General features: G+C 44.2%; 50 protein-coding genes and 1 tRNA gene (2 of these 51 cut by a window edge). 25 read left to right on the forward strand and 26 right to left on the reverse strand.

Annotation, left to right across the window (positions count from 1 at the left end; all coding sequences use genetic code 11):
• From UF05_RS07030 to UF05_RS07040, 3 genes are all read left to right on the forward strand, one after another.
• On the forward strand, positions 1 to 150 hold the end of the coding sequence (locus UF05_RS07030; protein ID WP_005498412.1) for a hypothetical protein. It extends 1068 nt beyond the left edge of the window; 150 of the gene's 1218 nt are visible here — the last part of the coding sequence; its start codon lies beyond the left edge, outside the window; its stop codon occupies positions 148 to 150.
• Between the two features lie 144 nt (positions 151 to 294).
• Positions 295 to 2295 carry a HAMP domain-containing methyl-accepting chemotaxis protein gene (locus UF05_RS07035; protein WP_045545820.1) on the forward strand — a complete coding sequence of 667 codons (2001 nt, stop codon included), beginning with the start codon at positions 295 to 297 and terminating at the stop codon, positions 2293 to 2295.
• A 216-nt stretch (positions 2296 to 2511) separates the two neighbouring features.
• Positions 2512 to 2991 carry a Dps family protein gene (locus UF05_RS07040; RefSeq protein WP_005461991.1) on the forward strand — a complete coding sequence of 160 codons (480 nt, stop codon included), beginning with the start codon at positions 2512 to 2514 and terminating at the stop codon, positions 2989 to 2991.
• 111 nt (positions 2992 to 3102) lie between these two features.
• Here the strand turns inward: UF05_RS07040 and UF05_RS07045 are convergent, their stop codons facing one another.
• From UF05_RS07045 to UF05_RS24210, 5 genes are all read right to left on the reverse strand, one after another.
• Positions 3103 to 3711, reverse strand: coding sequence for an HAD family hydrolase (locus tag UF05_RS07045; protein WP_045545819.1), 609 nt, complete (start codon positions 3709 to 3711; stop codon positions 3103 to 3105).
• Between the two features lie 133 nt (positions 3712 to 3844).
• Entirely contained in the window at positions 3845 to 4921 is a 1077-nt protein-coding gene (locus UF05_RS07050; protein WP_045545818.1) for a PQQ-dependent sugar dehydrogenase, read from the reverse strand.
• A gap of 163 nt (positions 4922 to 5084) precedes the next feature.
• On the reverse strand, positions 5085 to 6233 hold the full coding sequence (yiaY, locus tag UF05_RS07055; RefSeq protein ID WP_005461954.1) for an L-threonine dehydrogenase: 1149 nt from the start codon (positions 6231 to 6233) through the stop codon (positions 5085 to 5087).
• 334 nt (positions 6234 to 6567) lie between these two features.
• On the reverse strand, positions 6568 to 7218 hold the full coding sequence (elbB, locus tag UF05_RS07060; RefSeq protein WP_045545817.1) for an isoprenoid biosynthesis glyoxalase ElbB: 651 nt from the start codon (positions 7216 to 7218) through the stop codon (positions 6568 to 6570).
• 12 nt (positions 7219 to 7230) lie between these two features.
• Complete coding sequence (locus UF05_RS24210; protein WP_020842294.1) at positions 7231 to 7386, reverse strand: hypothetical protein; 156 nt, start codon at positions 7384 to 7386, stop codon at positions 7231 to 7233.
• 120 nt (positions 7387 to 7506) lie between these two features.
• On the opposite strand from UF05_RS24210, the gene yddG reads away from it, so the two are divergent.
• Positions 7507 to 8409: an aromatic amino acid DMT transporter YddG gene (gene yddG, locus UF05_RS07065; protein ID WP_045545816.1), complete on the forward strand. Its 903-nt coding sequence runs from the start codon at positions 7507 to 7509 to the stop codon at positions 8407 to 8409.
• 188 nt (positions 8410 to 8597) lie between these two features.
• Here the strand turns inward: yddG and UF05_RS07070 are convergent, their stop codons facing one another.
• The 3 genes from UF05_RS07070 to UF05_RS07080 all read right to left on the reverse strand — a co-directional run bounded on the left by UF05_RS07070 (position 8598) and on the right by UF05_RS07080 (position 12082).
• Positions 8598 to 9164: a hypothetical protein gene (locus UF05_RS07070; protein WP_045545815.1), complete on the reverse strand. Its 567-nt coding sequence runs from the start codon at positions 9162 to 9164 to the stop codon at positions 8598 to 8600.
• Positions 9165 to 10131: 967 nt separating this feature from the next.
• Positions 10132 to 11028, reverse strand: a complete 897-nt coding sequence (locus UF05_RS07075; protein WP_005462012.1) for a cation diffusion facilitator family transporter — start codon at positions 11026 to 11028, stop codon at positions 10132 to 10134.
• A 175-nt stretch (positions 11029 to 11203) separates the two neighbouring features.
• A complete protein-coding gene (locus UF05_RS07080) occupies positions 11204 to 12082 on the reverse strand; it encodes a LysR family transcriptional regulator (RefSeq protein ID WP_005461877.1) in 879 nt (292 codons plus the stop codon).
• A 225-nt stretch (positions 12083 to 12307) separates the two neighbouring features.
• On the opposite strand from UF05_RS07080, the gene UF05_RS07085 reads away from it, so the two are divergent.
• Positions 12308 to 12883, forward strand: a complete 576-nt coding sequence (locus UF05_RS07085) for a class I SAM-dependent DNA methyltransferase (RefSeq protein WP_045546086.1) — start codon at positions 12308 to 12310, stop codon at positions 12881 to 12883.
• A 56-nt stretch (positions 12884 to 12939) separates the two neighbouring features.
• Here the strand turns inward: UF05_RS07085 and UF05_RS07090 are convergent, their stop codons facing one another.
• The gene (locus UF05_RS07090; protein ID WP_045546085.1) at positions 12940 to 14910 is read right to left on the reverse strand and encodes an acetoacetate--CoA ligase; all 1971 of its coding nucleotides are present in this window, start codon (positions 14908 to 14910) and stop codon (positions 12940 to 12942) included.
• Positions 14911 to 15131: 221 nt separating this feature from the next.
• Here UF05_RS07090 and phhA point away from each other — a divergent pair, with 221 nt between their 5' ends.
• Positions 15132 to 15926 carry a phenylalanine 4-monooxygenase gene (phhA, locus tag UF05_RS07095; protein WP_005461911.1) on the forward strand — a complete coding sequence of 265 codons (795 nt, stop codon included), beginning with the start codon at positions 15132 to 15134 and terminating at the stop codon, positions 15924 to 15926.
• Positions 15916 to 16254, forward strand: coding sequence for a 4a-hydroxytetrahydrobiopterin dehydratase (locus tag UF05_RS07100; protein WP_005482617.1), 339 nt, complete (start codon positions 15916 to 15918; stop codon positions 16252 to 16254). The genes phhA and UF05_RS07100 overlap by 11 nt, the downstream gene beginning before the upstream one ends.
• A gap of 176 nt (positions 16255 to 16430) precedes the next feature.
• Here the strand turns inward: UF05_RS07100 and UF05_RS07105 are convergent, their stop codons facing one another.
• Positions 16431 to 18200, reverse strand: coding sequence for a choice-of-anchor I family protein (locus tag UF05_RS07105; protein WP_045546084.1), 1770 nt, complete (start codon positions 18198 to 18200; stop codon positions 16431 to 16433).
• A gap of 211 nt (positions 18201 to 18411) precedes the next feature.
• Between UF05_RS07105 and UF05_RS07110 the strand changes: the two genes are divergently transcribed.
• Positions 18412 to 18756: a HopJ type III effector protein gene (locus UF05_RS07110; protein ID WP_021450748.1), complete on the forward strand. Its 345-nt coding sequence runs from the start codon at positions 18412 to 18414 to the stop codon at positions 18754 to 18756.
• A gap of 41 nt (positions 18757 to 18797) precedes the next feature.
• Here UF05_RS07110 and UF05_RS07115 read toward each other — a convergent pair whose 3' ends face one another.
• On the reverse strand, positions 18798 to 19106 hold the full coding sequence (locus tag UF05_RS07115; protein ID WP_020842285.1) for a cysteine-rich CWC family protein: 309 nt from the start codon (positions 19104 to 19106) through the stop codon (positions 18798 to 18800).
• Between the two features lie 173 nt (positions 19107 to 19279).
• On the opposite strand from UF05_RS07115, the gene UF05_RS07120 reads away from it, so the two are divergent.
• Both UF05_RS07120 and UF05_RS07125 read left to right on the forward strand, forming a co-directional pair.
• Positions 19280 to 19495 (forward strand): DUF3820 family protein, encoded by a 216-nt coding sequence (locus UF05_RS07120; RefSeq protein WP_005375557.1) that lies wholly within the window; start codon positions 19280 to 19282, stop codon positions 19493 to 19495.
• Between the two features lie 270 nt (positions 19496 to 19765).
• Positions 19766 to 21016 carry a DEAD/DEAH box helicase gene (locus UF05_RS07125; protein WP_020842283.1) on the forward strand — a complete coding sequence of 417 codons (1251 nt, stop codon included), beginning with the start codon at positions 19766 to 19768 and terminating at the stop codon, positions 21014 to 21016.
• A gap of 152 nt (positions 21017 to 21168) precedes the next feature.
• Here UF05_RS07125 and UF05_RS07130 read toward each other — a convergent pair whose 3' ends face one another.
• The 3 genes from UF05_RS07130 to UF05_RS07140 form a co-directional block, all read right to left on the reverse strand.
• Positions 21169 to 21582: a VF530 family DNA-binding protein gene (locus UF05_RS07130; RefSeq protein ID WP_005462112.1), complete on the reverse strand. Its 414-nt coding sequence runs from the start codon at positions 21580 to 21582 to the stop codon at positions 21169 to 21171.
• A gap of 230 nt (positions 21583 to 21812) precedes the next feature.
• On the reverse strand, positions 21813 to 23036 hold the full coding sequence (gene trpB, locus UF05_RS07135) for a tryptophan synthase subunit beta (RefSeq protein WP_017448076.1): 1224 nt from the start codon (positions 23034 to 23036) through the stop codon (positions 21813 to 21815).
• Positions 23037 to 23516: 480 nt separating this feature from the next.
• A complete protein-coding gene (locus UF05_RS07140) occupies positions 23517 to 23765 on the reverse strand; it encodes a hypothetical protein (protein ID WP_005462100.1) in 249 nt (82 codons plus the stop codon).
• Between the two features lie 241 nt (positions 23766 to 24006).
• On the opposite strand from UF05_RS07140, the gene pcp reads away from it, so the two are divergent.
• The 4 genes from pcp (at position 24007) to UF05_RS07160 (ending at position 27616) form a co-directional block, all read left to right on the forward strand.
• Positions 24007 to 24645, forward strand: coding sequence for a pyroglutamyl-peptidase I (gene pcp, locus UF05_RS07145; protein WP_045546083.1), 639 nt, complete (start codon positions 24007 to 24009; stop codon positions 24643 to 24645).
• A 180-nt stretch (positions 24646 to 24825) separates the two neighbouring features.
• The gene (locus tag UF05_RS07150; protein WP_025639023.1) at positions 24826 to 25089 is read left to right on the forward strand and encodes a hypothetical protein; all 264 of its coding nucleotides are present in this window, start codon (positions 24826 to 24828) and stop codon (positions 25087 to 25089) included.
• A gap of 63 nt (positions 25090 to 25152) precedes the next feature.
• A complete protein-coding gene (locus UF05_RS07155) occupies positions 25153 to 26139 on the forward strand; it encodes a CobW family GTP-binding protein (protein ID WP_005487852.1) in 987 nt (328 codons plus the stop codon).
• Between the two features lie 184 nt (positions 26140 to 26323).
• Positions 26324 to 27616: a DEAD/DEAH box helicase gene (locus tag UF05_RS07160; protein ID WP_045546082.1), complete on the forward strand. Its 1293-nt coding sequence runs from the start codon at positions 26324 to 26326 to the stop codon at positions 27614 to 27616.
• An 89-nt stretch (positions 27617 to 27705) separates the two neighbouring features.
• Here the strand turns inward: UF05_RS07160 and UF05_RS07165 are convergent, their stop codons facing one another.
• The 3 genes from UF05_RS07165 to UF05_RS07175 all read right to left on the reverse strand — a co-directional run bounded on the left by UF05_RS07165 (position 27706) and on the right by UF05_RS07175 (position 32607).
• The gene (locus tag UF05_RS07165; protein ID WP_045546081.1) at positions 27706 to 30726 is read right to left on the reverse strand and encodes a DUF6701 domain-containing protein; all 3021 of its coding nucleotides are present in this window, start codon (positions 30724 to 30726) and stop codon (positions 27706 to 27708) included.
• A 300-nt stretch (positions 30727 to 31026) separates the two neighbouring features.
• Positions 31027 to 31866 carry an arginase family protein gene (locus UF05_RS07170; RefSeq protein WP_005482584.1) on the reverse strand — a complete coding sequence of 280 codons (840 nt, stop codon included), beginning with the start codon at positions 31864 to 31866 and terminating at the stop codon, positions 31027 to 31029.
• Positions 31867 to 31872: 6 nt separating this feature from the next.
• On the reverse strand, positions 31873 to 32607 hold the full coding sequence (locus UF05_RS07175; protein WP_005482748.1) for an IclR family transcriptional regulator: 735 nt from the start codon (positions 32605 to 32607) through the stop codon (positions 31873 to 31875).
• Between the two features lie 334 nt (positions 32608 to 32941).
• Here UF05_RS07175 and UF05_RS07180 point away from each other — a divergent pair, with 334 nt between their 5' ends.
• Complete coding sequence (locus UF05_RS07180) at positions 32942 to 34408, forward strand: EAL domain-containing protein (protein WP_045546080.1); 1467 nt, start codon at positions 32942 to 32944, stop codon at positions 34406 to 34408.
• Positions 34409 to 34421: 13 nt separating this feature from the next.
• On the opposite strand, the gene modF is transcribed toward UF05_RS07180, so the two are convergent.
• Entirely contained in the window at positions 34422 to 35876 is a 1455-nt protein-coding gene (gene modF / locus UF05_RS07185) for a molybdate ABC transporter ATP-binding protein ModF (RefSeq protein WP_045546079.1), read from the reverse strand.
• A 252-nt stretch (positions 35877 to 36128) separates the two neighbouring features.
• On the opposite strand from modF, the gene UF05_RS07190 reads away from it, so the two are divergent.
• Positions 36129 to 37679: a methyl-accepting chemotaxis protein gene (locus UF05_RS07190; protein ID WP_005487868.1), complete on the forward strand. Its 1551-nt coding sequence runs from the start codon at positions 36129 to 36131 to the stop codon at positions 37677 to 37679.
• 57 nt (positions 37680 to 37736) lie between these two features.
• On the forward strand, positions 37737 to 37910 hold the full coding sequence (locus UF05_RS24215; RefSeq protein WP_005482667.1) for a hypothetical protein: 174 nt from the start codon (positions 37737 to 37739) through the stop codon (positions 37908 to 37910).
• A 112-nt stretch (positions 37911 to 38022) separates the two neighbouring features.
• Here UF05_RS24215 and UF05_RS07195 read toward each other — a convergent pair whose 3' ends face one another.
• Genes UF05_RS07195 through UF05_RS07205 form a run of 3 tightly spaced genes read right to left on the reverse strand, consistent with a single transcriptional unit; the run spans position 38023 to position 42595 of the window.
• A complete protein-coding gene (locus UF05_RS07195) occupies positions 38023 to 38958 on the reverse strand; it encodes a LysR family transcriptional regulator (protein ID WP_020842273.1) in 936 nt (311 codons plus the stop codon).
• Positions 38959 to 38979: 21 nt separating this feature from the next.
• Complete coding sequence (locus tag UF05_RS07200) at positions 38980 to 41349, reverse strand: arylsulfatase (protein WP_045546078.1); 2370 nt, start codon at positions 41347 to 41349, stop codon at positions 38980 to 38982.
• A gap of 7 nt (positions 41350 to 41356) precedes the next feature.
• A complete protein-coding gene (locus UF05_RS07205) occupies positions 41357 to 42595 on the reverse strand; it encodes an anaerobic sulfatase maturase (protein ID WP_005498466.1) in 1239 nt (412 codons plus the stop codon).
• Positions 42596 to 42730: 135 nt separating this feature from the next.
• On the opposite strand from UF05_RS07205, the gene UF05_RS07210 reads away from it, so the two are divergent.
• Positions 42731 to 43684, forward strand: a complete 954-nt coding sequence (locus UF05_RS07210) for a LysR family transcriptional regulator (RefSeq protein WP_020842270.1) — start codon at positions 42731 to 42733, stop codon at positions 43682 to 43684.
• A 24-nt stretch (positions 43685 to 43708) separates the two neighbouring features.
• Here the strand turns inward: UF05_RS07210 and UF05_RS07215 are convergent.
• Positions 43709 to 43799, reverse strand: a tRNA-Ser gene (locus tag UF05_RS07215).
• Positions 43800 to 44112: 313 nt separating this feature from the next.
• On the opposite strand from UF05_RS07215, the gene UF05_RS07220 reads away from it, so the two are divergent.
• Positions 44113 to 44793 (forward strand): MaoC family dehydratase, encoded by a 681-nt coding sequence (locus UF05_RS07220; RefSeq protein WP_005487889.1) that lies wholly within the window; start codon positions 44113 to 44115, stop codon positions 44791 to 44793.
• Between the two features lie 53 nt (positions 44794 to 44846).
• Here the strand turns inward: UF05_RS07220 and UF05_RS07225 are convergent, their stop codons facing one another.
• Complete coding sequence (locus UF05_RS07225; protein WP_005462121.1) at positions 44847 to 45674, reverse strand: phosphate ABC transporter substrate-binding protein; 828 nt, start codon at positions 45672 to 45674, stop codon at positions 44847 to 44849.
• 256 nt (positions 45675 to 45930) lie between these two features.
• On the opposite strand from UF05_RS07225, the gene UF05_RS07230 reads away from it, so the two are divergent.
• A complete protein-coding gene (locus tag UF05_RS07230; protein WP_025633454.1) occupies positions 45931 to 46284 on the forward strand; it encodes a DUF3024 domain-containing protein in 354 nt (117 codons plus the stop codon).
• 4 nt (positions 46285 to 46288) lie between these two features.
• Here UF05_RS07230 and UF05_RS07235 read toward each other — a convergent pair whose 3' ends face one another.
• Together UF05_RS07235 and rnb are read right to left on the reverse strand one after the other, a co-directional pair.
• Complete coding sequence (locus UF05_RS07235) at positions 46289 to 47092, reverse strand: helix-turn-helix transcriptional regulator (RefSeq protein ID WP_045546077.1); 804 nt, start codon at positions 47090 to 47092, stop codon at positions 46289 to 46291.
• Positions 47093 to 47163: 71 nt separating this feature from the next.
• Positions 47164 to 49170: an exoribonuclease II gene (rnb, locus tag UF05_RS07240; RefSeq protein WP_020842268.1), complete on the reverse strand. Its 2007-nt coding sequence runs from the start codon at positions 49168 to 49170 to the stop codon at positions 47164 to 47166.
• A gap of 379 nt (positions 49171 to 49549) precedes the next feature.
• Between rnb and UF05_RS07245 the strand changes: the two genes are divergently transcribed.
• Positions 49550 to 51466 (forward strand): DEAD/DEAH box helicase, encoded by a 1917-nt coding sequence (locus UF05_RS07245; RefSeq protein ID WP_045546076.1) that lies wholly within the window; start codon positions 49550 to 49552, stop codon positions 51464 to 51466.
• Positions 51467 to 51540: 74 nt separating this feature from the next.
• On the opposite strand, the gene UF05_RS07250 is transcribed toward UF05_RS07245, so the two are convergent.
• Positions 51541 to 53079 (reverse strand): putative bifunctional diguanylate cyclase/phosphodiesterase, encoded by a 1539-nt coding sequence (locus UF05_RS07250; protein WP_025630942.1) that lies wholly within the window; start codon positions 53077 to 53079, stop codon positions 51541 to 51543.
• 360 nt (positions 53080 to 53439) lie between these two features.
• Between UF05_RS07250 and UF05_RS07255 the strand changes: the two genes are divergently transcribed.
• The 4 genes from UF05_RS07255 to UF05_RS07270 form a co-directional block, all read left to right on the forward strand.
• Positions 53440 to 54633 carry an acetate/propionate family kinase gene (locus UF05_RS07255; protein WP_025630943.1) on the forward strand — a complete coding sequence of 398 codons (1194 nt, stop codon included), beginning with the start codon at positions 53440 to 53442 and terminating at the stop codon, positions 54631 to 54633.
• A gap of 278 nt (positions 54634 to 54911) precedes the next feature.
• Positions 54912 to 56225, forward strand: a complete 1314-nt coding sequence (locus UF05_RS07260) for a methyl-accepting chemotaxis protein (RefSeq protein ID WP_005498481.1) — start codon at positions 54912 to 54914, stop codon at positions 56223 to 56225.
• Positions 56226 to 56510: 285 nt separating this feature from the next.
• Complete coding sequence (locus UF05_RS07265) at positions 56511 to 57389, forward strand: DMT family transporter (protein WP_005485953.1); 879 nt, start codon at positions 56511 to 56513, stop codon at positions 57387 to 57389.
• A gap of 25 nt (positions 57390 to 57414) precedes the next feature.
• Positions 57415 to 57671 carry the 5' portion of a DUF2301 domain-containing membrane protein gene (locus tag UF05_RS07270; protein WP_029832773.1) on the forward strand. It continues 295 nt past the right edge of the window, so 257 of the gene's 552 nt are visible here — the first part of the coding sequence; its start codon is at positions 57415 to 57417; its stop codon lies beyond the right edge, outside the window.

The raw sequence follows: 57671 nt of genomic DNA on the forward strand, positions 1-57671 counted from the left end.
TCTTACTTTGCTGGCTTATCAAGTAATTATTCTTTAGCTACCGACTGGCAACTGCTCACTGTATTACAACGTTTTTCAGGCAGTGGAGACAGTTTGTTTGGCGAAACACCAGCCACTTTGTTGTTTGCGAATATTCGATACAGCTTCTAGCTTTGCCATGTGACCAGTCGTTGTCTCTGAATACGTTTATCAATGGCGAAGAATGCCTCGTTTTTAAATGCATTTTGATACATTGATTTAACATTTACGCAAATGTCGTTATATTTAAGGCTCATCGTTGTCAGGAGTTTATGGATGAACCTTACAATATCAGGGAAGTTGCAGCTCAGTTTCATGCTGCTAGCCGTCGTATTTATCGCATCTGCGATTTTCACTTATCGTAATATAAACATTGTTGAACAGCATGCATCATCATTATTGAGTTCCGATTTGCCGACTGTTGATACCAGTCGTGGAATTCAGCAATCGGTTCAAGCTTCGTTGTCTTCAATCCGAGCGTACATGTTATTGGGAAGTGATGAAGCCGAAAGTTTGCGTTTGAGTCAGAAAGTGCAAAGTATCATGGCATCAACGGACGATGCATTGCCAACCTTACAAGCTCTGATTTCGGAGTCAGATTTCCAGTCGATTCATCAGCAATGGGAAGCGATGAAAGTGTCACTTTTTCAGCTTATTGAGTTGAGCCACAGCGCGGAAAATCTGCCAGCGCATAATCTGTTTATTAACGAAGCTGCACCCATTGCTGAAGTCGCGCTCGACCAAATTCAAAGCCTAATTAATGAAGAGTCAGGCAATGAAATGGGCGGTGAGCGTAAGCGTTTATTTAAAGTCTACGCAGACAGTTACACTTCTCTAGCTAATGCGTTCTCGGCACTGCGTGATTTCCTGTTGTACGGACAGCAAACACATCTGGAGAAGTATCAAGACCTGATCAAATTCCACAACCAATCGGTCGCAGAAATCGACGCTAAACTGGATATGTTGTCAGACAACGACCAATCACTATGGTCATTGTTTAAAGAAATGCAACAGATGTATTTCCCCTTGGCTGATCAAGTGATTACGCTGCGTCAATCAGATGAATGGAACAAAGCAAATTTGCTAATGGCAAATGAGTTGTTACCTGCGGCAAACGCGTTAAATCAAAGCCTAGAAACGATTGTGTTGGCTCAGCAAGCTAAAGCGGATCAAAGCGGCATTGGCATCAGTCAATCAATCAAAAATGTGCTTACGTCGATGCTGGTGGCAGCGTTACTGGTCGTGATTGCGGCGATTGCGATTTCAAAATACATGGGAAATACCATTGGGCGCAGAGTCCAGCGATTATCAGAACGAGCGAAGATTATAGCCTCTGGCGATGTTTCTCAACCACCATTGAACGTTGTTGGCAAGGACGAGCTGGCTGACCTTACGAGCTCTATCAATCGCATGAACGAGTCACTGGCAGGCATTGTTGCAGGTGTAAATGGCAAAGCGAACCAAGTGGACACCAGCATGGGTGCGCTTCTCGAATCGGCACAAGTTACATCCAATAACGTTGAACAACAACAGTCCAATATCTCAGAAATGGGGCGTCAACTCGAAGAGATTGCCTTTGCCGCGAGCAATACGTTGGATCAAGCTAATCAATCGGTGCAAAAGTTGTCAGATTCAAAAGATGAGATAGAACAAGGTCGTGACGCACTTGAGCAAAATAAAGCGACCATGGAAAGTTTACACAGCAGCATAGAAAGTGCCAGCACCCAAGTTACGCAGTTAAGCAAAGAGAGCGAAGCAATTGGCCGCGTGACGGAAGTGATTGAAGGGTTAGCAGAACAGACTAATTTGCTGGCACTCAATGCGGCAATTGAAGCGGCGAGAGCTGGTGAACAAGGGCGAGGTTTTGCTGTGGTTGCCGATGAAGTGCGCATGTTGGCGACAAGAACCACGCAATCGACGACAGAAATCAACGGTATAATTAACGCAATTCAGCGTTCAACTCACACGGTGGTTCAGGAAATTGAACACAGCCAGTCGTTGGCAGAGCAAGGTGCTGAACACATCGATAATGCCGTAACGAGATTGGTTTCAACGACAGAGCAGATCGGTTCTCTAAACGAGCAAATGGCAGAATTGGCCGCTGCTGCCGAGCAGCAATCTCACGCAACGCAATCCATAAATGGGTTAATGGCAGGCATTACACAGTCGGTCGAAATGGTGGCGAGTAACAGTCAGCATGCTTCTGAGACGTCGTTGCAAGTGAAGCAACAAGTCACCGAGTTGAATCAACAAATGGCCATGTTTAAAACGGCTTAGAACCCCCCAATGAATGCTCCTCGACCATGAAGAAATACAATGGTCGAGGGTTTCGACTATTCTACTACTCACATAACCTAATTGCTCATTGAGTTTAGTTATTAAATCTATAGCTAAAACCAAATTTCCTTCCTCACCGCTCAGATCTAATATGACTCCATCGGCAGCAAACACTGCAAAAGAATTTTTAAACTTTACTCTCCAAGGAGCAAGATTATGAGCAAACAAGTAAGCTTAATTGGTCTAGATCGTCAACAATCAGAACAACTAGCACAACAACTGAATCAGCTACTTGCCCACTATCAAGTGCTGTACATGAACACACGTGGTTATCACTGGAACATCAAAGGCCACCAGTTCTTTGAATTGCACGTAAAATTTGAAGAGATCTACACAGATCTTCAAACCAAAATTGATGAACTTGCAGAACGTATTTTAACGTTGGGTTACACACCAGCACACGCGTTTAGCCATTACTTAGAATCAAGCGAAATCAAAGAGCATCAAAACGCGACAGCGGGTGAAGAGTGCGTGAAAGGCTTGGTTGATGGTTTTGGTGTTCTGCTTGTTAAACAGCGTGAGATTTTACAAAACGCTGGTGAAGCAGACGATGAAGGTACTGCGGCACTGATGGGTGATTACATCCGTGAGCAAGAAAAACTGATGTGGATGCTTAACGCTTACCTACAAGGCTAAGTTCAAACATTTACATACGATTCGGGAATAAGCCATAGGAGCACATGAGTGCTCCTTTTTTTGTCTCTGAGAATTGGCAACCTAATTCGCTGAGCTTTTCGGACAAAGGGATCAGTGCGCTGATTCAAAGTACGCCAGCAAATCGGACAGTTCTCTCACCGCAAGTGACGCCGAATTTTTAAATTGTTCGGTGATGCCGTGATGCACTAAACAAGACGGTATTTGTGCATTGTACGCAGCTTGTAAATCGTAAAGGAAGTCACCGACATACAGCACTTCATTTGGCATCAAACGCCACTCCTTGGCGAGCACTTGTAGCGATAAAGGATCGGGTTTTGGTGGATAACATTCACGCGTGATCACTTGCTCAACGGTGATTTGGTTATGTTCCAATTTTCTTTGTGTCGCAATTAGGCAGTTTCGCGTCACGATGGCGGTTTTAATCGCTTTTTTCTCCAAGTAGTTCAGCAATTCATGACAGCCAATCATCGGGCTAGACTGTTCAGCATCGGAAATCTCGTGGTCAAAAATGACATTATGTGCATGCTCTTTGTGATGCGGGTGATCGATGCGCTCTACGAAATCCAATAAATCTTCTGTTTGAGGGCAACCGAGTTGCTGACGAAGATCTTGAAAGTTCATATCTGAACTGACGAGCGTGTTGTCTAAATCGAAAATGACGGCTTTTATTCTTTCAAGTTCTAGTGGGAAGGGAATCATAGTGGCCTCGTACAACTTAACCAAACTATCGTTATAAAAACAAAAGGTTATTGTTAAGTTTAGATTCTTCTGGCTAAGTTGTACGAAAATAAATCACTGATGCATCACAAATCGAAAAAGCGCTGCACAGTTCTTATTGCTCTGTTAAGCGGAAGATTTTGCCGCTGTCGGTCGAAAAGTAGATATAGCCATCGGGGCTTATTGTGATATCTCTGATTCGTTCTCCAAGCTTTTCCAGTAAGCGTTGCGATTCTGTGAGCTTGCCATCGTTAATGCTGACGACATTGATATGAGTGAGCTTTAACGCTCCAACTAATATTTTGCCGTCAAGTTCTGAGTATTTATCCCCGCGATAGAGCACCATATTGCTTGGAGCGATAGAGGGAATGTAAACCAATTTGGGGTCTTCCATTCCTGGCAGTGACTTCGCTTCACCCACATCAAGTGGGCCCCAATATTCTTTCCCTTGTGAGACTCTTGCCCAACCGTAGTTCGCCCCTTTTTTAATTAGGTTAATTTCGTCACCTCCACGCGGCCCATGTTCAATCGACCAAAGTTGATCTGTCTCTTTGTCGTAGAACAAACCTTGTGGATTGCGATGCCCGAAACTCCAGATTTCAGGCTTTGCCTTAGAGGAAGTAAAAGGGTTATCTATTGGCACCGTGCCGTCTAGATTCAAGCGTAGTATTGAGCCCGCATGTGTTTGAGTATTTTGCCCGTTGTCTCGTTCACCGCGATCGCCAATCGTGAAGTAGATCTTGCCATCAATAAACGCGATTCGACTGCCAAAATGTCGGCCAGTATCGGTGATGGCATCGGCGATGAAGAGATCTTTCCAGCCAGTTAGTTGCTCGCCACTTAGCGTTGCGGTGGCAAGTGCGACGGTGTTTCCTTTCTGGGTTCGTTTGCTGTAGGTGAAATACAGCTGTGGATTTTTCTTATCGGTATTTGGGGCGAGTGCGACATCCAGTAAACCGGCTTGTCCACTGGTGTTAACGTTCTGAACAGTATGGATTTTCTGGCGTTGACCAGTCATCACATTGAGCAATGAAATGGTGCCATTTTTCTCGTTCACTACTACGCGTTGCGAATCGATAAATTCAATGCCCCAAGGGACTTGAAACCCATTGGCAACCTCATCAGTTTGGTATTGCGCAGCATGAAGTGAAAAAGATAAACAAGCGAGCAGGGCGATGGTTACATTTCTCATGGGTCCTTCCATGTTGAAGTGCGTGGATGCTTAAAAGCTAACACTAAATGGCGAGATCCCCAAATGACGACAAGCTGCAGCGAGCGGTGTATGAATATAAAAATCCCCGATACCAGATCGGGGATTGAGTTAAGGTGTTAGAGATGAATCTGTCTTTCTGCGATTACATTGCCGCTTCGAAGATTGCAGAAATCTCTTCGTGAGTTGCTTGTTTCGGGTTAGTGAAACCACACGCGTCTTTTAATGCGTTGTCTGCTAGTGTTGGGATGTCTTCTAGCTTCGCACCAAGCTCTTTAATACCAGCTGGAATACCAACGTCTTTTGCTAGCGCAACGATAGCGTCGATCGCTGCCGCAGCACCTTGCTCTGCCGACATACCTTCTACATCCACACCCATCGCTTTTGCGACATCACGTAGACGCTCTGGACATACTTGCGCGTTGTAGCGTTGTACGTGAGGAAGCAAGATTGCGTTACATACACCGTGTGGTAGGTCGTAGAAACCACCTAGCTGGTGCGCCATAGCGTGCACGTAGCCTAGAGATGCGTTGTTAAACGCCATGCCAGCCATGAACTGTGCATATGCCATTTGCTCACGAGCTTCTAGGTTTTCGCCGTTTTTCACTGCGGTGCGTAGGTGCGCTTGAATTAACTCGATCGCTTTGATTGCAACAGCGTCAGTAATTGGTGTTGCCGCGATAGATACGTACGCTTCAATCGCGTGAGTTAGCGCGTCCATACCTGTTGCTGCCGTCAAAGACGCTGGCTTAGCAAGCATTAGCTCTGGGTCGTTTACAGAGATAAGAGGCGTTGTGTGTTTATCAACGATTGCCATCTTAATGTGACGCTCTTCATCAGTGATGATGCAGAAACGGGTCATTTCAGATGCAGTACCTGCTGTGGTGTTGATTGCGATTAGTGGCAGCATTGGTTTTGCTGATTGATCCACGCCTTCGTAATCGCCGATTTTTCCGCCGTTAGATGCAACCAGTGCGATGCCTTTTGCACAATCGTGTGGTGAGCCACCACCAAGTGAAATTACGAAGTCACATTCGTTCTCTTTTAGAAGAGCTAAGCCATCATTAACGTTGGTGATTGTAGGGTTTGGTTGAGTGCCATCGAACACAACGGTTGCTACGCCGCGTTCAGTAAGAAGATCTTGAACCTGTTTTACTACGCCGATTTGGTTAAGGATCTTATCCGTAACGATCAAACCTTTCTTAAAGCCTTGAGATTGGATGCTGTTTGCTGCGTCTTTTAGGCAGCCAGCGCCCATTAGGTTTACCGTAGGGATAAAAAATGCACTTGTCATATTGGATTGCTCCGTTGTTATTATTAATAATCTTTCATAATTTGCCATTTAACTGTCGCACACCCCTTTCTAGAACGAAATTGATCCAGAGCAAGTTTACCCATTTAGGGGTACTTTAAAGGAGGAAACTGTGACAGCGATCTTGTTGCACAGTGTGGAGGTGCAACACAAATACAACGTAGCCCAAATATGCAACTATTGACGCAAACGATTGGTAAAAATTGAAATCTGATGATGATTTATATCTCAATTAGACTAAAGTATAAAAAATCCCCATTGATATTCGATCTATCAATGGGGATTTAAAATTGAGTTTTAAGTTATCTATCAGTAATTAGGCGATTTCGACCAATTTTGATACCAATTTATCGATTCCTGAAGCTGCTTGTGAGATATTCTGCGCTAACATGTAAGCTGGCGTAGAAAGCACATTGTGTTTCTCGTCAAACACATACTCCTCTACGTTACATTCAACGTGCTCTCCACCCATTTGGTGAAACGCAGCTGCGGTTGCGTCATCATTACCTATTGTGCCTTTTACGCCATGTTCGTAAATCATAGGAATAATGACAGGGGCAATGCAGAGGTAACCGGCAGGCTTGTTGGCATTTGCGAACGCACGGCAAGCTTGTGCAACGTGTGTATTAATCGAGCATTCCGCGCCAGAAACGGCAAAGTCAGTCAGATTTTTTGCTGCACCAAAGCCACCTGGTAACAATAGCGCATCAAAGTCTTCAACGTTCAGTCTAGCCACATCCTCAATGTTTCCACGCGCTATGCGTGCCGCTTCAACGAGCACGTTGCGTGGCTCATCCATTTCTTCGCCAGTGAGATGATTGATGACGTGTAATTGATCAATGTTTGGAGCGAAGCAATGCCAAGAAGCACCAGCTTTTTCGATGGCGTGCAGGGCTAGCACGGCTTCATGTAACTCTGATCCATCATAAACTCCTGAGCCACTCAAAATAACTGCGACTTTTTTCATTTTAAGATTCCTTTAGTCTGATATTTCCGTTTGTTGCTCTTTTATATTTGGGGATTGAGATTGAGCATTTGCCTTAGTTTCGACGATTTCTTGATCGTCGTCTTCTTCATCATAGTAGCGGACCACAAAAGGTGTCAGCATGACGCTCGATGGTAGAAAGTGTTTCATATCGACTCCAAACGCATAACAGAATCATTTTTATACTGAAATTTATAAAACAGTACGTTGAAGCGGATCATTTTTGAGTTAAGCTGAAGTTTCCTTTGGCATTCGTGAGTAGTAGGTCACATGAAATCCGTGCAATTTCGCTTCACACTTTATGGCTGCATTGCCATCCTCTTTTGGAGTTGCTTACTGGGTATTGCAAGGCTCGTAACCGAAAGTTTAGGGCCAGTAGGTGGGGCGGCGATGTTGTATTCGCTAAGTTCAATCTTTTTATTGATTGTGGTGGGCATCCCAAAGTTGTCTTACTTTTCTCCGAAGTATCTGATAGTTGGCGGCGCAATGTTTGTTTGCTATGAGATCTTTCTTGCGCTTGCTCTTGGGTATTCGAATTCGCGAGCTCAAGCGATTGAGGTATCTATCGTCAACTATTTATGGCCCGCACTGACGGTGTTGTTTGCAGTGTTGGGTAGCAACAAAAAGCCAAGTTGGCTGTTGTATCCAGCAGTAACCCTCGCGTTTATTGGTGTGGCTTGGACAGTGAGCGGCGATAACGGTTTATCCCCGACACAAATCATCTCGAACGTAAGCAGCAATCCGCTGGTGTACTTCATGGCGTTCACTGGCGCGGTGATTTGGGCGGTTTATTGTAATCTCACACAGCGACAACAATCGAAGCACAATGCGATCACGTTGTTTTTTATCGCAACTGCGGTTTCGCTTTGGGTGAAGTACGCATTTGCGGATGAGCCTACAATGACGTTCTCATGGTCAGCTCTTGGGTATCTGTTTGCATCGGCAGCGTTGATGGCGGGTGGTTATGGCTTATGGAACATCGCCATTGTTGGTGGGAACATGGTCTTTTTGGCTACCTTGTCTTACTTCACGCCAATTTTCTCTGCGCTGTTTTCGTCGCTTATCCTTGGTGTGACGTTGAGCAACGGTTTCTGGCAAGGCGTTGTTATGGTGACGGTTGGGTCACTCTTGTGTTGGTTGGTAACAAAAGAGAAACGAGAAGCTGCTGGTTAAACCCTCATTATCTGAGTGATTAATGACTGGTTTGTGGCTTCTCCGGTTCTTGTCGGTGTTGATGAGGCCTGCTTGAGCCGTCATCGTGTTATCGACAGGTCACCAATCATTTTCTTAGGGTAAGCATCAGTCACCAAGCTGAGATAGGTGTGGGAAGGTAAGTCGCATCATGAGATGCGATGTCTAACTTAGGCTTCGTTCCAGTTTGGTTCTTCTAACGCTGGCCAGAGCATCAAATCATCAATACCAACGTCCTTAAAGCCTATCTTTGAGTAATAGCTTTTAAGTGCTTCTACGCTTTCCTCTGAGCGATCTTCTAAAGGAAGCGCCTTTAGACCGATGATGTCGTAAATCGATGTAAAGCGTTCAATAAAGTCCTCAATTAAGGCTTTGGAATACTTATTTCCTCGATGCTCTTTCTTTACCTTTAGTTCGTGAATCACTATGAGGCGATCTGGTTTTGGGCAGATTCCCCAACGCATTGTTTCGTTACGTTTTGCGATGCTTTCTTTTAGCAAGTAATTATCATCAAGAATTTGGATAAAGTGGGCAATGCTGGCGTTTACGTTCAATAATTTATGACAGCTGATAGTACTCGGGACTCTGGATAAATCTACGATGTAAAAGTCACAGGTAGCGACTTCGGTCTCTTCTCCTTGGTCGACAAGAGCAAACATACTCGCTGTCATTACGTTGATACATGATTCAATATCATTTGAATAAGGAGCAGTTGTCAGGGCGTAGTTTATGATCATTGTTCTGTTCCTTTTCACTCGCTAGTAGCACAACGTCGTTTAATAAACGTGACGCGAACACTTAATTTGATGAGGTGTACCAAAGTGACCTCCCTCAGATACTTTAATTAATTCATCGGGCTGTGTTGGCGGAGTGCTGACTCCCGCAATCTTCATACTCACCCCTTTTAAACTTTTTTTTAAAAATGTTTTACAGAGCCGGTATTACTTACAGATATTGGGAGTCAATTTCTTATTATGGTTAGCGTTAATCGTATGGGTGAGCATTCCGACAACGGCCAACTGACAGCGCAGGATTTTTCACGTTTTCCCTATCTAAAACAGTGATCTATTGCACATTTTGATTGCGATTATTCCAGAAGTTTAGAATTTTAATGTCGAGTAAAAATGCAAATAAACCGCGTTCTCCACACAACCAAATTTTTCTATTATGTGCAAATTAAAAAAGTGACATATGTCAAAGTTTGTATATTAAATCGCATTAATAATCGCCATCCCTTAAAGTTTTGACTTAACAACAAAAGGAGTAGATATGTTTGGCTTCTTTAAACGAAAAGCTTTAAAAAAAGAGCCTTTAATCTATACAAAGAACTGGTATTTGGCAGGCTATATGAAGGCAACCGTTTCGGGCTAAATGCAGAAGACTTATGCAAAACAACAGGGCTTAATCTATTCTCGACCCTCAATCTGATTCATAGACTTATAGCGACAGGATTGGTGGAGGAGTATGAGCTTGTTGATGTCGTTTGCTACCGAGCGGTGAACGTGCCAATTTATCTAGATGACACCTCTCCGCCAAGTATTATTACCGATTATGTAAACCGCTCAATTGGCCGAGTAGACTTCAAAGATCTAGCTTGAACCACAAAGAAAAACCGCCGTTACTGGCGGTTTTTTCATTTTCGTAAAGACTGAACACTCAATTTAGGTGCTTTATGATAGAAATACCTGACTTTTGTTTCGTGTTCTAACAATTCGCTACGTTTAAGTTCAGTTGCAGTTTGAATCTGTGCTTCGACAGACGCGTGGTTAGCTGTTTTCGAGTTTGTTCAAGAGTGTCGAGTTCAATCATGTCATCATCAACGTGTAGATCAATGTTCACGCGAAGCTCTTGACCAACCTTCGTTATACCAGCCAGTTTTAGCTGATGGTCAGATACTTTTTCAATTTCTAAAACGTCGTTACCAACAACCTGACAAAGCTCTTTGCTTGGTGTCATCATTAGTAACTCACGTAATGCGCCACACAACATATCAAATGGTACTTTTAGGAAGTAGAAGCCCATAAGTAGCATCATCATTGGGTCCGCGTAGACTGCGTAGTGCGCGAATGGGGTAAGAGATACTAGCCATGCAGCGATAAAACCAACAGTAACTGCCACGCTTAATAGCGTATCCATTTGCCATTGTTTTTTCTCCGCATCGATCAGACCTGATGAGAAACGACGACTTTTTTTCGCCATAAACCACCAAGCGTAACCACAACCGATAACGTTCACGAGACCAAAGATAGTCGCGATTGAGGTATCAACCTCACGACCCCCAGTCATCAATGCAGAGATCGCTGAGTAAAGCGAAAAACACACAACAACAAGAATCACGGCCGCTTTAATCGCAATAACGATAGGTTCGAGTACCGCTTTACCAAATGGAAATACAGATTTTGATGGCTTGCTGATGTAGGAAGATGCCGCCAGTGACAATAAAGTTAACAGTAAACTGACTAGCGAGTAAACACCGTCAAAAACGATGACAATCGACCCAACAAGCAAGCCAAGTACCATACCACCAGCTGCAAACCCAGAAGCTAAAAGGGCTGAAATGGTTAGAATACGGTTTTCGTTTTTGCTTGTCCTGTCACACATAAAAGATGCCTTTTGGTTTTAATACCTTACTATTCTTCTCTTCTGAGGCATTTTAGGCAACTACAAACTGAGTGGAAATTAAACGAGAAAGCGACTGTTTTATTATTTTTCTTTAAATACAATGACTTAATGCAACTTTGTGGTGTCAAATATATTGACAGTCACTGCCTTTTATTTAGAAGTCAAATAAATATTCGCTTAACTTATCTGCTAACCAAGTCATTGCTGGGTGTTCAATCTGACCGTTTGGGGCAAACATACAGTAGTCTTCTTGAGTCAAACCGTAAGTGTGTTTGATGACGGCAAGTTTTTGTTGGCGCAAGTAGTGGCGAATGAGCGGCTCTGGCAATACACCCCATGCGTCTTCTTCCAAAATGGTGTTGAGCATGTAATCGAAACTTGAGAAGCCAATGTATCGAGTTGAGAACGGCTGTAAGCCTGGGTTGTCTTTCTCGTTGAGGTAAACCATCAAAGCTTGCATTTGGCTGCGTAGATCTTCATCGGATACGCGACGCATCTTACTTAAGCGATGATCAACGCTACACACCGACATCATTCGGATTTTACCCAGCGGTTTGTAAACAATGTGCGGGTCATCGATGCGTTCATAGTCGACACCGAACGCAAAATCGACTTGATGAGTACTGACTAAGTTAGCCAAGTCACCACTAGAGGCCAAGATGAGGTTAAACGTTGTAGAAGGGAATCGATTGTTGAGTCGGTGAGACAGTTCTTGCCACAAATCGTCTGGCAGTGAGTCATCACGTGCCACCCAGACTTCGGCGTTGAAGCCTTCGGAGATTTGCGCGCATGTTTTTCTGATTCGTTGAGCTGTGACCAATAAATACTCGCAATCTTTGTAAATTGCTTTTCCCGCTTCCGAAAGCGTCAGCTGGTTTCCTGTTCTTGTGAACAACTCAACATCGAGCTCTTTTTCTAATGCCTTGATCGACATGCTGAGTTTGGTGCGGTTACAGTCTAACTGCCGGGCAGCTTCGGAGACTGAGCCACACTCTGCGATAGTGCAGAAAGCTTCTACCTGAGTTAAGTTCATGATTTGACACAACCAATTAAGAATTTGCAATAAAGTAGGGCACGATAGAGATGTGCTCCCAAAGCTGTGAAAGATTATCGAAAAAAATAGTAATTCGCCAGATAAGTCTATGGTCTTTTAGCGGTTTTGCGGTAACCTATAGCCTATTAATTTCAAAATGCACCAACTGCATTTTGACGTCACATAGTGATATGTGGGCTATAAGAAGTGAACATGGAGGCCACGATGGCACAAGATTGGGACGGCTTAGCAAAGAACTGGGAATCGAACCCAGCAACAGAGCAATTTGCGCAGTCGGTGTTTGCACAGTTACAACAGCTAACTCAGCTTGATGGCATTAAAGTTTTAGATTTTGGATGCGGCACCGGACAATTAAGCCAATTGTTGTCACCCATTGTTAAGGATATTGTGGCGTTAGATGCGTCTGAAGCCATGATTGAAGAGCTCGACAAGAAAGAGTTACTCAACGTTGAGCCAGTCGTAGATGCATTATCACGAGGTTTAGTGGCGCAACATCCTGCTTTCCGCGGACAATTTGATCTTGTGGTTGCGTCTTCTGTCCTTGCTTTTGTCGATGATGTGGAATCATCGTTAGACATTGCTCATTCGTTGCTAAATGAAGGTGGTTACTTCGTTCATTTTGATTGGGTTGCAGAATCCGAGCAAGACGGTTTCACCTTAAGCCGCTCCAAGAATGCATTGAGCAACGCTGGTTTTGTCGATGTTGAATCGAAAAAAGTGTTCGATATCACCTCTGATGGACAAACCATGTCGGTATTAATGGGCGTTGGTCGCCGTTAACTTACCAAAAAGATTAAAAAAGCGAGCCAAGGTGCTCGCTTTTTTGTGGGTGGAATCTAAGCTGATATCGCGGCTTGAATCTCTTGTAGTATCTCTGGATTGGCAATTGCGCCTAAGTTTTCAACTTGTCGACCATTGACTACTTGCTTGACGGCAAGTTCTACCAGCTTGCCTGATCGCGTTTTCGGAATATCGCTGATGGCGAAAATGGCACTCGGCACATGGCGTGGTGAACAGGCCGATTTCAGCTGCGCTTTAATGCTGCCGATTAACTCATCATCCAACTCATCTTGGCTTTCTAATTGAACAAAAAGCCAGATCTGTTCATTTCGATCCACTTCTTTCCCAACTGCTATGGAGTCAACAATGCCATCAATAGCATTCACCTGTTGGTAAATTTCTGCGGTACCAATTCTGACGCCACCTGGATTAAGAGTGGTGTCACTACGGCCATAAAAGACAAAACCGCCAACCTCACTTTTTTCTACATCGTCGCCATGATGCCAAACATTATCGAACTTATCCCAGTAGGCGCGATGGTAACGCTCGCCTGAATCACGCCAGAACCCAGAAGGGAAATTAGGCAGTGAATTGGTGCAAACCAGCTCACCTCGTTCACCTACGACACTGCGGCCTTGTGGATTAAACACTTGCACATCAACGCCTAAGCCTGCGGATTGACACTCGCCTCGATAGACTGGTGATATCGGATTGCCTAATACAAAGCATCCGCAAATATCTGTGCCCCCAGCAATGGACGCTAAATGTACGTCTTCCTTTAAGTGCTCGTAAACGTAATCGAATTGCTCAGGATAAAGTACAGAGCCAGTTGAGCAAATCGTCTTGAGTGCGGGGAAAGCATCGGCTCTTTTCGGTGAGAATTGCGCTTTTTCAATCGCTTCTAGATATTTAGCCGACGTGCCAAACAAGGTCACGTCAGCATTTTGAGCAAGGTTCCACAGCACCTTGTGAGAAGGATAAACAGGGCTACCGTCAAAAATGACTAAGCAGGCTCCGCTTGCAAGGGCGGAAACGTGCCAATTCCACATCATCCAACCACAGGTCGTGTAGTAAAAAACTCGATCGTTCGGTTGAATATCGCAATGCAGTTGATGCTCTTTGACGTGATTCAGAATGGTGCCTCCGACCGAGTGCACGATGCATTTGGGTTTACCTGTCGTACCGGACGAATACAACACAAAAAGTGGGTCATTGAAGTTAACGCGAGTGTAGGTGAGGGGCTCGGGTGAGTATTGATTGAGCACATTTTGCCAATCTTGGGTACAAACATCACATTCAAAGATGTGAGGCTTGAGATAGCTGATTTGGCACACTTGTTTGAGGCCATCGAGATGATCGGATATATGTTGGTTTTTCTCCGCCATGTCGAAAGTTTTGCCATTGAATGTGTAGCCATCACAAGTGAACAAAATTTTTGGTTTTACCTGTCCAAAACGTTCCAGCACACTTTCTACGCCAAAATCTGGCGAGGTTGACGTCCATGTCGCACCTAAGCTGGTGGTTGCCAACATCGCGATGACGGTTTGAGGAAGGTGAGGTAAGTAACCAGCAACAACATCGCCTTGTTTGATGCCACAATCCCTAAGCCACTGTTGAACACTCGAGACTTCATCACACAGCTGTTGCCACGTATAGGTCTGTCGTTCGTCACGCTCATTTTCAAACCAGATGGCGAGCTCATGTGGTTTTTGATAAGCAAAGCTCAATAAGTTTTCTGCGTAGTTAATATGAGCGTCAGGAAACCAACATAAATCGCGATTGAGTACTGGTTGTTGCCATTTGCTCTCGGCTTGGCTTTTTACCGTCTCACCTGCATTACCTATTACATCGCAAAAAAGCCAGACTTCTTGCCAAAACTGCTCGTTATGAGCCAAAGACCATTGGTGCAGGTCTGCGTAGTTTTTTAGGTCAAACCCTTGTCGATTAATGTGTTCGATAAACTGAGTAATATTGGCTTCTGCGATACGACTTTCGCTCGGTTGCCATACTTTGTTGCTCTCGCGCATAGGTCCCTCTATAACAAAGTGATAACAGTTTCAGTCTGAGGGGGAATGCCAATAAAGTCAAACTCCCGCTTCAAAGCTTGTTGTTTTATAAATCATAATGTTACGGTTTTATGTAAACAATATGTTACATCAAGCTTTGATTGAGAAAATCGATCAGGGATTGGAAGCTCTTAAGACTCCAGATAGGCTTAATGTAAAGGATTTGTTAATGGAGATGAGTCATGACTCAATATCGTTCAAAGCCCGTTAGCCAGGATGGAAGGGTAGAATGGAGCCGCGAAGAAGATGCCATTTGGAGTGACCTTGTCACGAGACAAATGAGCGTGATCAAAGAGCGTGCGTGTGATGCTTATCTACGTGGTTTGGAACTGCTGAACTTACCTCAGGATCGCGTGCCTCAGTTGCCGGAAATCAATCGAGTCTTAATGGAAACAACAGGATGGCAGGTTGAGCCTGTGCCTGCTCTGATCGATTTCGACCGATTTTTTAATTTGTTGGGTAACAAACGTTTTCCAGTCGCGACTTTCCTAAGAACCCGAGAAGAGTTCGATTATTTACAAGAGCCGGATTTTTTCCACGAAATTTTCGGCCATTGTGCCATGCTCACGCATCCAGAGTTTGCTGCGTTTACGGAACATTATGGTCAGCTCGGACAAGCGGCAACACCAAAACAGAGAGCTTACTTGGCTCGTCTTTACTGGTTTACCGTTGAATTTGGTTTAGTGAAAGAAGGCACGAAAACCAAAATCTATGGCGGCGGCATACTCTCTTCCCCAGGAGAAACCATCTACGCATTGGAAAGCGAAAGTGCAATTCGTGAGTCCTTTGACCTACAAACGGTATTAAGAACGCCATATCGCATCGATATCATGCAGCCTAAATATTATGTGATTGATGATTTCTCCCAGCTTTTCCAAATTAGCCAACTGAATTTATTGAAACAAGCGGATCTAGCGATAGATGCTGGATTGCTTCCACCACTTTTTGAACCTAAGGAACCTGCTCATGCTGAATGAACAAAAATGCGAAGCTTGTAGCTTTGATGCCATTGCCCTGACGAAAGAAGAACAGCAATCTCTATTGCTGCAGCTGTCCGATTGGCATCTCATTGAAAGGGACGACATTCCGCAACTTGAGAAGGTCTATAAGTTTAAGAACTTTAAACAAGCGTGGGCGTTCAGCAATAAGATTGCGGAATTGGCAGAAGAAGAATTTCATCACCCGTCAATTTTGCTTGAGTGGGGCAAAGTCACCGTGACTTGGTGGAGCCATTCCATTAAAGGTTTGCATAAGAACGATTTCATCTGTGCGTCTAAGTGTGATGCGTTGGTGTTGAGCGAATAAACACGAATGGGCAGCCGTTGTTTGCTATTCATGCTCTGAAAAGCATTAACACACTTAACCGTGAATAAAAAACGCCCGAACTGATATTCGGGCGTTTCCTATTTAGCTTTAGCACTTCTGTTTTATGGCCGCGGTTTTAGCGCCACAGTTGTAGACACTTTGAGATACTACTGTTTTTAGAGTTCGATACGAAAAACTGAGGTTGTGCCTGATACCTCGTTGCCGACGGCAATAAAATGTTGTCCGTTACGAGTAAAGTAGTTAATTGACTCGGGCGCTAGATCGCCCGCTTTAGGATTGTAAGTGTCATTTGCACACTCACCGTCTTCTACCAACGTACATACTGGTTGGGTGTAATCGCGGTGGTTTACATAATGCAAGAACTGCGCTTGTTTTGGTTCGGTGATGTCGTAAACCATAATACCGCCTTGGCGCTCTAAACCGATAAATGCGTAGTATCGCCCATTGATTTTCGCTACTTCGATGGCTTCTGGCTCGATGCCTTTATCATCACTTCGGTCATCACCGCTACTGTTGCTGTCGTTTGTGCTGTTGAAGTGTTTACCTTCGTTCAAGAGGGCAACCGTTGCAAAGTCGTCCCCACTATCAAAAACTAGCTCACCATTTTCATTCCAAATTGAGAATGAACGCGCGCCAAATGCTTGAACGTTTTCTTCTGCGTTTAATGTGTGGTTTGGTTTGATAACTTTTAGTCTAGCTAGCTGTTTGTTATCTTTTAGAGCTTCAGCAAGAGGGTGGTCGGTCGTAACTTTGAGTTTTTTGCCACGGACTTCGTCGATATGGCTCAAACAGGTGCCTTTGACATTGGTGTAATCTGGCGTACCTTGATAGTCATCCTCATCCCACTTGAATCCTGCTTGATCACATTCAGCTTGAGTGGTTTTAAAACCATATTCGCGACCATCCCCTTCATTGGCCGTAACAATGTAGGTTTTGCCATTGACAGAGTAACTGTCTAGCGTGTCGGGCATGTACAAGCCAACTAATTGCGGATAGCTTTTCAAATTGCCGATGATCTTATCTTTATTTGAGGCGTCCAGCTTTGAATTTGACCAAGACTTTTCCCCTAAAGCGACGATTTTTTCTACCGATTGGCTTTGTGGATCAATAATCGCCATCGCGTTATTTTCCTGCAAGGCGACATAAATTTTACCGTTGTCGGCAAACGTCAGGTATTCCGGTTCAAGGTCTTGAGCAATTGAGGCATTAGGGCCGGAAATACGTACAGCTTTTGGCAATTCATCTGAGCGCACTCCATCAAATTCGCCAAAGCCAATTTGCGTAACGTCAGCATTGTTAATACCTTTGCTCAAATCGACCAACGTCACGCTACCTTCGGGATCGATACTGTAATCGGAGTTCGGTTCGCCTTCGTTTGCGGTGGCAATGTAACGACCATCTTTAGAAAAACCAACCATATCTGGCAGCGCACCGGTTTTGAAAGTGGTGATTAGAGAAAGATCATCCGAGCGATACAGCGCGATCAAGCCATCTTCCTGCTTATTATTGTTTTCAATCGCGACGGCGACTAAGCCATTAAATACAGCAACACTGTTGGCCGCGCCGATTTCAATCCCTGTGGAAGTGCCCGCATCGGTTAGGTCAATAAAATCGGTTTGTGAAGGCGCACTGCTTTCGTTGAGCGACAACACATCCACACGTTTGGCTTGAGCATTGACCACGTAAAGTTTGTCCGTGCACGCTTCATAGTTCACGATTTCTGCGGCAGAAGTATCAAACGGCGCATCGGCGATAGATGACCCAACAAACGTCAAACCTTGGATTGAGGTTTCCCCAACAGCGGGTGAACTGATCGGCTTACATTGTGCACTGAAAGATGCGATAACATCGTTCTGTTGCGATGAACATGCGATGGCGAGCGTCGATAACGCCATTGCACCTATTGCCTTAAGTGGGGTGGTCATGATATCTCCTTATCAATCCGATATACTGTCGCTCAATGCATGATTTTCAGATATCTATTCATTCACTGCAGTGGACGATAATAGAACATTGATTGACGTGTGATTTGGTAAGGCTCTGAATATATTTATGATTTATGAATCTTATATGGGCTTTTTATGAAACAAATGTGTCATTGGCGAGATTGCGATGGCATTAGGATTTGGAATGAAAATGGAACTACAACAATTTCTTGATGTGCTTGCATCGTCACCTGAAAAGATTGAATTTGAAACGACGATGGCGGTGATTGAAGACAATTACGATTTTACGCCCGCTGCATTTACGAATGGCAACACGCAAAATGGCGCGAATGAAAACAATGGTTCGTGCAAAATTTTTGCATTCGGCTTATTGAACACTCTCGATAAAGAAGCGACGTTGGCGTGTTTTGGTCGTTTCTACCGCGAGGACGTACTGCTTCACCCAGAAAACAACGATCACCAAAATATCCGCAATTTCATGGTGACGGGGTGGGAAGGCATTCAATTTGAGACTTCTGCGCTTACCGCGAAATAGTTATCATTTTAGAATCGCGTTACATGAAGAAGCCAGTCGTATTATGCGACTGGCTTTTTTTCTAAACACTTGCGGCATAAACAAAGCTGATCGGGCTCCGGCTTAGGCAAGTCACGAGGCTCAATGCCAAAACACCAACACGTTTCTTTTCCTGCTGCAATATCGCAGTGAGCTTGCGAATCGCATTCAGGACAGCTGTGGGTGGAATCTTCGCCGGTGATTTGCTCGATAATGGTTTCTCGTTGGAGTTCGGTTTTGTCTTTCCACTGGATGATTTCATCCATCGTTCGGTGACAGCCAGAACAAATTCCAGCGTTATTTTTACAGGCTGCTCTACACGGTGACTTCATTGCATTCTCGTTCTAATTTTTAATGTCGCGTACTCTAGCACAAAGCAACTCAAAGCCGTCAAAATAAACCGCCCTAACGATCGTTGAGCTTCTTGCCTTATTTGGTCCTGTAACTGGTGAGGGAGCACCGCTGGTGATACTCTTGCGTGAGATGTCTTAACCGCGCTTCATTTATGTTAGAAAAAGAAAACCTGATTAAACTGGCAAGAATGCAAATGCCATTTGGCAAATATGCAGGCAGAGTACTTATTGATTTACCTGAGGAATATTTGCTGTGGTTTGATAAAAAAGGCTGGCCGAGCGGCGAGTTAGGTGACCTATTAAAGCTGTGTTTAGCGTTAAAAATTGAAGGGCTAGACAGCGTCGTGAAACCTTTGAAAAGGATGTAACCTGCCTCGGTACCCCTATTTTTCCACGATACAATGTGTTTTACTTCTAAAGAGTCAGACTGCCTGACTCTTTTTTCTTTAAAGTGAATCGCCAATGAGCCCATAAATGATTGTTTATCATGAGGGGATTCACGAATATTAGGCAAAGAGCATTCCTGACCTTTATAGCGCTGCTCCAAACCACCTCTGTTTCGCGCATTATCGCTAACATCCTAGCGCTAAATAGCATAAGATACTCGGCCTTTACCCAGTACTGAGCCTCTCATCGTAATGACAGACAAAACACAGCAAGCGACATTTGCCGATCTTGGCCTGATTCCAACCTTAGTCGAGCGACTAGAAGCGTTAGAATATAACCAACCAACACCTATTCAATCTCATGCTATCCCTCATGTGCTTGATGGCAGGGATATGATAGGCGGAGCCAATACGGGCTCAGGTAAAACCGCCGCTTTCTCGCTGCCAATTCTGCAGAAAATTCTTCAGCAAGGTGAATCAAATGATCGTCGTGGTAACTTCGTTTCTCATCTGATTTTGGTTCCTACTCGTGAGCTGGCGTCGCAGGCGGCTTACAACGTTAAATCTTACTCATACCATCTTAGAGATAAGATCAAAACGGTTGCCGTATTTGGTGGCGTATCCGTGAACCCGCAAATGCTAGCGCTGCGTGGTGGCTGTGACATCATCGTTGCAACGCCGGGACGACTACTTGATCTGGTATCGAGTAATGCGATTAAGTTAGACCAAGTAAAAACGCTCGTGCTCGATGAAGCCGACCGTATGTTGAGTTTAGGATTTACCGAAGAGCTCAATAAGATTCTTGCCTTACTGCCAGAGAAGAAACAGACACTGCTATTTTCTGCTACTTTCCCTGAGAAAGTCACGACGTTGGCTCAGCACTTACTTAACGATCCTGTTGAAGTTCAGTTACAGAGTGCAGAAGCCAGCACTTTGGTGCAGCGCGTGTTTAGTGTCAATAAAGGTGAAAAGACGGCGGTACTCGCACATCTAATCAAACAGCATCAATGGCGCCAGACTTTAATTTTTGTGAACGCTAAGAATGCCTGTAACCACCTAGCTCAGAAACTGTCAAAACGCGGCATCACTGCCGAAGTTTTTCATGGCGATAAAGGGCAAGGCGCTCGTACTCGCGTTCTTGATGGCTTTAAGTCTGGTGAGATTCAAGTACTGATTGCTACCGATATCGCAGCGCGCGGTCTCGATATTGAAAAATTGCCAGTGGTGATTAACTTCGATCTTCCGCGTAGTCCTGCCGATTATATGCATCGCATTGGACGCAGTGGCCGTGCGGGGGAAGTGGGTCTAGGTCTATCTCTTATCGATTACGATGACTACCACCACTTTAAAGTGATAGAAAAGAAAAATAAGTTCCAGCTTGAACGCGAGCAGGTAGAAGGCTTTGAAGTGGAAGATGACCAAAGTGAAGCCTACTTTTTACCGATGAAGCCGCGTGCAAAGCCAGCAGGAACGGGTAAAAAGAAGAAAAAGCGTAATCAGTAGAAGACGTAATCTACAAGTTAGTCGAATTACGAGAGTTTCTTGGGCGGAGATGAACCAGTTGGCCACTCGCCGCCGTTAACCCTTTTAAGGAACAATAGTAGAGCCTTACTGGATCTGTCAGTAGGGCTCTAATTGTTTTCCAAGGAAGTATACTAGCGACGTGTCGGACGGCCACGAGATGAGCGTTTTTTAAATGAGGATGCTGCTTTCGCTTGTGAATTGAGAATAGAATCAACGGTTAGCGGCATTGGCTCTTTAGGCTCAAGACCGTGAGGGAAAGTACGGGCTCTTGGTGGCAAATTGTATTCTTCTTCACTCGCGCGTGGCATGCGCTTAAAGCGATAAAGGTAAAAGTTTTCTAATTTTTCTCTCGCCCATTCAGTTTTCTTTAAATACTTCACGCTACTTGCAATCGAAGGCTTGGTATTAAAGCAATTAAAACGCATGGCTGTATCTAGAATGTCCCAGCCATAAAAATCTACCAACTCTTGCAACATAGTCTCTAGCTTTAACCCATGCAGTGGGTTGTTTTGTTGCAGTTCGATTCTTTCTTCGTCAGTCATCATTTTAGGGGCCTTACTCATCAAAGGGCGGAGTTTAGCAAAGTATACATTACAGAGATATCTATAGTTAGGCGGCGATGGTTTCAATAGAAACGCCAGAAGGCCTAGGCAACGTATTTAAACCACTAAAGCAAAGGTAAATTGAGAGAAAACTACAAAGCCACCTTGTTTTAGGTGGCTTTGCTTTTGTCTGCGCGTTGCGATTAAATGTAACTCAGCTCAGTGGCTGCCAGTTAGATAAGCGACTCAATGCCGTATTTTGCTCCGTAGTTTTCAACCACGAAATCGATGTCTTTGTCGCCTCGACCTGAAAGGTTGACAAGAATCGAACCTGTTTCACCTTGTTGTGCCAGTTTGATTGCGTATGCGACTGCGTGGGAAGATTCGATAGCCGGAATAATCCCTTCTTCACGAGACAACTCAAAGAAGGCGTCTATCGCTTCGTCATCGTTGATTGAACCATAGTTCACGCGTCCGATGTCTTTTAAATAACTGTGCTGTGGGCCTACCGATGGGTAATCCAAGCCACTGGCGACGGAGTGTACCTCTTGTGGTTCGCCTTGTTCATCTTTAAGCATGTAAGACTTAAACCCGTGCATGATGCCTGGCTCGCCAAGCGTTAGGGTGGCTGCATGTTCACCCACTTTGTCCAAAGATCGTCCAGCAGGCTCGACGCCGTGGATCGCGACGTTTTCATCTTCTAAAAATGCGCTAAACAACCCCATGGCATTTGAGCCGCCACCCACACACGCGACAAGATTGTTCGGCAATTTGCCCGTCATCTCTTTGAACTGAACTCGCGCTTCGTTCCCGATGATGGATTGGAAATCGCGAACCATTTTAGGGAATGGGTGAGGGCCAACCACGGAACCAATGGCATAAAGCTGAGTTTCTGGATCTTTTAGGTACGCTTCAAAGGCAGCATCAACGGCTTCTTTCAGCGTTTTACGTCCGTGCGTGGCAGGAATCACGTTAGCACCAAGGATCCTCATACGGACAACGTTCGGATGCTCTTTGGCGATATCGACTTCGCCCATGTAAATGTCACATTCTAAGCCAACCAAAGCGGCAGCAGTCGCCAATGCCACGCCATGCTGGCCTGCACCAGTTTCCGCAATCAGTTTCTTTTTGCCCATTTTCTTCGCAAGGATGGCTTCACCTAAACAATGGTTAATTTTGTGAGCGCCAGTATGGTTCAAGTCTTCTCGCTTTAGATAAATGTCGGCACCGTATTTCTTAGATAGATTCGCTGCATGAAAAATAGGGCTAGGTCGACCGACAAAGTGTTTATAAAGGCGAGCTAACTCGTCTTTGAACTCTGGATCTTGGCAACATTCTTCATAAGCGGCGTTAATATCTCGCATGATTTGCTCAAGCTCTGGCGGGACAAAGCTGCCACCATATTCGCCAAAATATCCTTCATTGTTGGGCATGTTGTGGTCGAAAGAATTTTTCATTAGTTACGTCCTAGTAAATGAGAGTATTGATACTTTTATACCCAAATTCTCAAATAGGTTGTGTGATCAGTTGCTTAAATCGTGATGCTGCTATCATGAACTAGTTAAATAGTACGAGATTGATCTTGTCTGGAGGAAAATGTGAGTAAGAGGAACAAAAAAGGTCCCGAAAGACTCTAGGCTGTCACAAGGGTCTTTCGGGACAAACAGAGTACAAGGAAGTGTACTCTGCGATGGTGTCTGAAAACGAAAGTTAGATTCGCTTCCGTTGGCAGATGTTAGGGATTTCAAACCATGTTATGTCAGCGAAATGTCACAACTCTTGAATTAACTCAAAAGCTTATTTTTTATTTTTGAACAATGGGTTACGGAGCTTTCTTGTTTTTGGGATTAAAGTTATTTAGAGGGTTTTAGTTATAAAAAAAGCTTGCTAAATAACAGCAAGCTTATCTCTTTTTAGCACACGTGGATGCGCAGAAATCAGTGTTTACGTGCTGAGCCGTTTCTAACGATGTCTTTACCGTTGTCGTAAACATGTTGTGAAACCCAACGGCCCAACAAAAGTTGGTGTTTGTCGCCTAAAACTGCAACAAAAGGACGGCCGTCAGTGTTTGTTGTCGCTAGTGCAACGCCAGTTACCCCTTCCAAACCTAATGCACCGCTCTCGACTAAATGCAGAAAAGCTTCTAACTCTTCAAGACTTTCAATAACGTGGTTATCAATGTTCATGGTATTCGATCTCTTTGAACTGCCGATATTTTGTGGTCGCGTACTCTACATAAGTTAGGCACAGAAACCAAGTTCCCGCTGAGTTATGGTCGGTTCTGAGCTGATTCACTTATTGTTGGGGAGCGCTGGTTAGAGTGGATTCACACAAAACAATGTGGCTTGGTTGCAAGCTGACTTTATGGTTGGAGAGTGAAAGAGGCGATGCAATAATCGGCGAAACAATTTCTCTTTGAAGGTTGCGATGAAAAAGGTTTTGATTACTGGTTTTGAACCGTTTGGTGGTGATGCAATAAATCCGGCGTTGGAGGCTGTGAAAAGGCTAGAAGAAACAAGTCTTGACGGTGGCATCATTGTTACTTGTCAGGTGCCTGTAACGCGTTTTGAGTCCATCAGTGCTGTGATTGATGCGATTGAAGCGCATCAACCAGATTGTGTTATTACCGTTGGTCAGGCCGCGGGTAGAGCGGCAATAACGCCCGAACGTGTTGCAATTAATGTGGATGACTTCCGAATTCCAGACAACGGTGGCAATCAGCCAATCGATGAACCCATCATCGAACATGGCCCGGATGCGTATTTTTCATCTTTGCCAATCAAGCGTATTGCTCAAACGTTGCAAGAGAGCGGTATTCCTTGTCAGGTTTCTAATAGCGCGGGGACGTTTGTGTGCAACCATCTGTTTTATGGAGTGCAGCATTATCTGAGGGACAAATTGATTCGGCTTGGATTTGTGCATATTCCGTTGTTGCCAGAACAAGCGACGGATGGCAATTACCCGTCAATGAGCCTCGATATGATCGTGGCTGGCCTAAAGTTGGTGGCACAAGTTGTCATTGAACACGAAAGCGATGTTGTGGTGAGTGGTGGACAAATTTGTTAGTAAGCTACTGAAATAACTAATAAGTTACTAAGCGTATGTTCTGCCAAATGTTAACTTGCTCAAAATTTGCTTGCTTCGAAAGGAGTAGCATTAGAGTGTCGGATTGAAGGTGTATGACTTTCGTTCGGTGCCCTTGTCACAGGAGGTGTCAGGGGCTTACTCTCAAAAAGGCGAGTTATCATGAAAAGCAACAAAAGTAAGGCTATTGCACTTATCTCTGTCGTTGTTTTCGCTTTGGCTATCGCTGCGCTTAAATTCGAAAACACGCTCGGAATCCTTCCAATCTTAGTCGCGATTATCGCATTCTTTACCTGTGTCATTCACACCAGTATGTACCTGTCGAATGTGAAACGTGCAGAGGCGGTAAGTCATTCTGACTATTCTCAAAACTCAAACCGTCAAACATTAAATCAAGACATAAGCGAGCGTGATAAAAAGCGTTGAAGCAAGTCACATTCTCCGTATACTTTGCCCCAGCACTAATGCACGACTGTGTCGGAGAAAAACATGTCAAATCGAGTACCTACCAACATACTGACCGGATTTTTGGGTGTCGGTAAAACGACCACGATTTTAAATCTTTTAAAGAACAAACCTGAAAATGAAAATTGGGCGGTGTTGGTCAATGAGTTTGGTGAGATTGGCATCGATGGTGCATTAATGACCGACCAAGGTGCGTTGATTAAAGAAGTGCCGGGCGGTTGCATGTGTTGTACCGCAGGCGTTCCTATGTCTGTTGGTATTACGGCATTATTGCGCCAAAAGCCAGATCGTTTGTTGATTGAACCAACAGGCCTTGGTCATCCAAAACAAGTGATTGCGACGCTGACATCAGAGCAATATCTGCCATACGTTGATTTAAAGGCGACCATCGCGTTGGTCGACCCTCGTAACTTGAGCGATGAAAAATACACGTCTAATCAAAACTTTGTTGATCAGCTAGACAGTGCCGATGTGGTGATTGGCAGCAAAGTCGATCTCTGTTCAAGCCATGATATTGATGTGTTCAACGATTGGGTTACCGATCAAACGCCAGCTAAAGTGTTCAGTAAGTTGATTCACAACGGCGAGCTGCCGATTGAAGTTCTGGATATTGAACGCGTACACGGCAGTGCTTCTTCTCATATCGAAATGCATCACCATGAGCATGCACACCAAGAGCCTCAGTTTCAGTTACCACCGGGTGAAGCATTCATCCGTAAAGAGAACAAAGGGCAGGGCTATTTCAGTTGTGGCTGGTTGTTTGGTGCTGAATACAAATTCGATTTTGATAAGCTGTTCTCGATGTTGTCTGACCTAACCGCCGAACGTGTGAAAGCAGTAGTCAACACCAATCAAGGGTGTTATGCATTTAACGTGGCAAATCGCGTGGTATCGGTCAACGAAATCAGCTTAGAAGGGTTTGAATCACGACTTGAAGTGATTGATTCTCAGCTTCTTCCTTGGGATGAACTAGAGCAAATATTACTGCAACTTGCGGGTATTGAAGGATAGGGCATTCGGCATTCTTCGCGCAAATATTGGAATGAAACGGTGAATCGACTGCATGGCAGGGTTCACCGTTTTTTCTTTTATCGAGTTTCAGTGAGAAAAGTGAGATAAATCACTCAAATTCGGGTATAGTGCACGGCTAAATTTTTAAAGCTATTTTAAGTGGTTTGTTTAAGGAATACGCTCAATGTCATTTTCATCTCAAGGTTTTGCGCCAGAAGTGGTTAAAGCACTGGCAGAATGCGGTTATGAAAAGTTAACGCCAATTCAACAGAAGGCGATTCCAATGGCTCGTAAAGGCCATGATATTTTCGCTACAGCACAAACAGGTACTGGTAAAACTGCAGCGTTTTCATTGCCTATGATTCAACAGCTGCTAGACAGCGGTCGTACTGCTTCTCGTAAAACCGCTCGTGCACTTATCCTGGCACCAACGCGTGAACTGGCAGAACAGATTGCTGACAACATTAAAGCGTACACTAAGTACACAGACCTATCGGTTGTGGCTGTATTTGGTGGTCGTAAAATGTCTTCACAAGTTTCTGCTTTAGAAAACGGCGTCGATATTCTGGTTGCAACGCCAGGCCGCTTGGAAGAGCACATCGAACAAGGCAACGTTTCTGTTGCGAACCTTGAGTTCCTTGTTTTTGATGAAGCTGACCGTATTCTGGATATGGGCTTTATTCATGCTGTTCGTAAGATCATGTTGGACGTTGATACTGATCCGCAAATCATGATGTTCTCTGCAACGACTTCAAGCCAGCTAAATCTGTTAGCGAAAGACATTTTGCGTAAACCAAAACGCATCGAAGTAGAGCGTGCAAACACTACCGCGCACACTGTTGCTCACGTACTTTACCCAGTCGATCAAGAACGTAAAACAGAACTGCTTTCTGAACTGATCGGTCGCAAAAACTGGCAACAAGTTTTGGTGTTTGTAAACTACAAAGAAACCGCAAATGATGTGGTGAAAGAGCTGAAACTTGACGGCATCAAAGCAGTAGTTTGTCACGGTGACCGTGCTCAGAGTGCTCGTCGTCGTGCGCTAGAAGAGTTCAAAACGGGCAAAGTTCGCGTCATGGTAGCAACGGACGTTGCGTCGCGTGGTTTGGATATTGAAGATCTACCTCACGTAGTGAACTACGACATGCCTTTCCTTGCTGAAGATTACGTTCACCGAATCGGCCGTACTGGTCGCGCGGGTAAGCAAGGTCATGCGGTTTCGTTCGTAAACCGAGATGAAGAGCTAACGGTTGTTCAAGTAGAAAACCTCATTCAGCAACGCATTCGTCGTATCGAACTTGCGGGTTATGAGCCAAAGCAGCGTGAATCTTACATCGAGAAATTGAACTCGAAACCGGCGTTTAAGAACCGTCAAGGTCGTCGTAATAACCCTAACCAGTCTGCGACAGACCAAGGCTCAGCAGAGCGTCGTCTTGCAATGGTGAAGCGTTTGAAAGCGCGTCGTGGCACGAACTAAACACGGTTAGATAATTACATTCGTTTGTAATGAAAGAGCCCCTCAATGAGGGGCTCTTTTTATTTGCTGTCTAGTGTTGGTTTAAGACGCTAATTTAAGCCAAGCATATTCGGCTCACCACGATAGATAATGCGATCGTTTCCACGGTGAATACCAAACGTGACTATTGTTGGCGGGTTTTCTTCTTCGGGAGTCGAAGTTTCCCAGTCATATTTGAGCCAAGGAAGTTGGTTGCCTGAGTGATCTAGATTTAGGCTGAACTGAATTTGTTCTCTTGCCGCGTCAATTTGGCTTGCAATGATGTCGTTGGTTCTGCCAACACTCATCTTAGCAACACCAGATAACTGGGCGTTATTTACCGGTGCGTTCGACCAAATAGGCGTGCTGGTGTAGTACGCACCATTTGCGGTTGTCGAGTTGTCATCGAAGTTTGTAACAAACCTACCGTTTTGCCACACCTCTACGTCCAATGGCACTTTGATCTTCATGCCTTGATTTCCGCCAACATCCTTAAAGTTCAAACGACCAAAACGAATGTCTGGCTGTTTCGTCAGAATTTCACCGCCATCGAAGAAGTTCACCTCATCAACCACGTGAGTAGTCACTAAGCCAATTTTACTGCTCTTGCTGTTTGCACCGCGGTTGAACGGGCCATCAGGGTAATGGCCTTTAGTTTTATCTTTCTCCCAACACGGGCTGTTGTGACACGTTGCATTTGTAGATGCTTTTTCAATCACAAACTGACCGATACTGGCATCGCCGATGCGTTTCCATTCTGCCTTTTGTGGTGCTGGTGGCACAAAACGATCTTGGTATCCGCCAAGCTCTCCTAAGTAAAAATGCTGTTGTAAACTTGGCGCAAAATGGGCGTAGTTTTTTACGTCCTCTTTGTTTGCGTTTAGCGCAACCACATCGTAGGTAACTTTCTCAAACGGTTGATTCATGTATACAAAGCCTTGGTTTTTAGGGTAAGTCCAATCTTGACTTTGCACTTTGAAGTACTTCGGATAGAAACGTCCGATATGGCGATAACCTTCGTTAACCTTCATGCCAAAATACGTACTGCCGAGGTTTGCTTTCACTTTCAAGCTGCCGACTTCTTCCCAATACAATCCGTTAAAAACGAAGCGATGGTTCTTGGCTGATTGGTGTCCTTGAGTTAACGCATAATTACTTTTCAACAGCGTCGAGGTTTGGTTTGCCGTGTCTAAAGGCGAGTGTTGCTCGCTCGACAAAACAACCGATGCTGCTGGTGCGCCATCATGCATAAAGTTGGTCGTGACCAAAGCATCACAATAAGCTGATGAGTCGATAGGATCACTGATAGACCCCCCTTTTTGCCAGATGACGGGTTTCACCGTTAACGAGAAATGTTCGCCAGCGGCAATGAACTTATCACCTTGTTCGGATGTGCCTGAAGGCAAGGTGTTTTGGTTCTCACAGATTGCCAAGGTCCATGGTCGCGAGTACACATTAAACTTGCCTGTTACTTCAACTGTGCCGTCGTCTGGACACTCTGAAAATCCTTTACATTCGAATTGGTCGGATAACGTCACCTCGAACAGTCCGGATTCGTTAGTAATTAAGCCATGTTCCGATAATCCGTCTTTGAACTCAGCAGAATAACTAAAATCACCTTCGCTTCCACCGAGAGGTTTAATCAAAGGGTGGACTACTTTGGGTTTACCATTGTAATTGCTGGCAACGACGGGTTCTCCTGTGGAGGCACAAGCGAGCAGACGTGTATGAACATTTTCTGGTTTACCAGCGATGACGCGAATTTCATTCAGTGTCCGTCTTTCATTTGAATACGCTTCGAACATAAACGGCGTAAACATGAAGTTGACTGTTTGCTCCTTCGCGGAGTCTCCGACCATCGTGAAAGTCAAAGAGTAATTGGCGTCTAATGCGATCTTATCGATATCGTTTGGAACCACACGAACAACGAGCTCACCATTATCGTTAGATTGAAACTGGTTTTCAGTTGATGTCGGTTTCCCTTTCACTACCTCTAGCGTGAACAAGTCGGGATCAGACAATATTGCCATCACTGGTGCGCTGACTACTTCATCGTTGTTGGTTGTGATCGCTGTGAATTGCGGGAGATCGTCACCGCACATCAACGCCATGTCATCAGATGGTGTCACCGTCAGGCCCAAGTCATCGTTACTTGGAGGCAGCATGCTACACTTTGGCGGCGGAGTTGTGGTGCTCGGACAAATGGAGCTCGAGTAATCGCAACGTGATTGGCCAACACCGCAGAACTGAGAATACTTGCCAGTTACACTATGAGGGTGCAAACTTCCCGGCGTTTGTTGGATTTCGCCGCAAACCTTACTTCCAACACCTTGATTAAAGTTTAATGTCTGGAAGTACTTAATCGCAGTATCTTCCGCGTAGAACGAACCATTAAGTGCGGCAGATGCCCCTTTGGACTCCGTCGTGCCGTAAACCGCCATATCATCAATAAGCAGAGAACTGTGCGCCACAATATCACCGACGACGAAATGTTGTTGGAAAGGGTTATTCGTCTTGAGATGCAATTGATGGCCTTTTGATTCAATGGTGCCACAAACGTTAGTATTGAATATATCGGTCGTACTGTGAGTCAAAATTTTACCAATAATGGTGTTGTACTTACCGTCAATATGAAGCGTCGACCCCGTTAGCTCTATATTCCCATCGATGAGAACATTATGCAGTTTTGTTGGGTAGGCCGACAGAAGGTCACCATAAATAACAGTGTGTTTGTTTTGGTAATCTTCAATGCTAGAAGCTTGCTCATTGTTAACCTTCAACTCGACTGAAAGCGAGCGAAGTGAGATGCGTTTATTAGGCTCACCAATTCGGTTATTGCCCTCTAAAACAATGCCTTGATGAGCTTCTAGTATGACTTCGTCTTCAGGTGAAGAGGAGATGATGGAATCACCAGCGGGTAATACGATCTTGCCATGGCAAAAAAAGGTAGTGTCTGTTCTTTGAATATCAAAAGAACTATGAGTTGAGCATATTTGGTTTAGCTCAGATGGTTTCGCAACGTCATAAACCGTTGCTTGTGCTGTTAACGGCATCAACATGGCCGTAGCAATAACGCAGTAAAGACGCATCATTAAGTATCCTAAATCTCGTGGAACTGAATGACATCAAGCGAGAGAAAATAAGTGTCTCAGAAAAATAGCGGCTAAATATTATTAGAAGAACCGCTTAGTTATTGAACTATGGGGATTTTTATTTCGTATGTCATACCATAGTGATGTAAGGATATTAGAACTTAGATGGATTGTTTGTTCAATAGATAAATGTGACATAAGTCGCATTGATGGTGTAAGTATTTGTTAGCAAATGATAATAAAAGGTGAGACTCTGCCAGAATAAGGCTAATTGATGGCCTTATTCTGTACAATTATTCGTTACGCCGCGTGGTCGAGCAGGGGAGCCATCTGATACAACTCCTCAAGAATGGCTTTGGTTTGTCGTGAATACACCAATCGGTCACGGTCGCCTACAAGTTGAATCGCTTTTACCTTACCAGATACCAAACAAAGCCTTAGTGTTCTCAGTACCATTTGAATATCCAGCGATGGCGTACCTTCAAGATTGTTTTTCGTTGATAGTGAACCTAAATCTATCGTCACAATGATTTGGTCACAGTGATCCAAATAATTGCTGATTTGCTGCTTTACGTGGTTGCGATGTCTGAACGTAAACTCACGATCCGTTACCCAATCACAGCCTTGATCTTCGGCGTATTCCAAGGTTTCTTGTTTCGTGTCTTGCTCGCTTACGCCAGCAAAAAATAGTCGCACATTTTGATAGCGAGAAAGGGCAAAGTGAAACGCTGAACCCATGCGAGGTTCAAGCGTCGGCTTTAGGCTCATCTTATGGCCGATATTCACAATGCCCACTTCATCGCGGTACGACACAACGACAGGAAGCATCGATAAAATGGCTTCCGTGCAGTTAGAAACCAACACAGGGATAGAGTGGCGAGAAAGCGATAGGCTCAATGCTTCCTGAAATTCACCACTCTCTAATTTTGAGTGAGAAAAATGACCGAAATTCGCTGCTGTCGCGTGATCATGTTGTTGATACAACCATTCGCTCGCGTTTTCCAAACTTTGGTCTGCTAATTCAAACGCACCTTTAGACATAGGGGCTAAGTGTTCGCAAACCGTCATAAAAGAAAAAGGATAATGATGCGGCTGCTTTGGTGTGTGATGAAACTTATAGCGTTTGAAAAAGCTTAACATGTTGAATTACCTTTCTGGTGGTAGTGCCCTTGCCGCCTGCAACACATGCAAAATAATGCGCTGCTTATCCTTTTCTACTCGGTGTGCCGGAGCCATAACCGAAACTGCGCCAACCAGCTTACTTCCTTTCATGACTGGCGCACTGATACCAGAAACACCAGGGTCAATCTCGGAGGTACTTACGGCATAGCCGTTCTTTCGGATTGTGGCGAGCTCCTCTTCCCATTCGTCTAAGCGATGATCTTGGCTAAAGTAACGTAAGATCTTTTCGCAACGACTTTGAGGCATAAAAGCCAGCATCACTTTAGATGAGGCGCCACGAAGCAGGGGTTGACTTTGACCCTGGACGAAGCTGCATCGTAGCGCCTGCATACTTTCTTTTTGTCTGACACAAAGCGCTCGATAACCCGATGGCACCATGTACGCCGCCATTTCCCCCGTTTGCTGCACCAAGCGCGCCAAGATGGTTTCAACCATATCAAGGCCGTGCTGAGCGGTTTCATAGCTGTGCATCAACAGTAAGGCTGCTGGCCCAACAACAAATGTCTTGTCATGCACACTTTCTTCAATCAAGTTCCATTCTTTCAGCAGTTTTAGATGTCGATACAAACTGCTTAATGGAACGTTCAATTGTTCGCTGAGTGTTTTCGCAGAGACTGGGAATTGGCTTACCGCAACTTGCATTAATAATTGCAGTGCCTTTTCGTTTACCTGATTAGCGTTGGCTTTGTTTAATGTCATGAGAGAGTTGTAACGTGTTAAAAGATATAGGACAAATATAATTCTTAATCACTGAGAAAAGAAAAATAATTTTTATGAGTAATTCTCACTTAATGAGAAAATGGCAGTGAGCGGTTAAATATTGAAGAAAACTTGGAAAGTGGATGTCTCACCTTTGAGTCTCGTGCCACTAAACTGGAACTTAAACAATTAAGGTTTTGTTTTATTTGCGAGAGTAGGAGGTGTCTCGCATACTCAATAAATCTAATGAATAATATTGTAAACGTGAGTTGCTGGTGGGTATCGTTTTCTCGATACCATCTGAGTCAATCGGTTTATAAAAGGTCGCTTTTATATGCTGAATAAAATGCTTCTTAAGAAAGCTGCTATCTTTTTTCTGCCACTTCCTTTGGTATTTGCGGAGGTTTTGTATTTGGCACACGAGAGTGTGCAAAGTAACCTCGATCACTTGCTCGAAAAGAACATACAAATCGCGGATGAAATTCTCTTTCAAATTGAGACTGAAAACCGAACTGCGCTTATTCATCCAGAACGGTGTGAGCAGTTGCAGCAAAACCTGATGTTTGAGCGAGACATCGATGAAATGCTCATTGTCAAAGGCGATGAGATCATTTGCTCATCGAAGCTTGGACACTTATCCAAACCGCTTTCTGAATACTTAACCTTCACGCCCAATCATGCCTTAACCTTCGGCCAGATAAACGGCCTAGATGAGCCATTACTGCTAGTGGTGACACAAGGGCAGCAGGCATATAAAGCCATCACCATCATTGATAGAGACTATTTTGGCGCGACAATTGGATTTAACAACGATTTACGCCTCAAGCGGTCAGCTTTGTTTATTCATGACGACGTGGTGCCCGCTGGCGCATCCAGAAAAGGTACAAACCCGATTGCTTTTAATGAATCTAAGGTGTTTGAATACCAAGCGCTCGCTGAAGCTAGCGATTTATTTGTCGAGCAAAAGTTGATTTCTTATATCATCTATTCTGTGCCTATTATCGCGATGATTTATCTTTGCCTATACGCGTTAAACAAGTTTGTCGATCCGCAAAGAAACCTTCTTGCAGAACTAAAAAAAGCCCTGAAAAAAAACGAATTAACCTTGTATTACCAGCCTCAAATTGATGTTGAAAGCGGACGCGTGTTTGGTTACGAAGCGCTGATACGATGGGAGCATCAACAAAAAGGTTTTATTGCTCCAGATGAATTTGTTCCTGCGGCAGAACAGAACGGGTTAGTATCGTTGCTGACCGACTACGTTTTAGAAAAAGCTGCGGACGATTTCTCCAAACTGACGTTTACTCATCCGGTGCATCTTGGTGTCAATGTGCCCCCTGGTTACCTTGTCGGTTCTCATGTAATAAGAAAACTGCAACTCATCCACAGGAAGCTAAGTGAGAACAATGTGTCGCTCGGCATCGAAATTACGGAGCGTCAGTTGATCAATGGGGAAGCAAGGAAGCATATTGCAGCGTTGCGCGTGCACGGAATTGATGTACTGATCGACGACTTTGGAACTGGGCAAACGTCGTTAGCATTTTTGCAGCACATGAAAATTGATTATTTGAAGATCGACAAGTGTTTTGTTGAAACCATAGGCATTCAAAGTGTGAGTGCATCCGTATTGAATGCCATCGTTCATTTTGCAGACGAGCTGCAAGTGAAGTTGATTGCGGAAGGCGTCGAAACGCCGGCGCAAGCAGAGCATTTGAAAAATATGGGAGTGCAATACCATCAAGGCTACCTGTATTCCAAGCCTTTACCATATTCCCTGCTTGCGCAGCAGCCAATTTCCTAGCTCTTGTTACACATTACCAGTGATGAATTTGAGCGCGATAACACTGCGCTTCGTCATCGAAGACAAACTCAAGATCGTTTTTGATGCTCTCAAGGCTGTCTTCTTGGTAATGGGAGACGTAAAGCAATTGGCTGAGATTTTCACGTGCAATCAGTTCCAACGTGTTTTTTACCAAGCGTCGTCCTAAAAAGTCGAGACCTTGATAAGGCTCATCCAAAATGAGTAGTGTTGGCTGCTTCACTATAGCACGCGCGATCAACAGCAAGCGTTGCTGACCGTATTCCAACTGTTTGAAAGACGTCTTTTCGTAGTGACGCATGTGTAAGATATCAAGCCACTCTTTAGCTACGTCAATCTCTTTACGCGAAGGCTGATTATACAAGCCAATCGAGTCGTAGAACCCAGACAGAATGACCTCTAACGCGCTGCAATTCACTCGATATTGAAGATGCAGCGCAGAGGAGACCATGCCAATATGCTGCTTTATCTCCCAGATGCTTTCGCCAGAGCCTCGCTTCTTGCCGAAGATGTGGATGTCGTTACTGTAGCATTGTGGATGATCGCCAAATATCAGCCCCAATAACGTACTTTTACCACAGCCGTTTGGCCCTTTAACTTGCCAGTGTTGCCCTTGAACTATGCGCCAATTCAGGTCAGTGAAAATACGTTTTTCAGTGTATTCAACTTGGCCATTTTTTAGTTCGAAAATAGGATCATCGAAGTGTGTAGAGTGTTGGTGACGTCGTATCAACCCCATCATCTCTTCGCTTTGTTTTTGGGATTGTGACTTAATTTGTTCGATTATCGGGTGGTTGTCCCAACTCTCTTTATTCATTGTGCTGTCAAGACTGCCGGCATTAAATAGCGCCACATGATCTATCCATTCTGGCATGTCGGACTCGCGAGAAAACGTAATCAACATCTGGACGGATTGCGAAAGCGAGTACAAATAGGTTGCGAGTGAAGCGCGGTGGGCAACATCTAGACCGACAAAAGGATTATCCAGAAGCACAAGGTCAGGTTGGGTTGCCAACGCTCTAGCGAGCATGACTCGTCTGGTCTCGCCAGTCGATAAAACACGAAAACCGCTCTGTTTTAAATGGTGAAGGTCGAGCTCCTCAAGCAGTCTTTCCGTTGTTGCTGCATCTTGGCAGCACTCAAAAATCAAAGCATAAACGGTACTGCCTTGGTCGATACGATCGAGAAAATCGGTGTCGTCCTTTTCTAGCTCACGTTCAAGTAGTCGTTGTTGCTCTGAAAGCGATACTTGCGCGACTTTCAATTCACCAAGCTCCAAAGTCCCTTGTGTGGGTTTCAGTTCGCCACAAAGCAGATCGCCTAGCAGGGAGCCGATGTCTCCTTCTGCACTGAAGATGCCCCAAGAGTCATTGTTATCGATTGTCCATTCATCAATGGAAAGTGTGGTGGTATGTCCTTGTACAGCAAGCTGACTAAAGCGAATAGCCATTGTGTTTGTCTTCCTTGTTATTGTTGTATTGGACTAGTTATAACAACTAACCAAGGGCCTAAGGAAGGGGATGTCAGTATTAATTTTAACCAAAGCAAAGATTGTTACGACCAGAAATGAAAGACTTATGTAACGAATCTGCTGTTCAATAAGTCGCGGGAATATTTCTATATAGTCATCATTATGCGTATGGATATTATGCTGCTACACTCATATGTGGCACTTATTTATTAAATGTAAGGATGCATGTATATGAGTGAAAAGGAATACGATTATCCTGCGAGCTACAGTCTCGTTTCCATAACCGACCCATCAAGTTACATCAAATATGCCAGTGCGCATTTTAATGAAGTTGCTGGCTTTGAAGAAGGAGAGTTGATAGGAAAACCACATAACGTTGTTCGCCATCCAGATATGCCTAAACAGGCATTTAAAGACCTCTGGTCTCATCTCAAAGCTGGGAAACATTGGATGGGAATGGTGAAAAACAGACGAAAAAATGGAGGATATTACTGGGTGGATGCGTTTGCATCGCCAATCAAATACAACGGTGAAATTGTTGAATACCAATCTGTCCGTTTTAAACCAGAACGTATTTATGTCAAACGCGCAGAGAAAGCTTACGCGAAACTGCGAAATGATAAAAAACCGCTTCAACTTTACCTACCTCGAACACGTCTTTGGATGAGAGCTGCCTTTTTCCTTTTTATTTCGAACTTTTTGGGCTTGTTACTTCTAGAGATGAATCAATCACCAATGGTGGCTTTCAGCGCTGCAGCGTTACTTTCGGCATTATCCATCTACATGTTGACCAGACCAATTGAGAAGCTGGCTAAACAAGCAAGACAGGATTTCAATAACCCGTTGATGGAATACATATACTGCGGGAAAGTGAATGATCTTGCAGAAATCGAACTGGCTATGAAAATGAGGAAGCAGTTCGCGAACGCATTGTTAGGTAGAGTAGGAGTTTCGGTAAAAGATTCCTGTGAAGAGACAAAAACGAATGCCGATAGCGCGGCGGATAACAGTGAGCGCGTTACTGAGAACCTAAGCGCGCAAAAAATCGAAATTGATTCTGTTGCAACCGCAGTGAATGAGATGCAAGCCTCGTCTTCCGAGATATCTCATAATGCTCAAGCAACCGCAGATGCGACGCTGAAAGCGCAAAATACCATGACCGATAGTCGCAATGTTATCGATAACGTTAACCATTCCGTTCTCGATCTTGTTGGCGAGTTGGGTGAGATTTCGAAAGTAGTGATGCGTTTGAATCAACAAACGGATCAAATTGGGACGGTTATTGAGGTGATTAATGGCATTGCCGAACAAACCAATCTTCTGGCATTGAATGCTGCGATAGAAGCGGCAAGGGCAGGCGAGCAAGGTCGTGGTTTTGCGGTAGTCGCGGATGAAGTGAGAACGCTTGCCAAACGAACTCAAGAGTCCACAACAGAGATCAAATCTGCGATTGAGAGCATTCAACATGGCAGTAAGTCTGCGGTTTCTGCGTTGGAGAAAGGCAACGAGATGTCTACAGGGACGGTCACTTTGCTTGGAACGGCGCTTGAGAGCATTCAGCAACTAGAGTCGTTGATCCAAGATGTTGTAGAAAGAAATCAACAGATAGCTGTCGCCATCGAAGAGCAGGTCTACGTCACGGATGAAATCAATGAGAACATCCAATCGCTCAATTTGAAATACAGCGAGTCGTATGATCTGATGACAGAAACCAACCAGATGAACAGCAGAGTGCAAAACTGTACGAATGAACTCTCTGACATGATAAAAAAATTCGCATAAGCAGCGGAAGTAAATGGCTTAGTGCTTCTCTAAATAAAGCATAGGGTAGGAGCAAATATGGTTACGCAAAATACCAACTTTTCCCCGGAGCAACCAAAACATGAAAAAGACGAGCAACAGAATGTAGCAATAGTTGAATTCAATAGCAGTGTGCTCAGTAGGCAATCGACGGATTTTTTGACTCATGAAGAGTTAAAAATGTTGGAAGCCGTGATAGGTATCGCTTTTTAGCTTTTCTCATTCATCAGTTGTATTAAAGCAATGAAAGTGAAAAGAAAGCCGTTGATGAACAACGGCTTTTTTGTCAATAAAATCTGTTGAAAAGTAGTGGGGAATCAACTGATTAAATGATACGTTGTTGACCTTCTAATACTCTAGATTTTATCAATGCTCGCATCGCTCCATGCCTTTTACAGTTCACTTTTCGTTGGTGATATGCGATTTGATATTGAATAAAGCAAGCGCTAAAAGGGGAAGTAAAATGCTTAATATTAAAGGTTTTTCCCCATTTCTTTGCCAAAGATAGTGGAATGACTCCGATGCAGTCGCTTTGAGCTACGTGGGTGAGAATGCCCAAATAGTTAGATGCGATAGAATCGATATTGTTTGATTTGACGATCAAGCCCAAATGTTTTTCAAACTCAGTATCAAAACTCCATTTACTGGCAAGTACGCAATGTTTTTCGTCGCTTAACATCTCGGTGGAGATGTGCTCGTTAATCCTTGGGTGACCGTTTCGACATATAACAACACAAGGCTCTCGACAAACGTCTTCCACTATAATTGACGCTTCTCTGCTTTCAATATCCCCCAGTAGTAAATCCGCTTCATTGCTGTAAAGCAGAGAGAATAAATGGTTTTCGCTTAATGTTGACTCATGAAAAAAGACATTTTCAAGCTTGGATAGCTGAGCCGGATAGATATTTGAACAGTAAACATTGTAGGGAGCAGGTTGGGTGATCACGCTATCGATTACACTCAGCGCTTGTTGTAGTTGAGGCAGCCATTTCTGGGCCGTGCTGGTTAGCTCAATATTTCGCCCTCGTTTCGTAAATAACTTTGTGTTTGTTGTGCGCTCTAGTCGTTTAATGGAAGCACTTATCGCTGGCTGAGTTACACCTAATTTATCCGCCGCTTTCGTATAAGAAAAGCACTCGGCCACCACAATAAATGTATTGATTAAGTTTAGGTCAATGGCTTTGGACATCTTGAACTCGAGTAATGAATTGTTGGGGAAATCAACGGGAGTGAGAAGTGACTCCTGAGCCACTATTAACATGATGACTCAGGAGATTTATCGCTATTGAACGATAGCGGTTGTGACTTGTTCAATTTTTTGATTGAACTCGAATGGTGCTTGGTAGTTTTTACTCACCGCGCCACCTTCATCTTCACCAATACCCACGCCATCGTCGAGCGAGAACAAGCGGCTGTTTGTGTTAGGGATAAGTTTCTTCTCAACAAGCTTATCGTTCACGTAGAGATAAACGTTACCGCCTTTACCTCTGCCAGCTGCGTTACCTTTACCACCTTGGCCGTTCTCGTCGTAACGGAATGCCACTTTAATCTCGTTCTTGCCTTCTTTTAGTTTAGAACCAGAGACTTTAGTGTACTCGTAGGTTAACCAGTTATATTCGAAGGTTGGGACGCCATTTTTCACATATAGCGTCCAACCACCGAAGTTACCGCCTTGCGCGATAATCACACCGTTAGTCTTTGACGCATTGTCTGTTGAAATGTCCGCAACAATATCAAACGATTTATTTTTGATATTTAAGAAAGAGTTTTCAGGGATGCCTCTTGCACCTTCATAAAGCGTGAGGCTCTTCTTACCAAACAGAGCATCAGGTCGACCCGCAATTTCTGCGTTCATACGTTCAATTGTGCGATCATCGATAGGGTAGACATGGTTTTTCTCTGCTTCTTTATCGAATAGCTTCTTCAGCTCATCAAGCTTTTGAGGGTTAGATTTTGCTAAGTCGTTGGCTAAAGAGAAATCTTTCGTTGTGTCGTACAATTCCCATTTATCATCTTGTAGGTCTCTAAACTTGGTTGACCCCTCAGTTAAAGCCCAGTGAGTAACACGCGCTAGCCACCCTTCGTGATAGATGGCACGGTTACCTCCCAGTTCGAAATATTGAGGTTTGTGTCGTGTTTGTGCTTTTGTTTCCTTAAATGTATTAGTGAAGCTCACGCCTGCCATCGGGATTTGCTCAACACCATCGACTTCTTTTGGAACTGGTAAATTAGCGGCTTCTAGTACTGTCGGAGCAATATCTACAACATGAGACCATTGATCGCGCAAAGGCTGGCCTTTGTTATCGATTCCCGCAGGCCAACTCACGACCATACCATTTCGAGTGCCACCAAAGTCTGAAGACATTCCCTTCGTCCAAGTAAATGGAGAGTCACCCGCTACGGCCCAGCCTGAAGCGTAGTGTGGGAAGCTATCTGGTCCGCCTAGCTTATCGATGTTTTCTAGCACGCGGTTAGGATCTTCCGTGATGAGGTTATAGAACGCCAGTGAGTTGAAGCTACCGTTACGGTTGCCTTCTGCGCTCGCACCGTTATCGCCGACAATGTAGAAGATTAAGGTATTATCGAATTCACCATTTTTCTTGAGTGTGTCGATGACTCGACCGATCTCATGGTCAGTGTGTGCTAAGAAGCCTGCATAAACTTCCATTTGGCGTTCGAAGACACGTTTTTCATCAGATGAGAGAGAATCCCAACGAGGCACAAAGTCTGGCATTGGAGGCAAAACCGTATCTTGTGGAATAATGCCTAACTTCTTCTGACGTTCAAACGACTCTTGTCTTAGTTTGTCCCAGCCCATTGAGAACTTGCCTTTGAACTTATCAATCCATTCTCTTGGGGCCTGATGAGGGGCGTGTGCGGCACCCGGAGCGTAGTAAGCGAAGAACGGTTGGTCAGCATTATAGCTGTGCTGCAGGTTCAACCATTCAATAGTTTGGTCGGTCATATCTGCTGTGAAGTGATAGTTCTTTTTACGTGGCGTTTTAATGCGCGTATTACCGTCAATCAACACGGGTTGGAACTGGTCGGTTTCACCACCGAAGAAGCCGTAGAATTTGTCGAAACCCACTTCAGAAGGCCAAAGCGTTTGGTTACCTGCGGGCCCTGTCTCCCAAGCCGGAATTTCGTGGTTTTTACCAAACATTGCCGTGCTGTAACCGTTATATTTCAAAATTTTTGGTAGGGCAGCGATGTAGTTTGGTCGAACGCTTGTATTACCAGGGAAGGCCGTCGATGTTTCCGCAATTGAACCCATATTATTTTGGTGATGATTGCGGCCAGTAAGCAAGGCAGTTCGAGTTGCAGAGCTTACGCCGGTTGTATGGAATTGGTTATAGATAAGACCTTGTTTAGCCAACGCATCAAGTGTTGGCATATCAACTGCGCCACCAAAAAGGGATGACTGACTAAAACCGACGTCATCTAACAAGATAACAAGCACGTTAGGTGCATCTTTTGGTGCTGCGATTCGGCGAGTTGGCTCGGGGCGCTGAACATCTCGCACGTCGAGTTGAGTATAAGTTTGGGGCTCAATGTCAGGAACTGGGAGCTTTGTTCTATCTACCGTTCCTGCCGCAACCAAACACGGAGCGAGCGCTCCGGTGATGGTCACCGTTGTTTTCAAAATATCCATTTATTGATTACCTTTTATTAGAGGGTGTTAGGATTAAAGGGCCGTCTAATGCTTGCATGACATAGCTTGCTGGATAGCCATGAGCTAAGAGCGTCGTCATTGCTTGCAAATACTTTTGTACTGAGCTGAAAAAATAGAAATAACCATCACAAAGGACGTTTTCATGCTCACCAGTGTCGGAGAGATAGCGATGTTTTGGGCAGCCGCCGTTGCAGAGAGACAAGAACTGGCATTGTTTACATCGCATAGATAAGCGGGATTCTTTATTGAACTGAAGTTCGTGATTCAACGACATCTCGTGTAACGATGTTTCGAATACATTGCCGAGTTTCGACTCCGGGTAGGCGACATGGTCACAGAAATAAACGTCGCCATTTGCTTCAACGGCATAAGACGAGCCGCATTTTTTTGCATGAATACAGTTTGGCGAGGGGTTGCCAAGGTATTGTGTTAATGCTTGTTCAAAGTTCGAAATGAAGACTTTTCCCACATCTTGAGAAACCCAAAGATGAAATACGTCGGTGAGAAAACGTCCGTATTCTTTGGCATCAACAGACCAAGCGATAGGTTCGTATTTCTGAGGATCTGTATGGTGTTTGTCTGTCGAGAAAATCAGATTGCTACCAAAGTGCTGGCCACGAGCTTGCTCTGTTTCTAACGGAGAAGATTCGACAAGAGGTGAGAACTGAATATGTTTCACCTTATTCTTTCGGAAAAATGAATAGATAGCCTCAGCATGTTTGCAATACTCTTTGGTCACACATGCCAAAACGTTGTATTCAACGTTCATTTTTTGTAGAAGCTTTAATGCAGAAAAGCTTTCTTTAAAAGCACTTTTTCCTTGTTTGGTTCGGTATTTTTCTTGAAGCCACTCAGGTCCATCTAAACTTAATCCAACCAAGAAGTTATTTTCTCGAAAGAATCGGCACCAATCACTGTTTAATTTAGAACCATTGGTTTGAATTGTGTTCTTTATTAATTTGCCGTTAGCGTATTGCTTTTGAAACTCAACAGCCTTTTCAAAAAAATCAATGCCTATCAATGTAGGTTCTCCACCGTGCCATGCGAACTCGACAATAGGCGTATCTTGGCTAGAAATATAATTTTTAATATAAGTCTCTAGCGTTTCTATATTCATTGATTTTTTAGATTTTAAGAGCAGGTCCTTCTCTAAATAAAAACAATATTGACAATCATAGTTGCATTTTGAGCCAACAACTTTCACTGTAGTATGTAAACCAGCCATAAGGGATTCTTCTACTCCAACCAAGATGGAACTAGTTTAATTAATATGTTCTTGTCCACAATTGATAATAGTGATACTTGATACTTATCAAAATTGATATTATGTTTTTAGGGAGCGTTGTGAGAGAGTTTAGACATGATATTTAACTATAACTTACTGAAACCGTTGGCGTTACTTTTGGAAACAAAAAGTATCACAGCAACAGCAAACCAAATGTCGACAAGTGCTTCTGCGGTGAGCCGAACTCTAAGAAGCTTAAGGGAAATATTTCAGGATGAATTACTTACCAGAAAAAACGGCAGGATGGAGCTAACACCAAAAGCAATCTCCATACGTGCCAAACTCAATAATATTATTCATGATATTGATGAATTAACTGAGGGTATGTCTTTTGATCCATCGACCTCAGATATAAAAATCAATATAGCGATGAATAGTTACATCGCATATTGGCTAGCCCCAGAAATAATTCAATACTTTTCAGAGAACGCACCGAATATAGAATTAACCATTGAAGATTGGAATGAGTTAACGCCAGATCGAATTAATAATCAGCTCGTTCATTTTGGAATTCATTATTTTCCGTTAAATTTAAACAAAAACTTGGTCCAAAGAAAAGTCGGAAAAGATATGTCGGTTATGGTCTGTAGAAAAGATCATCCAATTAATAACGAGTCAATATCCTTGGAGACAATCGCGTCTTATCCTCTGGCTATCCACTTGCAAAAGCATTGGAATGAGCGACAAGATAAACTCTCAAGATTGCTGTTAAGTCACGGTATTGACTTCAAAGTAAAACTTAAAACGACGCATATCAGTGTCATTATTAATGCCGTTGAGACGACAGACTTATTGTTTCCTTGTTCAATATATATAGCAGAACAGTTGGATGAAAAATTTAGCTACGTTACTTCAAGCGATGAGGTGTTTCTGCCGGTGCTAGAGAAAGAGTTTGGCTTTATATACGACAAGGCCTACAAAAATGATCCTATGATTGTGTGGTTACACAGTACCATTTCTAAGCTGATGAATGACTTTCTAGATGTGTATAACAAGAAGTTTGACAATAGATACGAAAAAAGCCGTTGATTATCAACGGCTTTTTTCTAAATGTGGCGGAGAGATAGGGATTTGAACCCTAGATACGCTATTAACGTATGCCGGTTTTCAAGACCGGTGCTTTCAACCACTCAGCCATCTCTCCGTTGCGGGACGTATAATAGGGAGTGGAGTAGTCGTTGTAAAGCACTGAATTACAATTGAAGTGCCGTTTGATGATTTTCTAGACTCCGATGCAATAGTGAGCGAAAACAACGCGAAACGCACCTAAATGTAGAGTTTTTACTTTATCCTAGTGCTAATCAATAAAATGGTGTTTTATTGTTATCTTTATGAAAAATAACAAATTATAGGCTTTGAGGATACATGTGTTCGCCCGAAAGTGTTTGCAACAGTTTGTGAACTAATTCAAAATTAACTGGTATAGCCAGTTGTGCTTAATTTTTCTAAGGGTGTTTATGAAGGTCACAAATCTGTTTAAAGACAAAGTTGATGCGATTTCTGCTCATCAATCCGAGTTTATGAATTGGATGTCTCCAACGCTACGCGATTACTGGAGTGACTTTTTGGGCAAGGCACAAAACAGCTTTTTGTTTTCTAATGTGCGCGACCATAATCAGCCTGCAGTGAATGAAGAAGTGGCTCCTCAACCTGCGCCGATTGTTCTTCAGCCAGAAGCTCAAAAACTGTATGACGAGCTAATCGGTAAGATCGGTGAAGTGATCCATACGGGTGACTGGGTTCATGTATCTCAAGAGCGTATCAATCAATTTGGTGCGGTAACAGAAGATATGCAATGGATTCATACTGATCCAGAGCGTGCATCTGTTGAATCACCTTTTAAAACAACCATTGCGCATGGTTTCCTGACGTTGGCTCTACTGCCTAAACTGACGGACTCAGTTGATGCGGATAAACCATTATTTCCGACAGCGAAATTGGTTGTGAATCTAGGCTTGAACCAAGTACGTTTTCCTTACCCAGTTAAAGCTGGTAACAACGTGCGTGCAGTAAGTACACTGACTAAAGTAACGCCTATCAAGAAAGGTTTAGAGATCGAGCGTGAAATCAAAGTGGAAATTGAAGGCGTAAGACGCCCAGGTGCGGTAGTGGTATCTGTGATTCAATTGCACTTCTAAAACATATTCGAATCAATAAAAAAGAGAGCATTTCAATGCTCTCTTTTTTGTTTTTACTGGTTAAAGTTTTTAACCGGTATGTACCCGTAGTCAGCAATGGTTTTTTGTCCCGCTTCCGATTTTAGGAACGCGACAAAGTCTTTGCCTGCTTGATCTAGCGAGTCGACTTTGTAAAGCACCAAGAATGGTCGAGCCAGTTTGTATTTGTGATTTGCGATGTTCGCTGCTGTTGGTTCAATCCCGTTAAACTGAATCGCCTTCACAGAAAGGTCTACAGACCCCACCGAAATAAAACCAATCGCACGTGTGTTATGGTTCACAATGGTTTTAACCATGCTGTTGCTGTTTACAACTAAGTTGTTTGGGCTGATATCAGAAACCAGACGGTCGTTAATGATTTTGGTTAGACCCAACAAACTTTCAAAGCTGTAGCGCGAGCCAGAAGATGCTTCTCGTGTGACAACTGCTATCGGTTGATCCGCGCCGCCGACTTCTTTCCAGTTTTTGATTTCGCCTTTGTAGATGTCAAACAGTTGTTGTGCTGAAAGGTTAGTCACAGAGTTTGTACGGTTCACAACAACGGCAAGGCCATCGTAAGCAATTGGAAACACATTCAAGTCTTCGCCTTTTTCGCTTTCTGTCAGATAGCGAGAGCTCATACCAAGTTTCACGACACCTTTGTTCACCATGGTGATCCCCGCACTAGAACCAATGCCCTGTACAGCGATGTAATTATCTGGGTGTGTCTTATTGTATTCTTCGGCGAGTACGTCCATCACGCGAGCAACGGAAGTTGAACCTGAAATGTTGACTTCTTTCGCCATAGCAGAAGGAAGGGAGACAGCCATGGCTAGTAAAGTTGCCACAGTAAAACGTAACATATTTAAACTCCATATACGGTATAAAGCAGCGCTTATGATATTGCGTTCAGGTTACACTTTTGTGAATCAGAAAAGATTGTTCGAATGTGAAACAGCAGCGTGTTTATCGCGTTATTTGAGCAAAGTGGTGATGTACGTAGTGTTTCCTTGGAGGGTGAGATGGTAATCTCTGAGAAGTCTGTAAACGGAACGTTGGTGAAGTCAGCCTTAAATGGCGCTTGGGTGTATACTAAAAACTACCTATCAGGAGAACGTCATGTCTGTTTCTCAAATGGCAACCAGCCGCTTATATAAACTGGTTCAGATTCTTTGTTCGGCGCGCAATGCGAATTTGCCGGTAGAGCAAGGAAAATGCCTTTATGAGCCAATTGAAAATGGCGTTGAACTTCACCATGCGCATTTCTTGCTAGATTCACAACACAGCGAATACACCTCGCCAATTGCAAAAATTCTATTTGATTCTCAGACTCAGCTTTGGCGCTTTTATGTTCCCGCCTCTCGCTCAGAAGAAATTCGATGGATTCCTTACAAAAAGTTGCCGGATAGTCACACGCTTGAAGATCTCCTTGCCGAACTTGAAAGCGATCCTCAAGCGTGTTTTTGGGAGTAGGGGATTAACCTCTTACTACCTGATTACGAAAGTCTTTAGGGGTGATGTTGTAAATGGATTTAAACGCGGTACTAAAGTGAGCAGCGCTCTTAAATCCAGATTCAAATGCGATTTCTGTTATCGATTTTTGTGAAACGCGCAGTTGTGTTGCCGCGTAGTTAATACGTTTCACTTTTAATATCTGAGAAAAAGAAAGGTTTTCGGCAGCAAGGCGGCGTTTTAACGTCGCAATAGACATGCTCATGTGCGCCGCTAGGCCTTCTAACGTTATATCCTTCTCAATGTTCTTTTCGATGTACTTAATGGCCTTTTGAGAGGCTGTTAGGCTGCTTGCATCGTCAATGATCGAAAGAATGTCTGGCTGAACTTCCACCATAAGAGAAAGTAGCGCCATTGCGATGTGGCTCTGAGTGTAATCAGGTGCATTACGACTGGCTAAAGCCAATAACGTATTCTTAAGCTGTGTGACTTCTAAATTGGATTCTGGTGAGAAAGGGTAGAAGCGTCGGTGTTCTGCTTCTGAATGCAATCCAGGGTATGCTTTCTTAAACTCGCAAAATAGGCTGATGTCAAAGACTAGCGCTACAGCTTTAAAGCCATTCTCGCCTGGTATGGCTTCTGCACTTCTTAAGTCAGAAGAGTTGTATAGGGTAAAGTCGCCAGCTTGTAGTTCAAACTGTTCGCCATTTGGCTGGTGGATGACTAATGCGCCTTCTTCTACGACATATAAGCCGTTATGGGTGGCGGTGTAACGTTCACTTTTGCGAGCAGTGAAGTGGTTAAAGCGAATGATCTCAATGTTCGGCATATTCGTTCTTATCGTTTTCCATGACAAATAAAAAAGGCGCTCATTCGAGCGCCTTTAAACTTCATTCGGTATTATTCTTCACTTACAGTTTGTTCTGTTTGTGCTGCTGGTTGATCAGCAAATACCTGTGTTGGCTTTGCAACTAAACTGCGGTTTTCTTGGTTAACGTCCGCAAGAACGATTTCCAATGTGTCACCCAGTTTGTACACCACCTCTTTATCGATAGAGATTGTGCCGTTGTCGCCATTGCACTCAATTCGTTCTTTATTATCAAGAATCAGGGCACCAGGAATAAAGGCTGCTGCACCATTTTCGAGAAGTCGAACACGTGCACCAGCACGATTAATATCGAAAATCTCACCTGTGAAACAAGTTTGCTTGCTTGGTTCATCCGCAAGAGTACGTGCGTATAGCCAATCAGACACGTTACGCTCTGCAATTTTGTGATGCTTACGGTGCAGTGCCAGTTCTTCACCCACTTGATCGTCAGGTTTTTGTACTGGTTCTTTATCTAGAATCACCGCTTTTAGCATACGGTGGTTGATCATATCGCCGTATTTGCGAATTGGGGATGTCCAAGTCGCATAAATGTCTAGACCCATCGCGTAATGAGGAAGAGGTTGGTTACCCACTTCACTGTATGCTTGGAACTTACGAATGCGGTTGTCTAGGTAAGATGTCTCTTGAACCGCTAACCAACGACGTAGAGCCGCAAAGCCTTCAAGCGTTGCAATCGATTCTGCTGTGAATTCTAGCGTACCCTCAGGGTTAACGAGTTGCACAACTTCTTCGATTTTCTCTGGTTTCAAACCTGCGTGAGTGTTGAATACGCCAGTTTCGAATTTTTCACGCAGTGTACGGCCTGCACAGATGTTCGCTGTGATCATCGATTCTTCAACAAGACGGTTTGCACTGCGGCGCATATCAGCGTGAATTGCGATAACGTCATTGTCTTCACTTAGCTCAAAACGGTAGTCAGGGCGGTCAGGGAATACAACTGCGTTTTTCTCACGCCATTCTGCGCGAGCTAGAGAAAACTCGTATAGATCGCGTACGATAGTTGCGATTTCTTCTGAAGGTTGCCATGCATCAGAATTGCCGTTTTCTAGCCAATCAGAAACGTGATCGTATGCTAGGCGCGCATGTGATTTGATGTTTGCAGCGAAGAACTTAATATCGTCACCAATCACACCGCCTTTGCTCACTGTTACGGTGCAGCAGATTGCTGGGCGGATTTCGCCTTCAATTAGAGAACATAGGTTGTCCGCTAGGTCGCGAGGTAACATCGGGATGTTACGGCCTGGTAGATAAATGGTGTAACCACGTTCACGCGCGACTTTATCCATTTCGTCTTCAGGTGTGATGTACGCTGTTGGGTCAGCAATCGCGATAGTTAACTCAAAATCACCAGATTCAGTTTTCTTCGCGTACAACGCGTCATCCATATCTTTGGTTGATTCACCATCGATTGTGACGAAAGGAACATGAGTCATGTCGATGCGCTCTAGATCGGCGTCATCTTTTAATTCCCAGTTCTCAATGCCAGCAGGTTCTGAGTTTGGTAGATCGTTTTGCGCTAGCGTTACCCACCAAGGTGCGATTTTGTCGTCAGCGTCAGTGATTTTCTCTGAAATTTCAACGAAGAACGTGTTGTCGCCTTTTAGCGGGTGACGAACAAGATGTGCTACAACCCAATCACCTTCCGCGAAGTTGTCAGGCTTTAAACCTTTCTTCAGTTTCGCTTTTAGAGACAATTTTTTTAGTTGAGGATGGTCAGGAACGACATTTAGCTTGCCTTTGAACATTTTTACTCGACCGATAAAGCGAGTAAGAGATTGTTCGATCAGCTCTTGTGGTTCTGCGACTTCACGTTCATTTTCAGTACGGATGATGGCCACGACTTTGTCGCCGTGAATGCACTTTTTCATGTACGCTGGTGGGATGAAGAAGCTGGTCTTGCTGTCCACTTCCAGGAAACCAAAGCCTTTATCTGTTGCTTTGATTGAACCTTCTTTTTTAGGCAGGTTTTCTTGGATTTGCTGCTTAAGCTGGGCTAATAGCGGGTTATCTTGAAACATCTTTTCTTAACTTACCAATGGAGTTGGCCACACTATAATCATTGCGGGCTATTATTACTACCTAAAGCACACAAATTCGCTGTGAATTATTGAGGAATTAAACAGCTCAACGGTGCTTTTCTCTTCGGAGAAACGGGCGGTAGGTGGATTTTTATGCGGATATTACCATTAGTGAGAATAAATTGTGATGTAATTCAATTTTTTCTAGCTTTTTTTATGCATTTAAGGAATAATCCGCCTCCCTTAGTCGTCCCTAATGGCTTATCGCGGTTGTGTACTGTGCTAACTCCTGTCTGAATGGATTTAGTAACTGGATGAATCAGTATCGAATTGGAAGAGCATATGGGACTGTTTTTTTGTTTAATTAAGTAGGATCCCAATGCAAGATTCTGTTATTCAATTCAGCGATTTATCTCTGAATGATTCTATCCTTTCTGCTCTAGACGGAATGGGTTTCGTGTCACCAACTCCAATTCAGGCTGCGGCAATCCCACACCTATTGGAAGGTGCTGACGCGCTGGGTAAAGCACAGACGGGTACAGGTAAAACGGCAGCATTCTCTCTGCCTCTTCTAAACAAGCTAGATCTTGATCAACGTAAACCACAAGCAATCGTTCTTGCTCCAACTCGTGAGCTAGCGATTCAGGTTGCGGCTGAAATGAAAAACCTTGGTAAAAACATCAAGGGTCTTAAAGTTCTAGAAATTTACGGTGGTGCATCTATCGTAGATCAAATGCGTGCTCTTAAAAATGGTGCACACGTTATTGTTGGTACTCCTGGCCGTGTTCAAGACCTTATCAACCGTGAACGTCTACATTTAGACGAAGTAAATACTTTCGTTCTTGATGAAGCGGACGAAATGCTAAACATGGGTTTCGTGGACGACGTAACTGCAATCATGGAGCACGCTCCTGAATCAGCTCAACGCGTTCTATTCTCTGCAACTATGCCTCCAATGCTGAAAAACATTGTTGAGCGTTTCCTACGTGATCCTGTAATGGTTGACGTTGCTGGTAAAAACCACACTGTAGACAAAGTTCAACAACAGTTCTGGGTAGTGAAGGGTGTAGAGAAAGATGAAGCTATGTCTCGTCTTCTTGAAACTGAAGAAACTGACGCGTCAATCGTATTCGTACGTACTCGTCAAGACACTGAGCGTCTAGCTGATTGGCTATCTGCACGTGGCTTTAAAGCCGCTGCACTGCACGGTGACATTCCTCAGTCTCTACGTGAGCGTACTGTTGATCACATCAAACAAGGTGTTATCGACATCCTAGTTGCAACTGACGTCGTAGCTCGTGGTCTTGACGTTCCACGTATCACTCACGTATTTAACTACGACATCCCATTCGATGTTGAGTCTTACATCCACCGTATCGGTCGTACTGGCCGTGCTGGACGTAAAGGTAAAGCGATCCTTCTAGTTCGCACTAACCAAATCCGTATGCTTCGCACTATCGAGCGCGTAACTAAGTCATCTATGGAAGAAATCCAACTTCCTCTACGTGACCAAGTAGCAGAAGCTCGTCTAAACAAGCTAGCGGCTGAACTGGAAGCAGAGAAAGAGCACAAAGCACTAGACAAGTTCGCAGAGCTAGTAGAGAAACTACAAACTTCTCTAGAAATCGACCCTGCGATGCTTGCTGCAATGCTTCTTAAGCGTCAACAAGGTAAGCGTCCTCTGTTCTACATTGGCGAAGACCCAATGGTTGAAGCGATTGAACGTGACAAGCAACGTCGTAAAGAGCGCCGTGAAGGTGGTCGTGAAGGCGGTCGCAGCTTCAACAACCAAGACTGGGATACTTACCAGCTTCAAGTTGGTCGCGAGCAAGGCGTTCAAGTTAAAGATATCGTTGGTGCTCTAGCAAACGAACTAGGCCTAGGTAAAGGTTCTATCGGTGCGATCAAGCTAGCGCAAGGTCACACATTCGTTCAGCTACCAAAAGCAATGACTTCTGAAGCGGCGAACAAGCTAAGCAAACTGCGTATCCGTCAACAAGATGTTGGTGCTGTAGTATGTGACTTCGACGATTTCCGTGAGTCTCGTGGTGGTCGTCGCGATGGCGGTCGTCGTGAAGGTGGTTTCCGTGGTAACCGCGAAGGTGGTAACCGTGGTGGTGAGCGTCGTGAAGGCGGTCGTCGTGAAGGTGGTTTCCGTGGTAACCGTGACGGCAACCGCGAAGGTAACCGTGAAGGTGGCGAACGTCGTTTCGATCGTAACCGTGGTGGTGATCACCGTGGTAACTACCGTGGCGAACGTGGTCACGGCCGTGGCCGTCGCACTCAAGACGCATAATCAGCGCAGTACTACACAGTTACATAAATTGTTGTAGAGATTGATTTGAAAGCCGAGCATTAAGCTCGGCTTTTTTATGCGCGTCGGGTATGACTTTGTTTGTCGTCGTGCTCGTTAACCCAATTAATCACTTCATTCAGCGGCAGCGCAGGGCAAAATAGGTAGCCTTGAATGATGTCGCAGCCTCTGCTTCTTAAAAAATACAGCGTGTCCATGTCCTGAACGCCTTCCGCCACCACTGAGTACCCTAAACCATGTGCTAGAGCTATCGTGTTCTCTACGATGGAACGAGAGCCTTCTGTGCGGTTTGCTGTGCACAAAAACGAACGGTCGATTTTAATTTGATCCACAGGTAGATCCCGCAATAAAGAAAGCGACGAGTACCCCGTACCGAAGTCATCCAAACTGATTTTAATACCCAATCCTTTAATTTGGTGAATGAGTGGGTTGAGTTCCACAACTCTATCTATTGCCATGGTTTCCGTGATTTCTAAACTGATCAGATCAGCAAATTGCGGATTGTTTTCAAGCAGTTTCTCAAGACGATGGAAAAGAAGGTTCGAAGAGAGGTCTTTGGCTGAAAGGTTCACGTGTACAGGCAACTTAATGCCTTTTTCGATAAAGGTTTTGAGATCTTTTTCTACCTGGCCCAATACCCACATGGTGATGTTGTGGACTTGGTTGCTGCGCTCCGCGATAGGGATGAAGTCGTTGGGTGAGATAGTTTTCCCGTTTTCATCGTGCCAACGGATCACTGCCTCGAATCCGACAGCTAAACTGGTGTTCGCATCAATCAAGGGTTGGTAGTACAACTGAAACTCTTCTTTCTCCAACGCGCATTGAATGCGAGAGGAAATTTCAAGCTGGTACTTAGCTCCCACGTTCATATCATCATGATAAAAAGCGAATAAATTGCCGTTACGTTTGGCGTGATACATGGCAATGTCGGCATGTTTAATCAAAAGATCATTTGAGATCGCGTCGTAAGGATAGGTGCTTATCCCAAATACGACACGTGAAGATACTTGGAACTCTTCTAGGTGAAAGCGTGCAGAGAGGGCGCAATCTAGGCTTTCGATAAGTTCTGTGCCCGTTTTCTCACAGGCGGAAGAGGTGAGAATGACAAACTCATCGCCCCCCACACGGAAGATCTTGTCGCTCCCTTTGAGCTTGTCTTGCAATCGTTGACCAATCTGAATCAGTAACTGGTCTCCGCAGAAGTGTCCCATCGCATCGTTCACTTGTTTAAAGTTCACTACGTCAAACAGAATGACAGAGAAAGGGTCGCCAGATTGTATTCTGTCATCAATCAGTTCGAAGCAATACTTGCGATTGGGAAGCCCTGTCAGGGAGTCATGAACCGCATTTCGTTTTTCTCGCTCCGCGACGCTGTGTAGCTCTAAGATGGAATCGTTGCTCCACTTGATGACTAAAACGACAAAAATACTGCCACCGAATAAGAGCAAAGAAACACCAGTTTCAAGCAGTGATGCCACTGGTTTTTTCATTATTGCGTGCAAGAAAGCAGCATACGCAAAAATGAAGCAACTTATTAACATCAACAGCCATGTCCACCCGGGTACCTCTGTTTTCGAGCAAATATTTTTTGTCATCTGCCATCCCCAGCAGAGCAAAATCAAACCTAAGATCACTAATAAAAAGGCTATTGTGGGCACGCTATTACCCCGAATTATTGATGAGATTGTTATTTTTATACATCCAATAAACAACGTAGCTCATAGGTTTGAATTTGTACAAATTGACCAATTCATAAATTAGCTTTAACAAATCATATTTTTTAGACTTCAAATAAAATCAAAACTTGCTATAGATCAACAAAATTTGTTCAATCAAATCGCTTTCACTAAAAGATTGTTGAAAGATTAAAAAATTATTGAATAATAGGGGAGCAAACAAGAAGTACGCAGCGCGGAAGCGCAATTACAACCTCTGCTCCACAACAGGATAACTACATGTCTAATTCGTTTGTACTGGTGATCAACTCTGGTAGCTCTTCACTAAAATTTGCAGTCATCGATTCCGTATCGGGTGACGCGGTGCTAAGTGGTCTGGGCGAATGCTTTGGTCTATCAGACGCTCGTATGAGCTGGAAATTCAACGGTGAAAAAAAGGAAATCTCCATCGAAGGTGACGATAGCCATCACAAAATCGCTATCGGCAAACTAGTAGGTTTAACCGAAGAGTTAGGTCTAGCTCAAGACATCGTTGCTGTGGGCCATCGTATTGTTCATGGCGGTGAGAAATTCACTAAAACCGTTCGTATTACTGAAGAAGTTACACAAGAAATTGAGAAGCTTGCAGACCTTGCTCCACTTCACAACCCAGCTGGTGCTATCGGCATCCGTGCTGCTGTTGAAGCGTTTCCAAGCCTTCCACAATTTGCAGTATTCGATACAGCGTTCCACCAAACAATGCCTCAACGTGCGTTCACTGGTGCAATCGCTAAAGAACTTTACACAGATTTCGGCATTCGTCGTTACGGGTTCCACGGCACAAGTCATTACTTTGTAAGTCGCGAAGCTGCGAAGATGATCAACAAGCCGATTGAAGAATCGAGCTTCATCTCTGTTCACTTAGGTAACGGTGCTTCTGTTTGTGCAATCAACAATGGTGAATCTGTAGATACGTCTATGGGCTTCACTCCGCTGTCTGGTCTAATGATGGGTACACGTTGTGGTGACCTTGACCCAGGCATCATTGAGTACCTTCTGAAGAAAGGTTGGTCTCAAGAGAAAGTGTTCAACTCACTGAACAAAGCTTCTGGCTTCTTAGGTGTTTCTGGCCTAACAAGCGACGCACGCGGTATTTTGGAAGCAATGGAAGAAGGCCACGAAGGCGCTGCCCTTGCATTCCAAGTGTTCACATACCGTGTGTCTAAATACATCGCTTCTTATCTTGCTGCGCTTGATTCATTCGACGGCATCATCTTCACTGGCGGTATTGGCGAGAACTCTATGCCAATTCGTCGTGAAATTCTGAAAAACCTAAAACTGCTAGGTTTTGTTGAAGATGCGAAAGGAAACGAAGACGCTCGATTTGGTAACGCAGGTGTGATTGCTACATCTGAGTTGCTAGGTGCGAAAGCACTGGTTATTCCTACCAACGAAGAGTGGGTAATCGCTCAACAGTCGGTGGAACTGCTGTAAAACGGCAAAAATTTTGGGAACTAAGTCAAAGCTCTTTCCGTAAGGAAAGAGCTTTTTTTGATCTATCACTTCACTTTCCTCATATAAGCGTCTTGCCCGAATCTAATTGTGATTTTGTCGTTCACATTGATTAACAAATGCCCTCTAGTGATATTAATGTAATTAATTGTGAGCCAAGTCTAAATTCCAGTATACTGCTACCTGAGTAATATCGAGCTGTATAGATATAAATAATAAACCTTTGATTAATCAATAGATTGGTCGAGTAAGGGAAAGTAATGTTTTTTAATAAGTCGCTTCAACAAGAAAACCAACGATTAAAACAAGAGCTTTACAGCCTACAACAGATCCAGCAAAGCCTAGACGAAGAAATGTTAAGGCTGACGTTGGATGCGAAAGGCAACGTCACATCGGCAAACCAAAAGTTTTTGCAGCAACTTTCACTGTCAGATAAGGACATCTTGGCGAAGCATATTTCTGACCTTGTACCATCAAACGTTAGAAATACTGACCACTTTTACCGCATGAAACAGTCGGTTCAAGCAAAAGCATTCTGGAATGGCGCGTTTCAAATCACCAAGGGGGATGGTGAAGAAGCATGGTTAAGAGTGGTTATTCAGCCTGTGCGAAACACAAGTGACCAGGTTGAGAGCTTTTTTGTGTTTGCCTCTGAACTGACTCGAACGATCACGACATCGCGCGAGTACGAAGACATGCTGAATGCGCTGAGCCGCTCGATGGCAGTCATTGAATTTACGTTAGACGGTACAGTGCTTAAAGCAAATGATAACTTCCTCAGCACGATGGGTTACAAGCATGAACAAATCGTGGGTAAGCATCACCGAATTTTTTGTTTGCCAGAAGAGGCAAACTCTTCGGCGTATCACGATTTTTGGAAAAGGCTGGCAAGTGGGCAGTTTGTTACCGACCGATTCAAACGCGTAGACCAATATGGCTCAGTCGTGTGGCTGGAAGCTTCTTACAACCCGATCCATAACGACAGAGGCGAGCTGTACAAAGTGGTCAAATTTGCGACCAACATTACTCAGCAAGTGCTTCAAGAGCAATCCATGGCGCAAGCGGCGCAGTTGGCGAATGAAGTATCTCAGGAAACGGGCACTCAAACCGTCCAAGGCCGTCAAGTAATCGGTTCTACCCTTGAGAAAATGCAGACCCTTTCAGAGCAAATGCAGCAAGCCAACGCCGCCATTGAAGATTTGAAAGCACACTCATCGAAAATCAGTGAACTGGTGAATAGCATTAGCGGAATTGCTGACCAAACGAACTTGTTGGCGCTCAACGCGGCAATAGAAGCAGCTCGCGCCGGTGATCATGGACGCGGTTTCGCGGTGGTTGCCGATGAAGTACGCCAGCTTGCCATGCGCACTAATACCACGACAGATGAGATTGTCTCGATGGTGACGGAAAATCTAGAGCGCACCAATAATGCTGTTGCACTGATTTCTCAGTGTCAAAAAGAGGCGCTTGATACGCTAGAGCTGTCTGAAAAGGCGGGCAATGTTATGAACGATATCCAAGACGGAGCAAGCCGAGTGGTTGAAGCTGTCGCACAGTTCAACCGCACCTTGTAATTAATCGCTTCAAAAACTTCTGCTTCAAAGAGCCCATTCTCGGTTCTAGTTTTCCTTCCTCGCTTCGCGAAAGCCGTTTATAGCGAGGAAGGTAACACGCTGTTATTTCTCGATGAAATCTCACCTGCAATGTATAATGCCGACGTTTCGCAAACGTTAACATCTTCCATTCTTATTACACACCTCGTCAGCATTTGCGATACGAATATAAATAACTTTCGTAGATTAAAATCGATATAAATATCCCCACTGATGACGATTCATCAGGCCTTTTTGTGAGTAATTATGTTTAACTCAGAACGCAAAGCGACCGTTATTCTGGTGGCCACTACGATGATAGCGGCACTGGGCTGGATTTTTTCCAAAGAAACCATACAAGGGCTGCCTCCCTTTGGTTTTATTGGCTTGCGATTTACCATCGCCTCTCTCTGTTTACTGCCATTGTGTTACCGACCACTAAAAGCGGCACGGTTAAAAGACGTGTTGGCAGCCAGTGGCGTAGGTTTGCTGCTTGGCGGCGCTGTGATGACGTGGATTTACGCCATTTCAATCAGCGATACGCTAGGCGAGGGCGCATTTATTATGAGCCTCTCGATGCTGTTCGTGCCAATCGTGGCTTGGGTAATGTTTCAACAACGCCCTCAGCGCATCTTTTGGATCTCGTTACCTATTGCGGTGATTGGTTTAGCGTGCCTTTCATTGGCTGGAGGTTGGAAGCAATCTGCGAGTCAACTCTGGTTTCTTGGAGCGGCGCTTATCTTGGCGCTACACTTTAATGTAAACAGCAAATATTCGCAGAAGTTGCCCGTTTTACTACTGACTTGTGTACAGCTGTTTTCGGCAGGCTGTCTAGGTCTGTTGGTGTCGTTCTTGATGGAATCACGACCAGAGCAGGTGGATTCATCCATTTGGTGGTGGTTTGCGCTCAGTACGTTGCTCGCGACGAGTTTGCGTTACGTTATGCAGACGATGGGGCAAAAGTTTGTCCAAGCAGGGAATGCGGCACTGATTATGATCTTAGAGCCGGTTTGGACGGTTGTTCTCAGCATTCTTTGGTATGGTGAAGTTCTGACGGCCAATAAACTTGTTGGTTGTCTGCTGATTCTCTTTTCTTTGGTGATTTACCGCACTGGCGGCAGATTCCGCTTCCCCAAGCGAGCGTAAATACACGCTCTAAAGATGAACGACGATGGCAAATACTGAACATCAAGAAACATTAGATTTTTTAGATAAGCTGAGCGTTTGCTTGTATCGCGCTGGCATCAGTGTGTTTGCCATCGCTCTTTTGGGGTTGGCTGCGTTGGAAAGTCAATGGCTCGACGGGGTGGATGGCAGATATAGAGCAGTCTTTGCGGTATTCGCCATTGCTGGTGCAATGTCTGCGAGTAATATTCACGTTTACAGTAAGTCAGTTCGCACCATCATCAGTTGGTCTGGTTGGATAGG

Origin of the sequence: Vibrio sp. S457-15 (assembly GCF_000960545.1) — a bacterium.
Lineage (GTDB): Bacteria > Pseudomonadota > Gammaproteobacteria > Enterobacterales > Vibrionaceae > Vibrio > Vibrio parahaemolyticus.

Excerpts from the sequence above, each read along its gene's own strand:
- UF05_RS07260 (WP_005498481.1), top strand. The coding sequence starts at position 54,912 with ATGTTTTTTAATAAGTCGCTTCAACAAGAAAACCAACGATTAAAACAA.
- UF05_RS07250 (WP_025630942.1), bottom strand. The coding sequence starts at position 53,079 with ATGACAAAAAATATTTGCTCGAAAACAGAGGTACCCGGGTGGACATGG.
- UF05_RS07070 (WP_045545815.1), bottom strand. The coding sequence starts at position 9,164 with ATGATCATAAACTACGCCCTGACAACTGCTCCTTATTCAAATGATATT.
- UF05_RS07245 (WP_045546076.1), top strand. The coding sequence starts at position 49,550 with ATGCAAGATTCTGTTATTCAATTCAGCGATTTATCTCTGAATGATTCT.
- UF05_RS07265 (WP_005485953.1), top strand. The coding sequence starts at position 56,511 with ATGTTTAACTCAGAACGCAAAGCGACCGTTATTCTGGTGGCCACTACG.
- UF05_RS24210 (WP_020842294.1), bottom strand. The coding sequence starts at position 7,386 with ATGAAACACTTTCTACCATCGAGCGTCATGCTGACACCTTTTGTGGTC.
- UF05_RS07155 (WP_005487852.1), top strand. The coding sequence starts at position 25,153 with ATGTCAAATCGAGTACCTACCAACATACTGACCGGATTTTTGGGTGTC.
- UF05_RS07130 (WP_005462112.1), bottom strand. The coding sequence starts at position 21,582 with ATGATGACTGACGAAGAAAGAATCGAACTGCAACAAAACAACCCACTG.
- UF05_RS07195 (WP_020842273.1), bottom strand. The coding sequence starts at position 38,958 with ATGTTAATAGTGGCTCAGGAGTCACTTCTCACTCCCGTTGATTTCCCC.
- UF05_RS07075 (WP_005462012.1), bottom strand. The coding sequence starts at position 11,028 with ATGTGTGACAGGACAAGCAAAAACGAAAACCGTATTCTAACCATTTCA.
- modF (WP_045546079.1), bottom strand. The coding sequence starts at position 35,876 with ATGGCTATTCGCTTTAGTCAGCTTGCTGTACAAGGACATACCACCACA.
- UF05_RS07210 (WP_020842270.1), top strand. The coding sequence starts at position 42,731 with ATGATATTTAACTATAACTTACTGAAACCGTTGGCGTTACTTTTGGAA.
- UF05_RS07040 (WP_005461991.1), top strand. The coding sequence starts at position 2,512 with ATGAGCAAACAAGTAAGCTTAATTGGTCTAGATCGTCAACAATCAGAA.
- UF05_RS07120 (WP_005375557.1), top strand. The coding sequence starts at position 19,280 with ATGTTAGAAAAAGAAAACCTGATTAAACTGGCAAGAATGCAAATGCCA.
- UF05_RS07115 (WP_020842285.1), bottom strand. The coding sequence starts at position 19,106 with ATGAAGTCACCGTGTAGAGCAGCCTGTAAAAATAACGCTGGAATTTGT.
- UF05_RS07045 (WP_045545819.1), bottom strand. The coding sequence starts at position 3,711 with ATGATTCCCTTCCCACTAGAACTTGAAAGAATAAAAGCCGTCATTTTC.
- UF05_RS07170 (WP_005482584.1), bottom strand. The coding sequence starts at position 31,866 with ATGTTAAGCTTTTTCAAACGCTATAAGTTTCATCACACACCAAAGCAG.
- UF05_RS07205 (WP_005498466.1), bottom strand. The coding sequence starts at position 42,595 with ATGGCTGGTTTACATACTACAGTGAAAGTTGTTGGCTCAAAATGCAAC.
- UF05_RS07190 (WP_005487868.1), top strand. The coding sequence starts at position 36,129 with ATGAGTGAAAAGGAATACGATTATCCTGCGAGCTACAGTCTCGTTTCC.
- pcp (WP_045546083.1), top strand. The coding sequence starts at position 24,007 with ATGAAAAAGGTTTTGATTACTGGTTTTGAACCGTTTGGTGGTGATGCA.
- UF05_RS07220 (WP_005487889.1), top strand. The coding sequence starts at position 44,113 with ATGAAGGTCACAAATCTGTTTAAAGACAAAGTTGATGCGATTTCTGCT.
- trpB (WP_017448076.1), bottom strand. The coding sequence starts at position 23,036 with ATGAAAAATTCTTTCGACCACAACATGCCCAACAATGAAGGATATTTT.
- yiaY (WP_005461954.1), bottom strand. The coding sequence starts at position 6,233 with ATGACAAGTGCATTTTTTATCCCTACGGTAAACCTAATGGGCGCTGGC.
- rnb (WP_020842268.1), bottom strand. The coding sequence starts at position 49,170 with ATGTTTCAAGATAACCCGCTATTAGCCCAGCTTAAGCAGCAAATCCAA.
- UF05_RS07110 (WP_021450748.1), top strand. The coding sequence starts at position 18,412 with ATGGAACTACAACAATTTCTTGATGTGCTTGCATCGTCACCTGAAAAG.
- UF05_RS24215 (WP_005482667.1), top strand. The coding sequence starts at position 37,737 with ATGGTTACGCAAAATACCAACTTTTCCCCGGAGCAACCAAAACATGAA.
- UF05_RS07090 (WP_045546085.1), bottom strand. The coding sequence starts at position 14,910 with ATGCGCGAGAGCAACAAAGTATGGCAACCGAGCGAAAGTCGTATCGCA.
- UF05_RS07175 (WP_005482748.1), bottom strand. The coding sequence starts at position 32,607 with ATGACATTAAACAAAGCCAACGCTAATCAGGTAAACGAAAAGGCACTG.
- UF05_RS07200 (WP_045546078.1), bottom strand. The coding sequence starts at position 41,349 with ATGGATATTTTGAAAACAACGGTGACCATCACCGGAGCGCTCGCTCCG.
- UF05_RS07050 (WP_045545818.1), bottom strand. The coding sequence starts at position 4,921 with ATGAGAAATGTAACCATCGCCCTGCTCGCTTGTTTATCTTTTTCACTT.
- UF05_RS07105 (WP_045546084.1), bottom strand. The coding sequence starts at position 18,200 with ATGACCACCCCACTTAAGGCAATAGGTGCAATGGCGTTATCGACGCTC.
- UF05_RS07230 (WP_025633454.1), top strand. The coding sequence starts at position 45,931 with ATGTCTGTTTCTCAAATGGCAACCAGCCGCTTATATAAACTGGTTCAG.
- UF05_RS07140 (WP_005462100.1), bottom strand. The coding sequence starts at position 23,765 with ATGAACATTGATAACCACGTTATTGAAAGTCTTGAAGAGTTAGAAGCT.
- UF05_RS07165 (WP_045546081.1), bottom strand. The coding sequence starts at position 30,726 with ATGATGCGTCTTTACTGCGTTATTGCTACGGCCATGTTGATGCCGTTA.
- UF05_RS07235 (WP_045546077.1), bottom strand. The coding sequence starts at position 47,092 with ATGCCGAACATTGAGATCATTCGCTTTAACCACTTCACTGCTCGCAAA.
- UF05_RS07160 (WP_045546082.1), top strand. The coding sequence starts at position 26,324 with ATGTCATTTTCATCTCAAGGTTTTGCGCCAGAAGTGGTTAAAGCACTG.
- UF05_RS07225 (WP_005462121.1), bottom strand. The coding sequence starts at position 45,674 with ATGTTACGTTTTACTGTGGCAACTTTACTAGCCATGGCTGTCTCCCTT.
- phhA (WP_005461911.1), top strand. The coding sequence starts at position 15,132 with ATGACTCAATATCGTTCAAAGCCCGTTAGCCAGGATGGAAGGGTAGAA.
- UF05_RS07085 (WP_045546086.1), top strand. The coding sequence starts at position 12,308 with ATGGCACAAGATTGGGACGGCTTAGCAAAGAACTGGGAATCGAACCCA.
- elbB (WP_045545817.1), bottom strand. The coding sequence starts at position 7,218 with ATGAAAAAAGTCGCAGTTATTTTGAGTGGCTCAGGAGTTTATGATGGA.
- UF05_RS07180 (WP_045546080.1), top strand. The coding sequence starts at position 32,942 with ATGCTGAATAAAATGCTTCTTAAGAAAGCTGCTATCTTTTTTCTGCCA.
- UF05_RS07100 (WP_005482617.1), top strand. The coding sequence starts at position 15,916 with ATGCTGAATGAACAAAAATGCGAAGCTTGTAGCTTTGATGCCATTGCC.
- yddG (WP_045545816.1), top strand. The coding sequence starts at position 7,507 with ATGAAATCCGTGCAATTTCGCTTCACACTTTATGGCTGCATTGCCATC.
- UF05_RS07150 (WP_025639023.1), top strand. The coding sequence starts at position 24,826 with ATGAAAAGCAACAAAAGTAAGGCTATTGCACTTATCTCTGTCGTTGTT.
- UF05_RS07255 (WP_025630943.1), top strand. The coding sequence starts at position 53,440 with ATGTCTAATTCGTTTGTACTGGTGATCAACTCTGGTAGCTCTTCACTA.
- UF05_RS07080 (WP_005461877.1), bottom strand. The coding sequence starts at position 12,082 with ATGAACTTAACTCAGGTAGAAGCTTTCTGCACTATCGCAGAGTGTGGC.
- UF05_RS07035 (WP_045545820.1), top strand. The coding sequence starts at position 295 with ATGAACCTTACAATATCAGGGAAGTTGCAGCTCAGTTTCATGCTGCTA.
- UF05_RS07125 (WP_020842283.1), top strand. The coding sequence starts at position 19,766 with ATGACAGACAAAACACAGCAAGCGACATTTGCCGATCTTGGCCTGATT.